The organism is Tautonia marina (assembly GCF_009177065.1).
GTDB classification, from domain to species: Bacteria; Planctomycetota; Planctomycetia; order Isosphaerales; family Isosphaeraceae; genus Tautonia; species Tautonia marina.
This window is the reverse complement of sequence record NZ_WEZF01000008.1, coordinates 115,203-172,873: the sequence shown is the minus strand read 5'-3', so window position 1 is coordinate 172,873 and position 57,671 is coordinate 115,203. Positions and strand designations below refer to the sequence as shown.

General features: G+C 63.8%; 44 protein-coding genes and 1 tRNA gene (2 of these 45 cut by a window edge). 24 read left to right on the top strand and 21 right to left on the bottom strand.

Annotation, left to right across the window (positions count from 1 at the left end):
• A protein-coding gene (glnA, locus tag GA615_RS11840) for a type I glutamate--ammonia ligase (RefSeq protein ID WP_152051579.1) crosses the window boundary here: on the top strand, positions 1-273 show its 3' end. Its footprint begins 1,143 nt before the window's first position; 273 of the gene's 1,416 nt are visible here — the last part of the coding sequence; its start codon lies beyond the left edge, outside the window; the stop codon is at positions 271-273.
• Between the two features lie 227 nt (positions 274-500).
• On the opposite strand, the gene GA615_RS11835 is transcribed toward glnA, so the two are convergent.
• The 4 genes from GA615_RS11835 to GA615_RS11825 form a co-directional block, all read right to left on the bottom strand.
• The gene (locus GA615_RS11835; protein WP_152051502.1) at positions 501-926 is read right to left on the bottom strand and encodes a hypothetical protein; all 426 of its coding nucleotides are present in this window, start codon (positions 924-926) and stop codon (positions 501-503) included.
• Positions 927-1,109: 183 nt separating this feature from the next.
• Entirely contained in the window at positions 1,110-1,307 is a 198-nt protein-coding gene (locus GA615_RS11830; protein ID WP_152051501.1) for a hypothetical protein, read from the bottom strand.
• A 13-nt stretch (positions 1,308-1,320) separates the two neighbouring features.
• Positions 1,321-1,455 carry a hypothetical protein gene (locus tag GA615_RS28435; RefSeq protein WP_261343941.1) on the bottom strand — a complete coding sequence of 45 codons (135 nt, stop codon included), beginning with the start codon at positions 1,453-1,455 and terminating at the stop codon, positions 1,321-1,323.
• 336 nt (positions 1,456-1,791) lie between these two features.
• Complete coding sequence (locus GA615_RS11825; RefSeq protein ID WP_152051500.1) at positions 1,792-3,366, bottom strand: DUF4070 domain-containing protein; 1,575 nt, start codon at positions 3,364-3,366, stop codon at positions 1,792-1,794.
• A 486-nt stretch (positions 3,367-3,852) separates the two neighbouring features.
• On the opposite strand from GA615_RS11825, the gene GA615_RS11820 reads away from it, so the two are divergent.
• From GA615_RS11820 to GA615_RS11800, 5 genes are all read left to right on the top strand, one after another.
• Positions 3,853-4,869 carry a DUF1559 domain-containing protein gene (locus tag GA615_RS11820; protein ID WP_152051499.1) on the top strand — a complete coding sequence of 339 codons (1,017 nt, stop codon included), beginning with the start codon at positions 3,853-3,855 and terminating at the stop codon, positions 4,867-4,869.
• A 126-nt stretch (positions 4,870-4,995) separates the two neighbouring features.
• Positions 4,996-5,265, top strand: a complete 270-nt coding sequence (locus GA615_RS11815; protein ID WP_161602296.1) for a hypothetical protein — start codon at positions 4,996-4,998, stop codon at positions 5,263-5,265.
• A 399-nt stretch (positions 5,266-5,664) separates the two neighbouring features.
• On the top strand, positions 5,665-7,344 hold the full coding sequence (locus GA615_RS11810) for a hypothetical protein (RefSeq protein WP_161602295.1): 1,680 nt from the start codon (positions 5,665-5,667) through the stop codon (positions 7,342-7,344).
• A gap of 669 nt (positions 7,345-8,013) precedes the next feature.
• Positions 8,014-8,850: a class I SAM-dependent methyltransferase gene (locus GA615_RS11805; RefSeq protein WP_161602294.1), complete on the top strand. Its 837-nt coding sequence runs from the start codon at positions 8,014-8,016 to the stop codon at positions 8,848-8,850.
• Between the two features lie 188 nt (positions 8,851-9,038).
• Positions 9,039-9,893: a YkgJ family cysteine cluster protein gene (locus tag GA615_RS11800; protein ID WP_152051495.1), complete on the top strand. Its 855-nt coding sequence runs from the start codon at positions 9,039-9,041 to the stop codon at positions 9,891-9,893.
• Between the two features lie 396 nt (positions 9,894-10,289).
• On the opposite strand, the gene GA615_RS11795 is transcribed toward GA615_RS11800, so the two are convergent.
• Complete coding sequence (locus GA615_RS11795) at positions 10,290-11,306, bottom strand: DUF1559 family PulG-like putative transporter (protein ID WP_152051494.1); 1,017 nt, start codon at positions 11,304-11,306, stop codon at positions 10,290-10,292.
• A 191-nt stretch (positions 11,307-11,497) separates the two neighbouring features.
• Complete coding sequence (locus GA615_RS11790) at positions 11,498-11,953, bottom strand: hypothetical protein (protein ID WP_235905362.1); 456 nt, start codon at positions 11,951-11,953, stop codon at positions 11,498-11,500.
• A 711-nt stretch (positions 11,954-12,664) separates the two neighbouring features.
• Here GA615_RS11790 and GA615_RS27425 point away from each other — a divergent pair.
• The 5 genes from GA615_RS27425 (at position 12,665) to GA615_RS11770 (ending at position 17,499) form a co-directional block, all read left to right on the top strand.
• Positions 12,665-13,903, top strand: a complete 1,239-nt coding sequence (locus GA615_RS27425; protein ID WP_161602293.1) for a tetratricopeptide repeat protein — start codon at positions 12,665-12,667, stop codon at positions 13,901-13,903.
• A 55-nt stretch (positions 13,904-13,958) separates the two neighbouring features.
• On the top strand, positions 13,959-14,432 hold the full coding sequence (locus GA615_RS11785; RefSeq protein ID WP_161602292.1) for a DUF29 domain-containing protein: 474 nt from the start codon (positions 13,959-13,961) through the stop codon (positions 14,430-14,432).
• A gap of 13 nt (positions 14,433-14,445) precedes the next feature.
• Complete coding sequence (locus GA615_RS11780) at positions 14,446-14,841, top strand: hypothetical protein (RefSeq protein ID WP_152051491.1); 396 nt, start codon at positions 14,446-14,448, stop codon at positions 14,839-14,841.
• 96 nt (positions 14,842-14,937) lie between these two features.
• Complete coding sequence (locus tag GA615_RS11775) at positions 14,938-15,939, top strand: RluA family pseudouridine synthase (protein ID WP_152051490.1); 1,002 nt, start codon at positions 14,938-14,940, stop codon at positions 15,937-15,939.
• A 144-nt stretch (positions 15,940-16,083) separates the two neighbouring features.
• Positions 16,084-17,499 (top strand): sialate O-acetylesterase, encoded by a 1,416-nt coding sequence (locus tag GA615_RS11770; RefSeq protein ID WP_201750167.1) that lies wholly within the window; start codon positions 16,084-16,086, stop codon positions 17,497-17,499.
• A gap of 161 nt (positions 17,500-17,660) precedes the next feature.
• Here the strand turns inward: GA615_RS11770 and GA615_RS11765 are convergent, their stop codons facing one another.
• From GA615_RS11765 to GA615_RS11755, 3 genes are all read right to left on the bottom strand, one after another.
• Positions 17,661-18,641 carry a hypothetical protein gene (locus GA615_RS11765; RefSeq protein ID WP_152051577.1) on the bottom strand — a complete coding sequence of 327 codons (981 nt, stop codon included), beginning with the start codon at positions 18,639-18,641 and terminating at the stop codon, positions 17,661-17,663.
• Positions 18,642-18,698: 57 nt separating this feature from the next.
• Positions 18,699-19,622 (bottom strand): ParA family protein, encoded by a 924-nt coding sequence (locus GA615_RS11760; RefSeq protein WP_152051489.1) that lies wholly within the window; start codon positions 19,620-19,622, stop codon positions 18,699-18,701.
• A gap of 214 nt (positions 19,623-19,836) precedes the next feature.
• A complete protein-coding gene (locus GA615_RS11755; RefSeq protein WP_152051488.1) occupies positions 19,837-20,145 on the bottom strand; it encodes a putative quinol monooxygenase in 309 nt (102 codons plus the stop codon).
• A 637-nt stretch (positions 20,146-20,782) separates the two neighbouring features.
• Here GA615_RS11755 and GA615_RS11750 point away from each other — a divergent pair.
• From GA615_RS11750 to GA615_RS11725, 6 genes are all read left to right on the top strand, one after another.
• Positions 20,783-21,826 (top strand): DUF1559 domain-containing protein, encoded by a 1,044-nt coding sequence (locus GA615_RS11750; protein ID WP_152051487.1) that lies wholly within the window; start codon positions 20,783-20,785, stop codon positions 21,824-21,826.
• A gap of 109 nt (positions 21,827-21,935) precedes the next feature.
• On the top strand, positions 21,936-22,406 hold the full coding sequence (locus tag GA615_RS28150) for a carboxypeptidase regulatory-like domain-containing protein (RefSeq protein ID WP_152051486.1): 471 nt from the start codon (positions 21,936-21,938) through the stop codon (positions 22,404-22,406).
• Between the two features lie 110 nt (positions 22,407-22,516).
• Complete coding sequence (locus GA615_RS11740) at positions 22,517-23,116, top strand: carboxypeptidase-like regulatory domain-containing protein (protein ID WP_152051485.1); 600 nt, start codon at positions 22,517-22,519, stop codon at positions 23,114-23,116.
• Positions 23,117-23,391: 275 nt separating this feature from the next.
• A complete protein-coding gene (locus tag GA615_RS11735) occupies positions 23,392-24,363 on the top strand; it encodes an SMP-30/gluconolactonase/LRE family protein (protein WP_152051484.1) in 972 nt (323 codons plus the stop codon).
• A 249-nt stretch (positions 24,364-24,612) separates the two neighbouring features.
• Complete coding sequence (locus GA615_RS11730) at positions 24,613-25,788, top strand: calcium/sodium antiporter (protein ID WP_152051483.1); 1,176 nt, start codon at positions 24,613-24,615, stop codon at positions 25,786-25,788.
• Positions 25,789-25,833: 45 nt separating this feature from the next.
• The gene (locus GA615_RS11725; RefSeq protein ID WP_152051482.1) at positions 25,834-26,121 is read left to right on the top strand and encodes a hypothetical protein; all 288 of its coding nucleotides are present in this window, start codon (positions 25,834-25,836) and stop codon (positions 26,119-26,121) included.
• 30 nt (positions 26,122-26,151) lie between these two features.
• Here GA615_RS11725 and GA615_RS11720 read toward each other — a convergent pair whose 3' ends face one another.
• From GA615_RS11720 to GA615_RS11710, 3 genes are all read right to left on the bottom strand, one after another.
• A complete protein-coding gene (locus tag GA615_RS11720) occupies positions 26,152-26,511 on the bottom strand; it encodes an HNH endonuclease (RefSeq protein WP_152051481.1) in 360 nt (119 codons plus the stop codon).
• Positions 26,508-27,680, bottom strand: a complete 1,173-nt coding sequence (locus GA615_RS11715; RefSeq protein ID WP_152051480.1) for a site-2 protease family protein — start codon at positions 27,678-27,680, stop codon at positions 26,508-26,510. The genes GA615_RS11720 and GA615_RS11715 overlap by 4 nt, the downstream gene beginning before the upstream one ends.
• A 381-nt stretch (positions 27,681-28,061) precedes the next feature.
• Positions 28,062-28,592 carry a hypothetical protein gene (locus tag GA615_RS11710; RefSeq protein WP_152051479.1) on the bottom strand — a complete coding sequence of 177 codons (531 nt, stop codon included), beginning with the start codon at positions 28,590-28,592 and terminating at the stop codon, positions 28,062-28,064.
• A gap of 357 nt (positions 28,593-28,949) precedes the next feature.
• Between GA615_RS11710 and GA615_RS11705 the strand changes: the two genes are divergently transcribed.
• Both GA615_RS11705 and GA615_RS11700 read left to right on the top strand, forming a co-directional pair.
• A complete protein-coding gene (locus GA615_RS11705) occupies positions 28,950-30,164 on the top strand; it encodes a DNA polymerase Y family protein (RefSeq protein WP_235905360.1) in 1,215 nt (404 codons plus the stop codon).
• 77 nt (positions 30,165-30,241) lie between these two features.
• A tRNA-Ser gene (locus tag GA615_RS11700) sits at positions 30,242-30,328 on the top strand.
• A gap of 300 nt (positions 30,329-30,628) precedes the next feature.
• Here GA615_RS11700 and GA615_RS11695 read toward each other — a convergent pair.
• The 5 genes from GA615_RS11695 to GA615_RS11675 form a co-directional block, all read right to left on the bottom strand.
• Positions 30,629-32,083, bottom strand: a complete 1,455-nt coding sequence (locus tag GA615_RS11695) for a DUF1501 domain-containing protein (protein WP_152051478.1) — start codon at positions 32,081-32,083, stop codon at positions 30,629-30,631.
• A gap of 37 nt (positions 32,084-32,120) precedes the next feature.
• Positions 32,121-34,790 (bottom strand): PSD1 and planctomycete cytochrome C domain-containing protein, encoded by a 2,670-nt coding sequence (locus GA615_RS11690; protein ID WP_152051477.1) that lies wholly within the window; start codon positions 34,788-34,790, stop codon positions 32,121-32,123.
• Between the two features lie 147 nt (positions 34,791-34,937).
• Positions 34,938-35,750: a phosphonoacetaldehyde hydrolase gene (gene phnX, locus GA615_RS11685; protein ID WP_152051476.1), complete on the bottom strand. Its 813-nt coding sequence runs from the start codon at positions 35,748-35,750 to the stop codon at positions 34,938-34,940.
• Entirely contained in the window at positions 35,747-36,904 is a 1,158-nt protein-coding gene (locus tag GA615_RS11680; RefSeq protein ID WP_152051475.1) for a TIGR03364 family FAD-dependent oxidoreductase, read from the bottom strand. Before GA615_RS11680 ends, phnX begins: the two co-directional genes overlap by 4 nt.
• Positions 36,901-37,485, bottom strand: coding sequence for a phosphonate degradation HD-domain oxygenase (locus tag GA615_RS11675; protein ID WP_152051474.1), 585 nt, complete (start codon positions 37,483-37,485; stop codon positions 36,901-36,903). Before GA615_RS11675 ends, GA615_RS11680 begins: the two co-directional genes overlap by 4 nt.
• Before the next feature lie 142 nt (positions 37,486-37,627).
• Between GA615_RS11675 and GA615_RS11670 the strand changes: the two genes are divergently transcribed.
• The gene (locus GA615_RS11670) at positions 37,628-38,953 is read left to right on the top strand and encodes a DUF5690 family protein (protein ID WP_235905359.1); all 1,326 of its coding nucleotides are present in this window, start codon (positions 37,628-37,630) and stop codon (positions 38,951-38,953) included.
• Entirely contained in the window at positions 38,950-40,038 is a 1,089-nt protein-coding gene (locus GA615_RS11665; RefSeq protein ID WP_152051473.1) for a zinc-binding dehydrogenase, read from the top strand. Before GA615_RS11670 ends, GA615_RS11665 begins: the two co-directional genes overlap by 4 nt.
• Before the next feature lie 24 nt (positions 40,039-40,062).
• Here the strand turns inward: GA615_RS11665 and GA615_RS11660 are convergent, their stop codons facing one another.
• Both GA615_RS11660 and GA615_RS11655 read right to left on the bottom strand, forming a co-directional pair.
• On the bottom strand, positions 40,063-41,100 hold the full coding sequence (locus GA615_RS11660; protein ID WP_161602291.1) for an NAD-dependent epimerase/dehydratase family protein: 1,038 nt from the start codon (positions 41,098-41,100) through the stop codon (positions 40,063-40,065).
• 2 nt (positions 41,101-41,102) lie between these two features.
• Positions 41,103-42,233 (bottom strand): S49 family peptidase, encoded by a 1,131-nt coding sequence (locus tag GA615_RS11655; protein WP_152051471.1) that lies wholly within the window; start codon positions 42,231-42,233, stop codon positions 41,103-41,105.
• Between the two features lie 231 nt (positions 42,234-42,464).
• On the opposite strand from GA615_RS11655, the gene GA615_RS11650 reads away from it, so the two are divergent.
• Positions 42,465-43,319, top strand: a complete 855-nt coding sequence (locus GA615_RS11650) for a hypothetical protein (protein ID WP_152051470.1) — start codon at positions 42,465-42,467, stop codon at positions 43,317-43,319.
• 27 nt (positions 43,320-43,346) lie between these two features.
• Here the strand turns inward: GA615_RS11650 and GA615_RS11645 are convergent, their stop codons facing one another.
• Together GA615_RS11645 and GA615_RS11640 are read right to left on the bottom strand one after the other, a co-directional pair.
• Positions 43,347-43,547 carry a hypothetical protein gene (locus GA615_RS11645; RefSeq protein WP_152051469.1) on the bottom strand — a complete coding sequence of 67 codons (201 nt, stop codon included), beginning with the start codon at positions 43,545-43,547 and terminating at the stop codon, positions 43,347-43,349.
• A gap of 155 nt (positions 43,548-43,702) precedes the next feature.
• Positions 43,703-44,611 (bottom strand): hypothetical protein, encoded by a 909-nt coding sequence (locus GA615_RS11640; protein WP_152051468.1) that lies wholly within the window; start codon positions 44,609-44,611, stop codon positions 43,703-43,705.
• A gap of 767 nt (positions 44,612-45,378) precedes the next feature.
• Here GA615_RS11640 and GA615_RS11635 point away from each other — a divergent pair.
• Positions 45,379-53,034, top strand: a complete 7,656-nt coding sequence (locus tag GA615_RS11635; protein WP_235905358.1) for a type I polyketide synthase — start codon at positions 45,379-45,381, stop codon at positions 53,032-53,034.
• On the top strand, positions 53,031-57,671 hold the 5' portion of the coding sequence (locus GA615_RS11630) for a type I polyketide synthase (protein WP_152051466.1). The gene runs 339 nt beyond the window's last position; only the first 4,641 of its 4,980 coding nucleotides appear in the window; it begins with the start codon at positions 53,031-53,033; the stop codon falls past the right edge of the window. Before GA615_RS11635 ends, GA615_RS11630 begins: the two co-directional genes overlap by 4 nt.

Here is a 57,671-nt window from a genome sequence, read left to right as displayed (position 1 = left end):
GACGGCATCCAGAACAAGATCGATCCGGGCGAGCCGATGGACCGCGACCTTTACGACCTCGAACCCGAAGAGGCCGTGAAGATCCAGAGCACCCCGCACTCGCTGGCCGAGGCGCTCAACGCCCTGGAGAAGGATCACGACTACCTGCTCAAGGGAGACGTGTTCACCCCGGACGTGATCGACACCTGGATCAGCTACAAGCGCGAGCGGGAACTCGAACAGGTTAACCTCCGACCGGTTCCGTACGAGTTCTACCTCTACTTCGACATCTGATCGGATCGCCAGGCATTTCCGGAATCCCCCCGGCCGATGGCAAGATGAGAGGTGCCGTCGGCCGGGAGTTCGGATCGTCTCGTCGCCCGCACAGACCACAACGGCCCGGCTTCGACCCTGTTGAGGGGAATCGAAGCCGGGCCGTTGTTCGTTGCGAGGATTGAATCGGCCGGAGGGAGAGGAAACCGGCCGAGCCGAGTGAGTGGGGCGATCGAGCCAGCTCTCGATCAGCGGGAGCCGCCCATCGAGGGAAGTTCGGGGCCGCCCTGGGGGACCTTGGCGAGGTAGGTATCGGGGTCGTCCTCCACCGATCCTTCACAGCCGGCGCAGCAAACGAACACGTCTCGGTTCTTGACGGTGACCTTGATGGGCACGCCCATCGAGCCGAGCGGCTCGTCCGAAACCGGGCAGGTCTTCTGGACCAGGGCCAGCTCGGCGTCAGCTTCCGGAAGCTGGCGAATCATCTCGATTTGCTCGGAGGTCAGCGCGCCCTCGGAGGCTTCCGCGCCGGTTTCGGTCGTCTCCGCAGCAGCGTCACCGGGCGTTTCCGTCGTCGGGGCCGGTTCGACCGGCGCTTCCTCCTTCGGAGCACATCCGGTCACCAGGGCGAACATCAGGGCCAAAGCCGCCCAGGGGGCAATCCAGCGCGTCATGTGTGCGAATTCCCTTACGGTTCGATTGTGTTGTCCATCCACGGGCGATTGGCCCCAGGACCAATCCGGGGGCCGGTCTGCCAGTGTAGTTTCCTCGAACAATTGTAGGGTTCTGGTTCGTGTTGAACCAGTCTTCAGCCGGTCGGGTACGGACAAGGTGAGGTGAATGCCCTGGAATGGCCATCAGGACCATCCGCGAAACTTCATCACTCTTAACTTATCACTAAGTGCATCCACGATGTCGCGCGCCAACTTTTCCCAAATTTCTTCTTGCTTGTGTTTGCGCATGCGACTCAATGGTGTCGAAGGTGGATTAACCGCCTGGAATTTTGAAAGCTTTGGAGTGTCTATAAAGAGGCTCGGGCTTATGATGACCGGCATGATGTAGGCTCCGTCACTCTCGGCGGTGCTCGGGGCGATCCTTGTTCGAGGGGCTGACGAGTTCGACCGCGGCCACGAGTCGGCGGCCGGATCGGGTGTCGTAGACGAGGACGGCGTACTCGTTTGGGGAAGGCGGTTCGGTGGCCACGGCAAGGGTCGGTTGTGGGGGGGCCCAGACGGCGGCTGTGGGTCCGCCGCCGTTGGACTTGGTGGGGGGGGGCTGGTCCCGGGCCCTCGTTCTCGCCGGAGGTGGCCACGTCGATCTTGATCGCGGCCCCGAGGTGGACCTGGGGCTCAGCGATGTAGCGGGAGGGTCATTCCCGGTTGAGCCCCTGGACGATCAATTATGGGCCAGCCGCCGTGGAATCCTTCCCACGATCGGCGGTCGGACAGGGGCGGGCGGAAGTGGTCGCGGAGTGGCATGGGGGAGTCCTCCTCCGCGACAGTGTACGAGCCCTCGGTGGGAGTCGTCGCCGGGGATCGCTCAGGTGTTCACGAGACGGGATTCTCCTCGGACCATCTGGCGGGTCATGACGGCGAAGTGGGTGTGCATGACGCAGCGGGTGGCGAAGGTGAAGAGGAAGCGAAGGGGCCGGCGGCGGAGGAGGAGCTTGCGGAGGGTGCGGGCGTAGACGGGGCGGAAGGGCTTGGTGCGGGGGTCGCGCCAGATGCGGCCGAGGATGGTCAGGGCGGCGATAACGATGCCGATGTGCTGGAGGACGTACGAGACGGGGCGGTGGCGGCGCATCCAGCGCATCTTGGCGGCGCCGAGGGGGATGGCGTTGTCGGCGAAGAGGGAATCGAAGCGCTTGAAGTATTCTTCGGGGTCGTAAAGGCGATCCATCAGGTCGAGCCAGCCGTCTCGCATTTCGTGGACGGACATCTGGAGCGGGATGATGTTGGTGGCGATGGCGGGGTCGTCGGCGGCGGCGTTGTCGAGGCGGCCTTCGGCGAGGAGGCGGTCGTAGAGCGGGGTGCTGGGAATGGCCGAGAGCATGCCGGCCATGACGTTCGGGATGCGGGCGGCGGTGAGGAACTCGAACTGGCGGTCGAAGACGGTGAGGTCGTCGGAGTCGAAGCCGACGATCATGCCGGCGTACACCTCGATCCCGGCGTCCTGGATCTTGTGGACGCGGTCGATCATCGTGAAGCCCTTCTTCACGTTCTGGATCTTCTTGGTCTCGAGCAGGGCCTCCTCGTCGGGGCTCTCGATGCCGACGAAGACAGTGTTCATGCTGGCCTCGGACATCAGCTGGAGCATCTCGTCGTCTTCGGAGAGGTTCAGGCTGGCCTCGGTGCCGAGGACGACGGGGTAGCCGTTCTTGCGCTGCCAGGCGATGATGGCGCGGAGGATCTCCTTGGCGGCCTTCTTGTTGCCGATGAAGTTGTCATCGACGAGGAAGATCATGCGGGCCCCCTGGCGGTACTGGTAGTCGATCTCCTCGACGACCATCTCGGGGGTCTTGATGCGGGGGCGGCGGCCGAAGATGACGATGATGTCGCAGAACTCGCACTGGAAGGGGCAGCCGCGGGAGGTCTGGACGCATCCCATGGCGTACTCGTCGAACTTGACGAGGTCGTAGCGCGGCATGGGGACCTTGGTCATGTCGGTCTTGTCGGCCTGCTCGTAGCGATCGGCGTGCTCGCCGCGCTTCCAGTCCTCGAGGAACTTCGGCCAGGTGTCCTCGGCCTCGCCGATGAAGGTGACGTCGACGAGCCCCTCGAAGGGTTCCCAGCCCTCGGCGACGGTGATCCAGGGGCCGCCGACGATGGTGAAGTGGCCGCGGGCCTTGAGCTCCTGGAGGATCTCGACCATCCGGTCGCGCTGGACGGTCATGCCGGTGACGCCGATCAGGTCGAAGCCGTCGAGGGCGTCGAAGTCGAGGTCGTCGATGTTTTCATCAATGACGACGATTTCGTGTTCGTCGGGGGTCAGTCCGGCGATGGTCGGCAGGGCCAGCACGGGCATGTTGCACTTCTTGCCCATCAGCGGCAGGCCGTGGTTGAGCCCCCAGAACGAGGTCGGGAATCGCGGATTGATCAGGCAGATGCGGGCCATGGGCAAGTCCGATCCTTCGGGTTGGGACGGGACGACGGGGCGTTTGGAACGTCTGGGTCACGAACAAAACCGCGCAAAAAGAGGGGGTTGAATGAGGCTAACCGCGATGGGTGTCTCATGCCAACGGGAAGTTCCCGGAAATTGGCGGAGGATCGGGACATGCTCGAAGTCCTTTTGCCTTGCGAGAGCGACGGTTTGGCACTGATTCGTCGCCAGGCTCGGACGGCTCAACACGGCGTTCGAGTCGTTTGCGTTCGACGCAAGGCGAGAAGGCATGCTGGCGGGTGGGCGGTCCTCGAAGGACAATCGATCACCTCGCCCGGCGGAAAAAACGCCGGGAGGCAGAGCGGCAGGATGGGGGGCAGTCGTGTAAGTCGTTGAGGTGACGTGGCTTATCCAATTGGTTGTGGGGTGGTATGGGCCTTGCATGGCAGCGTGCGTCAAGTGTTCGCCGGTTCGTTCCCGATCCTTCTCGGAGTCTCTCTGATGCGTCGTCGCGGGTTTACGTTGATCGAGTTGCTGGTGGTCATCGCCATTATCGGTGTTCTGATCGCGCTGTTGCTTCCGGCGGTGCAATCGGCCCGAGAGGCGGCGCGTCGGATGCAATGCACGAACAACCTGAAACAGCTTGGGCTGGCCCTGCACAACTATCACGATGCGATCGGCGGCCTGCCGCCGACGCTGGTGATCACGGGGACCGGGGGGGCCGTGGCATGGACGAACAGCTTCGGCGCTCACCCTCGGATCCTGCCGTATGCCGAGCAGGGGGCGATCTTCAATGCGTTAAACTTCGATCTCGAGATGTATGATCCGTCGAATTTGACCGCGACTGCAACCCGGCTCTCGTTGCTGGTCTGCCCGAGTGAAGTCCAGCAGGAGTTTACCCACGATCGGGGAGGTCGGATGAGCGTTTGCAATTATGGCTATTGCACGGGAGACTGGTTTGTTTGGGGAGGGACCGGAACGACCGTGAAGGGGCGATCGGCCTTCGGCCCGATGCTCTCGCGGAACTGGGCGTCGTTTCGGGATGGCCTGAGCAACACGATCTTGCTTTCCGAGGGGAAGTCGTACCAGGAGTATTACCGGGACTGCCCGACGCTCGCAAATATCAACAATCCGGCCAACGTCCCTCCGCCGGATGCCGATCCCCACACGGTCGCCCCTGAATACCTTGGCGGATGTGCCTTTCGAGCCGAAGGGCACAACGAGTGGGTCGAGTCGGCCACGCACCACACTGGCTTCACGACCGCCTGGCCCCCGAACCGGAAGATCTCCGGCGGCCCGAACGGCGAGTACGCCGACCTCGATTTGACGAGCAAGCGCGAAAAGACCGGTGGGCCGACCTTCGCCGCCATCACCGCCCGAAGCTATCACCCCGGTGGTGTCAACGCACTCTTTGGCGATGGCAGCGTACGCTTCGTCAAGGAGACGATCAACGGCTTCACCTGGCGAGCACTGGGGACCGTGGCAGGGGGTGAAGTGGTGAGCGCCGATTCGTACTGACGTTCGATCACGCAAGGAGAATGTGGCACGGGGCGGGATGCGTGGAGACTCGCTTTCGCCCTTTATTGTTGTGTTGTGTTCTGTGGATATTTCTTGGCAATCCTGCGGGGTGCCGAGCGTGACGCCTTGCCTACCGGTCTGGTCCCGCAGGTCGAGCAGTGGTTTGACGGCGCCTTGCACGCGGCTCTCAACCCGCCCGGCCCCGTCCGGACGGAATCGGTGCCCGGGACCGAGTATCCGCGATCGTGTGCCAAACGCATTGGCCGACCGATGAGCGACGCGGACCTGGCCGCGAAGCGGTACGTCGTCGCTGGCGGCACGCCCTACGGCTCGGAGGACTGGACCCAGAGCACTGCCTCGACGCGGGGCTTGGAATCGAGCCTGCGGCCATGGTGACGATTGAGGGAGCAATAAATTGAGAATGCTTTTTATTTTGTTTTGAGAATCCATTGTTTTCCCGGATATTCGAACCTTTTGGAAATATCCTTGACTCCCTCCTTCTAACCGAGTGATAGTGGAAGTGGATTGATCCGTTTTCGGAGAGGCGGATTGACCAGGTCACGAGGGCTCTTATTGTGCGTTCGGGTTGCGCGCAAGGGAGCTTTTTTTCTTGTGCCGGCGCGACATGCTCGGCCAAGGGTCGGGCAGACTGCCCTTCCCAGGGTTTTTCCTCGTGCCGACCGTGTTGGGAGAAGGGAGGTTCCAATGTGTCACTATGTGTTCCGACGTTCCCTCCCGTGCTTTGTTGTTGTGGTGTTCCTTTTAGCTGTCGCCTCTGAGCCAGTCCAGGCCCAGATGAGAGGCTACCAGGGGCGGAACCCTGAGGGAGGGTCACAGGACGGCCAGCTTGGCTACGACGTTGGTTACACTCTCGGCTATTTGGGCGGCTTGGCCATCCAAGAGATGGCTCGCCAGTCGATGCAACAGCCCTATCGGCCCACCAACCCCGGCTGGACGTCTCCCCGTCCACCGTATCGACCGCCCAACTTCTATGAGCCGCCCATCTACATCCAGCCACAGCCCACCTACATCCAGCCACAGCCCACCTACATCCAGCCGCCGCAGCCGACGGTCTACTCTCAGCCGCAGCCCACGGTCACGACGGCACCTGCTCCCGCCGCGGCCCCCTCGCCGCCACAAAACGTCGTGCCTGCGGCCGCGCCCGCACCGCCGTCGAACACGATCCCGCAGGCTCCCCAGCGGGCGAAGGTGCCGGCCAACCAGGTCGTCTCCCTCTCGCTGGTCAACAACCTCCGTCGCGATGAGGTCCTGCAACTGACCGAACAGGCGATCGACGAGGAGGTCGAGTCCTTCCGCAATTCGGCCGAGAAGCTCGGCCTGGAGCCGAACCGGGTCGAGAATGACCTCCGACAGGTGGCGGCTACTCACGGCGCCTCGGCAGACCAGCTCGACCGGCTTGCCCAAGCCTCCCGCGACGGCGACGGCGACGCTGTGGCCAACATCCTCAAGAACCAGCTCGGCGTCGATGCCTCCGTGGCTCAGCTGCACAAGGCTCGGGTCGAATCGTCGAAGGCGCTCGACGACTTCCAGCGCCTGGCGGCCGGCGGTGCCTCGAAGACCCAGCTTGATCGCTCGCGGCGGGAGGTCTCCCGATCGCTTCAGTCGCTCTGGGCGGCCGAGCCCAATTCGGCCAGCAAGCTTGGCATCAGCATGATGGCCGACGAGCTCGAACGACGGGCTGGGCTGATCGGTCGGCTAGCCGAGATCCGGGACATCTCCTCGGGGTCGATCGACCCGTTCACCGGCCCCGGATTGACCGGCGGCCCGATCCTCATCGTCTCCAACCCCGCCTTGCCCAGCGATGCCACGGCCTTGCTCTGGCAAGACGTCGTGCTCGTCGGCACCGGAGGCGACGGTAGTCTCAACGTCGAAACGGGCCAACCCTCTGACATCGGCGTGCCGATTGTCGACGGCCGACCGGTTGACGAGGCCGCTCCCGACTCCTCCCAGGCCCGCCGGGACCTCACCGTCATCGTGATGAACCCGCCTGAAACCGGAGGCTCGACCACCTTCCTCATCGAAGGCACTCAGTACTCGCTGCAACCGGGAGAGTCGGTCACCAAGACCGGCCGGACGAGCTGGATTATCTCCTTCGACCGCGGCGGCAGCTTCGGCCCGGCCCGCTACAAGCTGACCCCGGAAACCTATGCCTTCCGCGTCACCGACGACAAGGGCTGGGACCTGCGCCGCAAGACCTTCGAAATCACCCTGGATAACTCCGAAAACTCGAACGACTTCCACTATGTGCTCGACAACACCGTGGGCGTAGTCCGAGGGGGAGCGAAGGCCACCCTCACCAGCAAATGGCCGATCCTGCTGACCTTCGACCGAGGCAACGGCGATGTCGCAATCAAGGAGCTGACCGAAGGCACCTTCTCCGTCGGTGTCGATGCCGACGAGCAACTGCTCGACATCTTCCCCACCGACGTTCATCGCTCTCTCGCCCACCGCTAGGGGGCGACCGCTGAGAGACTCGTTCGGATGGCTGGGGTCATCGTGACCCCAGCCTGGTCGGGCTCGGGGACAAGTAATAAAGGGGATATTCTAGAATTAAGATGTCATGAAAAAAGCAATTTGTTTTTAATCGTTAAATCTTGGATTGCTTGAATCATTTTGTGGAAGTTTATAGCGTTTATTTGATGCTGTGATTCGTTTCGGAGTGATGGGTTGTAGAGGGGGATGGGACGGGCTCCCAAGATTGGGAGGAGGGTGAGGGGGCCGTCGTAAGTGGGACGGTGGGGCGATGGACGACGGGGGCAGTGGATGGGTAGGAATTGTTGCCTCTCGTCAAGACGATGGAGGAACGAATCGTCGAGCGGGCCGGGGCAGGAATTCAAGGGGATGCGTTTTTCCTCGTCAAGGCGTGAAGAGGAGGAACGACTCGTTTTTGTGTTTGTTCTGTAATCTGTATGGGTTAATTCGATTTCTGTTTCTGAGAACATCATGCGTGCTCATTTCATTGTTGCTGCGGAAGCGGTACTCCTTGGGAGGTGCTGGGCGAGGTTCAGGCACCTCAGTCGCCAGGACTCGCCTCTGGACCCGCAAGAGGTGTGGGAGCGAATGGCGCGAGGGGGCGGGCGGTGGGACCGGAGGTATCCGCCTCAGGCCGTGGTGAGGTTGATCATGGTTCTATACCGCCGGTCGCGCGTGTACCGAAATCATCTGGTCGGGATTGAGAAGCATTATGATGTGTCGAACGAATTTTACGAATTGTTTCTGGACAGGGAGTTCATGTTCTACTCTTTCGGGGATTTTCTTCGGGCGGGAGAAACCCTTGAGGAGGCTCAGGAGAACAAGGCGACCTTCATTGCCGGTCTGATCGATCCGCATCCGGGCGAGGTGATTCTCGAAATTGGGTGTGGTTGGGGGGCCATGATGAAGAAAATCGCTCGGATGACGAACGACACGGATAACCTGGTCGGGTACACGCTTTCGAGGGAGCAGGTTGATTTTGTCAGGGAAACTCTTGGCTTTCGCGTCGAATTCAAGGATGCGATCGCGTGCGAGTATCCGAAGGAGCATTTTGACAAGATCTATTCGATTGGGACCATGGAGCATGTGAGGACGCATCAATTAGAGATGTTTTCAAGGAAGCTTCGCGATGCGCTGAAGCCAGGGGGACGCATCGTTCACCATTTCTTTTGCAAGAGCACTCCCGGGACGGTGCCGACGATCCTTCCCGGATTCGAGGTGTTTCCGGGGTCCGAGCTGGCTGCGCTGGAAGAACACCTGAGGGTATTTGACAAGGTTGGCGTTCGGATCGTCCACCACTCGATCCACGACTATCGCCCGACGCTGGAAGCCTGGTTCAACCGGCTCGCCGAGAATCAAGAAAGGGCGATCGAACTGGTCGGCGTCAGGACCGTGAATCACTACCTGGCATATCTGGCGAATGCGTGGAGGGTCTTCGACGACAGGGATCTCATTCCCATGCGGGTTGCTTTGGAAAAGACAAATTGACGGTCGAGGAAACCAAGAGAGATCGAGCTGAACACGTTTGGAAGGTTCTCGCGCGTTCAAATCAGGTCAGCACTTGCGTGTTCGTGTTCAAGTCCCGAGGGGATGGGTCGTTGCCGGGGTGCGGAACTGGCCTTTAGAATCGCGGGGGGAAGGCGCGAGGGAACCATCGGCAGCGGGAGGGTGGGACGATGGACGACGCCGGAGGGGGCGAGGGCGGGCCGGGAGCGTCGGTGTCGGCGAAGCTGCAATTGAAGCTGCCGGGGGGGACGCTTGATCTGGATGTGCGGCTGCCGACCCGGCCGGTGGAGCTGGAGGAACTGCTGCCTTTGGCCAGGGCCTTGGAGGACCGGGTGGTCGAGCTGGCAGTCCATCAGGTCGAATCGACCGGGCGTCGGGTGTCGTGCAAGGCGGGGTGCGGAGCGTGTTGCAGGCAGCTCGTGCCGGTCTCCGAAGTGGAGGCGCGGCGGATCGCGGCGATGGTCGAGGGAATGCCGGAGCCGAGGCGGTCGGCGGTGTTCGATCGGTTTGAGGAGGCCCGGAGACGGCTCGACGAGGCGGGATTGCTGGAGCCGTTGCGGTCGGAGGAGCGCCGGACGATGGACCGCGAGGCGAGGGGCCAGTTGGGGCGCGACTACTTCGCAGTGGGGGTCCCCTGCCCGTTTCTGGAGGATGAGTCGTGCTCGATCCACCCGGAGCGTCCCCTGGTTTGTCGCGAGTACCTGGTGACCTCGCCGGCCGAGCACTGCGCGAAGCCGACGCCGGGGGCGGTGGAAGGAGTGGAGCTGCCGGGCTCGCTCTGGATGGCGTTGGCGAGGTTGTGTGACCCGTCTCCCGAAGCTGAAACGATCGGATGGGTCCCGCTGGTGCTGGCCCCCGAGTGGGCGGCCTTGCATCGGGAAGGGCCGCCGCTCCGGCCGGCCCCGGATGTGTTCCGCGACCTGATTGACCGGTTTGCGCGCCAATCCTCGCCGATGCGTGCGGAGGAGCGCGGCGGGGGTGATCAGGGGTTGGGCGTGCCGGGGGGAGAGGGTTCGGGAGCTTGATCCGATCGGGAGCCGATGGTCACGTCGGGGCAAGGGCAAGGGCAGAAGGCCGACCAGGAGATGCAAGGACGCGGCTCTTTCCCCGGACCTGTGAGTTCATCAAGAGAACGGCGCGAGAGGAAATGGAATCGGGGACAGACTCCTCGATGAGCGGGAGCCTGTCCCCGTTGTTGGGTCGGTTCCACACACGCGAGGGCCGCGTGAGTGGTTCATCCGGGGCATTCTCTGGCGGTCGAAGGCCCTTTCTCGATTCGGCGAGTCAGGAGCCGCAGGTCGGGTGAGGGGCTCGGACGAGGCGCAACGCGTGGTTCCGATCGCCAGGGACCCGTCGCCCCAACCCTCTCCCCGCGAGCGAGCGGGGAGAGAGGGCCAGAAGCGATTGGCCAGAGGATCGGGTTAGTACTGGTCGGCGCTGACGATTTCACCGCCGCGGGTGGTCGAGAGGGCACGGAAGGTTGGGATGGCGATGGTGTCCTTGATGAAGCGGACGCTGCCATCGGCCATGGCGGCGTTGACCCCGCCGGGGTGTTCGCTGCGGGCAAAGTTGACGCGGGGCAATTCTGTGGTGGGGCCCGTGCAGGGCGGATTGTTCTGGAACGGGTAGATGCAGTACGAATTGCTCTCGGTCACGTCGGGGTAGGTGGTGTTCGGGGGCATCAGGCCCGAGAAGACGGCGGCACTGCTCCACCAGGAGAAGCCACGGAGGTCGAAGGGGGCGTTGTACGCGCCACCTCCGGAGCCGGTGCCGACGATGACTTCCGAGACGAGCAGGGTGTTGGTGGTACCATCGTTAATGGTGTTGATGCCGTACACCCGTCTGCCGCCGGTGCCGCTGCCGGGCGCGAACAGGTCGGAGAAGGGAGCGCCCCCGAACTGGATGGGGCTGCCGGGGTAGATGGCGTTGGTGTAGGTTGCTCGCTGGTCGGTCGTCGTGTTGCCGTAGTTGACGACGTAGTTTTGCGAGGTGGTGGCGAACTTGACGCCGTTGAGCGTGGGGCCGATGCCGGTCAGGTTTTCCGCCTGGCCGTCACTGGGGCAGAGGTATGCCTTGACCCGAGTTGCAGAGACCGTGGCGTTCAACGGACCGGCGTAGCGGAACGTGGCGGTCGTGTCGAACGACCGGCCGCCGAAGTTCCAGGCGTTGTACAAGGCCTGTTGCTCGACATAGGGCAGCGTGTAGAGGATCCAGGTGCCCCAGCAGCACGAATTCGCACCGGCCGGGAAGACCTGGTGCGTGTCGTGGTAATTGTGCATCCCCAAGGCGATTTGCTTGAGGTTGTTCGTGCACTGGGCACGCCGGGCCGCCTCGCGAGCCGACTGGACGGCGGGCAGCAACAGCGCAATCAGGACGCCGATGATGGCGATGACCACCAGCAATTCAATCAGCGTGAATCCGCGACGGGAACGATGCATGGTCGATTACCTCCCAAGAACTGGGACTGTGAGATCGGACCGAGTCGACGCGACTGAACGGACTTGAAACAGTGGAGATGTACGATGGCGTTCGTGAGGTCTTCGGCCGGCGCGATCGGCCCAGAGCGAGCGATGCGCCGCGACCCGCACGGACGATGAGGAACGACGGGAGGCCACCCCGGATCAGGCCGTCAGCTTCCCCCACCTCCCTTGTTCAGGGTGAATTCGAACTGGTTCCTGCCACCGGCGGTGACATTGGCCTCCAGAACCGTGTTTCCGCTGTATTGCGCGGGAATCGATTCCTCGGCTGGAACCGGGGGCATGCCAGGCCCGAACTCATCAAGGCTTTCCACGGGCTTTTCCTCGGAGCCCTCTCCAGAGGAGATGACGACCTTGTACTTGCCGGGAACAAGACCTTGAGCGCGGGGGATCGAATACGATCCATCGACGATGGTCGTTCCGCCCTGAGTCGGAATATCTGGATCGACAGGCACGAAGGTGATGATGCCTGTATCCAGCATGGCGCCATTCAGGGTGACCGATCCCGAAATTGCCTCGCGGGGCAGATTGTCTCCGCCACCGCAACCGATCGCGTTGACGCTGAGGAGCGTCAGGATCGCCAGGGCTGACCTGGTTCGCGCGTTCATGCGCATGCGTGATTTCCCTCTTCGTGTTGATCAAAGACGAGAGGTCAGAACCTCAATCCCACGGGCCAGATCGGCCCCAAGGGGAACTGGTTGATCACGAGTGGGTTTTCGAGCGTCCTCAAACAGATTTCGATCTGTGCCGTCACGTTATCATGCGCTCTCCAGTGGAACAAGATATTCCTTAACTCTCCAACCTTTTTTTTTCAAAGTGATTCGGACGGGTTAGGGAAGCTTGAATGCGGATTCCTGGAACTGCCTGCGCGTGAACGGTTGCCGAGATGCAGGCAGGTCATGGATTGAGTGGTTCCTGATCGTCCGAGAGGGGAAAAAGTGCTGCGCGTTTCGTTCGCAGGGGAGGAACGCCAAGTGCTTGTCATGTGGTTTGTTCGCGATGTGCAACCAGGGCGGGATCTCATTGATGGTTGAATGCTCTATTGAGGAGCAAAGGGAAGGGTCTTCTTCCTTTGCGTCTCTGGTTTTTGTCGTGGGTTGCCTCCTGGTTCTGGTGGGGCTGTTCGCCGGGGTTGCGCTCGGCCCTGTGGATTGAAGGGTTGGCGGAGGCGGATGGGATCGCAGGGGCGGGTGTGCTTGACCATGGTGACGACCGGCCGCTAAGATGACGCGATGACAAAGGGGGCATCCCCTTCGTTGCGTGTTGCGTTGCCGATCCCGAGATCGCCCCGGCTTCGGGGCCGAGCGTGCCGAGCGACCATGAAGACCGAGCCCCAACCTCGCCACCATCACGAGGGCGAGCCGCCCCCCGAGTCGTTGATTCACCACGACGAGCCGACGATGCTCGAACAGTGGATCCGTCGGATGATCCAGAAAGGGCCGGCGTTCTGGGCAGGGGTGGTCCTGATCCTCGCCGGGCTGGTGGGCGGCGTCTGGATCGCCTATCGCGTCGGCGGGCCGAACCGGACGGCCGTGGCGGCCTGGAACGAGCTGGCCTCGATCAGCGTGGCCCCCTCGGCGGCGGCATCGTTCGGCGCCGATCCCAACGCGGGCTTGCCCGAACGGCTCAAGGGGATTGCCGAAACCCATCCCGACACCGCCGCCGCCCATTGGGCCCGGCTGCGGGCCGCCTCGCTGTTGCTCAACGAAGGTTCGGCCGAACTGGCGACCTCGCGGCGATCGGCAGGGATGGGCAAGGTGGTCGAGGCCGACGACCTGTTTAACCAGGTTTATCAAGACGTCGAAACAGGAAACGACGCCCTGAAACGCCTGGCCGCGCTTGGTCGAGCCCGATCGGCCGAGGCCCGCATGGGGCTGAACGCCGACGATACCGACCACGCCAAGCTCGACGATGTGCTGGCGCTGTATGAGTCGGTCATCGAGGAGTTCCCCGAGACCCCCGAGGCGGCGCAGGCCGCCAAGACGTTGAAACGCCTGCGTCGGAGCGACAGCATCGCCTTCTACGAGGCGCTTTCGGCCTATGAGCCGAGCGCCTCGGCTGGCGGAGCCTCGGGGCTGGACCTGCCGGGCTTGAACCTCGCTCCTGGGGCATCGAGCCCGCTGGAAGGGTTGTTTGGTCTGCCTCCCGGCGGCGGCAGTCCCGGTGGCTTGCCGGGTGGCTCGATTCCAGGGCTCGAAGGGCTGAATCTGGCTCCCTCGACCGACCTGAGCACGCCCTCCGAGACGCCGGATGCCCCCGACATGCCCGCTCCGGTAGGCCTGCCGGAACTGCCTCCGGCGACCACCGAGGAACCGGCTGACGATGTGCCTGTGGTCCCGGCCCCCGAGCCGAGCGAGACGCCGGCTCCGGCTCCAAGCGAGACGCCGGCCCCAGAAGCCCCTCGCGTGCCCGATGATCCGTTCGGGACGCCGGCCCCTGCCCCGCCGGAGCCCGTCGATCCCGAACCGGCTCCCGCGACTCCGGAACCGGCGCCGGAGACCCCGGCCCCAAGCGGCGAATTACCGGACGAAGTGTTCCCGTCAAGGGGCCCGAACTGATCGGATCGGCGAAGGGCTTAGTGAACCGCCCGCTCCCGAGATCGGTGCGAAACTGATGGCCGCCACTCGAACCCTTGACACGCTGGCTTCGCTGTACGAGGAGGATGAAACGGCCTGGCTCGACCTGATGGCCGAACTGGCACGTGAGGGGCGGGTCGAGGAGTTCGACCTGGCCCATCTCGTGGAGTTCCTCTCGGACATGGCCCGACGCGATCGCCGCGAGGTGGAGAGCCGCCTGGTGGTTCTCCTCCTGCACCTGCTGAAGTGGGAGTTTCAGCCCGATCACCGCTCCCGGAGCTGGCGGGTCACGGTCATCGAACAGCGGCAAGAGCTGAATGCAATCGCCTCAAGAGGCGTGCTCCGTTCTCATGCGGAGGAGACGCTTCCGGCGGTCTACGAGCGGGCCGTCGAGCGGGCCGCCGCGGAGACGGATTTGCCGGTCGACCGTTTCCCGAGCGACTGCCCGTATACGCTGGAGCAACTGCTCACGATGGTCTTGCCCGAGGCCGGTCCTGAAGCCCGGTCGTGAGTGACCCTGGCCGATGAACCGCATGATCGAACTGCACGACTCGACCGTCGAGGGCCTGGAACGGGTCGGTCCTGCAATTGTGGTCCGGTTGAGACCGGCGTACGTGCACCAATCAGAGGGAAGACCCGGCTTCGACTCGGGGACGGGATGGGGCCAGGCGGTTGACCTGATCCTCCGGGAGGCGACCGTGGAATCGCTGCCAACGCGGTTCCCGATGATCCTGGCGGATGGGGCCTTCTCAATCGACGGGTCGCGGTGGGAGAATCAAATCCCGATCCCACTCGAGGTCCATCACGTACCGGTCGTGTTCTCGGTCGTGACCGAAGCGTCGGAGGCACTGATTCTCCGAGGTGAAGGGGCGTCGGTCGTTCTCCGGGGCGATCCCCGCTTTGTCGAGTTGGTTCCGTGATGGACGGCGGTTGATCGTCGTTGGTGGTTTGTTCCTCCACTCATCTGAACACCTCATGATCGCTTCGGCCCGCGCGATCGAACGGACCCACCTTTCATGCCTCGTGAGCGATCGCTGTCAGACGAACCGACCGAGTTCACGATCCGGGCCCGGTCGGAGGCGAAGCGGATCGATCATTATTTGCATAGTCGCTTTCCGGACTATTCCAGGAGTGTCTTTCAGAAGGTGATCGACGCGGGAGCGGTCCTGGTAAACGACCAGGCGGTGAAGGCGTCGTACAAGGTGCAACTGGGGGACCGGGTGCGGGTCTGGCTGCCGGTGCTCGACCATGACGTGCCGCAGGCGGAAGATATTCCGCTGAAGTTTATCTATGAAGATGACACGATGGCGGTGGTGGACAAGGCGCCGAACATGGTGGTGCATCCGGCAAAGGGGAACTGGTCGGGGACCTTGGTCAATGCGTTGCAGCATCATCTCGATCAGTTGTCGAGCGTTTCGGGAGAGTTGCGGCCGGGGATCGTGCATCGGCTCGACCGGGATACGTCGGGTCTGATCCTCATTGCCAAGGCGGATCGGTCGCATACGCACCTGGCGAAGCAGTTTGAAGACCGGACGATCCGGAAGCAATATCTGGCGATCGTGTCGGGATCGCCGGAACGAGACAGTGATTATATCGACAAGCTGATCGGTCATCATCCGACGCATCGAGAGAAGATGGCGATTCGAAGGCCGGAGGACGGCGGCAAGGTCGCCCGGACCTTTTACAAGGTGCTGGAGCGTTTTCGTGGATATGCGTTGATTTTGTGCGAGCCGAAGACGGGCCGGACGCATCAGATTCGGGTGCATCTGACACACATCGGTTGCCCGATCGTGGCCGACAAGCTGTATTCGGGGCGCGACAAGCTGACGATGGGGGATCTGATCGGTCCCGAGGCTCCCGACGCGGATCGGGTCTTGATTGCTCGGCAGGCGTTGCATGCGCATCGGCTCTCGTTGATTCATCCGAAGACGGACGAGCCGATGGAGTTGGTTTCGCCGGTGCCGGAGGATATGCAAACGGTCCTGCAAGCGTTGCGGGAGCATCGAGCAATCGGTTGAGAACGGCAGAGATGAGGGTTCTGGATCGTGGCGAGGGTGGCGAACGGGCGTTATGATCGCCGAATGCTCCTTCCCCTGGAAGGAGGATTGGCCTTGGATTTCGCAAACGGGCGCCAAAGGAGCGATTGATCGATGACTCTCCGCATGAGCAGATGGTTTGCCGCCGTGGTGGCGTTGGGGATGGGCTCGGCGATGCCGGCCCTCGCCGAAGTGACGCCGAATCCGATCTTCTCGGACGGCATGGTGCTGCAACAAGGCGCCACGGTGCCGATCTGGGGGACCGCCGACCCCGGAGCCGAGGTGACGGTGCGCTTCCGGGATCAGGAAGCGACCGCGACCGCCGGCGACGACGGGAAGTGGATGGCCTCCTTGCACGATCTCGCCGTGGGAGGCAACGGCGACACCCTGACGATTGCCAGTGGTGACGACTCGGTGACGATCAACGACGTGCTCGTCGGTGAGGTCTGGGTCTGCTCCGGGCAGTCGAACATGCAGTGGTCGGTGACGCAGAGTGCCAACCCGGATGAGGTAATTGCCGGGTCGGCCGACCCCATGCTCCGCCTGCTGACGGTGCCTCGGGTGGGAACAGCTGAGCCGCAGGACACGGTCGACATTTCCTGGTCGGCCTCGGGACCGGAGACGATTCCCGGCTTCTCGGCGGTGGCGTACCACTTCGGCAAGATGCTTCGCAAGGAGTTGGGAGTGCCGGTCGGCCTGATCAGCACGAACTACGGCGGCACCCCGGCCGAAGCCTGGACCGACTCGGCCGCGATGGCCGCTCACCCGTATCTCAAGGGAATTCTCGACCGACCGCTGAACGAGCGAGAATCGCACCGTCCGGGCTGGCTCTACAACGCGATGATTCACCCGATCGTCCCTTACGGCATTGCCGGGGCGATCTGGTATCAGGGGGAATCGAACGCCGGTCGGGCCTTTGAGTATCGCACCCTGTTCCCGGCGATGATCGAGAACTGGCGAGACGCGTTCGGTCAGGGAGACTTCCCGTTCCTGCTCGTGCAGCTCGCGCCGTTCAAAAAGATCCGGACCGAGCCCGGCCCGAGCGATTGGGCCGAGCTGCGCGAGGCCCAGCTGCTGGCCACCCAGGTTCTGCGCAACGTGGCGATGGCCGTCATCACCGACGTGGGAGAGGAAGACGACATCCATCCGAAGGCCAAGGAGCCGGTTGGTCAGCGGCTGGCGTTGGCGGCGCTGGCGCTCGAGTATGGGAAAGACATCCCCTACTCCGGTCCGACCCTGCGTTCGGCCCGCTTCGCCAACGGCAAGGCGACGCTGACGTTTGACCACACCCAGGGTGGCCTCGTCGCCAAGGACGGGTCGTTGACCGGCTTCACGATTGCCGGCGAGGATCAGAAGTTCGTGAACGCTCAGGCTGAGATTGTGGACGAGGAAACGATCGTCGTGTCCAGCCCCGAGGTCGAGCATCCGGTCGCCGTTCGGTTCGGTTGGGACGATTACCCGGTGGTGAACCTCTGGAACGGCGCGGACTTGCCCGCGACCCCCTTCCGGACCGATTCGTGGCCGGGGATCACCGTTCGATAAGGAACGGATTGAAACGCTCGGCACTGCGGTGCAACGGCGGATCGAGGCCCTCGGGTCCCGATCCGCTGGATGGGGGGCCAGTGAGGCTACCCATCAGGTGATTTTGATGATGTATGTTCCTGTGTGTGAGTGTCTGGCGTGGGAATGCCAGGTGATTCCGCTTACTTCAATCGCCACCAGGTTGCGACGGGCGGATTGGGGTCTGGAAGGTGGGCGAGCAGGTCGCGGCGGAATCGAGCCGCGTCGACGGGGTAGCCGGCCGAGGGCTTGAGGCCGGGGACTCGGGCTGTCCAGTAGGCGTTGAAACTGGCCATCCAGTATTCCCGGATGAGTTTGCTAAGGATTGAGGCGATCGAGACGAGGGCGTCGTCGGCATCGGCGCGAGGAAGAAGATCGAGGGTGAGGGATCGGGGAGGTGTGCCTGTCTCGGCACTTGAGCAAATTTTGTAGCGGCTGAGCGCGGGGCCTTCGGGGCCGGGAAGGATTGAGACGGAGAACGGAGGAAGGCACGATCGGATCAGGTCGGCGTAAAAGTGCCGACCGCCGTGCTTGTCGGATCGGACGAAGGTGGGAGTGCCGTCGGCGGCGAGGTCCCAGGCCCAGCCGAGCAACTCGGCGAAGGCGGAGAAGTGGACGAGGGCTTTCGAGCCGGTGCGGGCCAGCGTCTGGTTGAACCGAGACGGACCAATGACCACGCTGCGGAGGGCGACGATCCGCCAGCGAGCGGAGTCGAAGGGGCGGAGCCGGATCGTCTCGGCCACGCGAGCGGCGGAGGACGGGTGAGGGACGGGGCAATCCGTCCCGATCGGGAGCCAGGGGAAGACCTCGCCGTCACGGTCGGGATCGACGCCGAGGGTGGCGAGGAACGCTCGGAACCCGTCGGGGAGCGGAAGCTGGGCGGCGTCGAGGGCCGCGAAAGCGGCGGCGTCGAGCCGGTCGAGGCCGGCACCCTGGCGATAGAGGCGCTTGGAATCGTCGATCCAGAGGCGAGCGTCGCGGACTCCCGACCGGCAGACGGTGTCGGGGCAGTCGAGCCAGGGATCGGGGCGAGTGTCGTCGGGCCCCTCGGCGATGACGGCGGTCATCACCAGGGGGCCGAGGTTCGGGCCGTATCCGGCTTCGTCGATGCCGATCCAGCGCATGGGCAAGAGCAAGGCTCGATGGACAACACGCAGGGCCAACGGGGCGGAACGGGCCCGTTATGCGGCCGGAGCGGAGGAGGGTTCGTCGACGCGAGCAGGCCGGGCGACGGCGGGAAGCTCGCCGTCGGAGTCGGGCTCGGGGGTGGCGGGGGTGCTGTCGGCCGAGGCCCAGGAGCCGGTGGGAGGGCGCCCTTGAATCTCACCGGCGAGGGAGGAGTAATCGGCCGCTCCTCGGCTCGACGGAGCATACTGGAAGATGGACTGGCCGAAGCTGGGGCACTCGGCCAGTCGAATGTTGCGGCGGATGCGGGATTTGAAAATCTGAGCATCCGACCAGGGAGAGTTGGCCTGGCGGCGCGCCTCGAAGAAGCGTTCGAGGTCGTCGATCACCTCGGCGCCGAGGCGGGTGCCGGAGTCGTACAGGCAGAGGACGACGCCGGAAACGCGCAGGTCGCGGTTCACGCGCTTCGAGACGAGGTGGATCGTTTCCAGAAGTTTCGAGAGCCCGTGCAGGGCCAGGAAGTGCGCCTGCAAGGGGATGAACACTTCTTGGGCGGCACAGAGGGCGTTGAGGGTGAGGATGCCGAGCGAGGGGGGACAGTCCATGAGGACGAAGTCGTAGGGGGCGTCGTCGGCCTCGTCGGCGGCCAGCAGGTCGCGGAGGATGACCTCGCGGCCGACGGTGCCGATCAGTTCGACCTCGGCGGCGGCCAGGTCGATATGGCTGCCGCAGATGAACAGGTTGTCGGCGACCTGGCGGCGAACGTCCTTCAGGGGGAGCCCCTGTGTCAATACGTCGTAAAGAGATGGCCCCGATCGGCCGGGCATCAGGCCGAGATGCAACGTGGCATGGGCCTGAGGGTCGAGGTCGAGCACCAAGGTCCGGTGCCCTTCGTTGGCGAGGGCGGCGGCGAGGTTCACGGTCGTGGTCGTTTTGCCCACGCCCCCCTTCTGGTTCAAGACCGCGATCCGGCGCGTCATCGGGTTCCCTCCCTGGTCGCGGATGGTGGGGTCAGTTCGCGTTCAGCTTCGATCGAGTTCGGGTCCGTCCGTCTCCTTGGAACAATGCGCGATCACGCAACGCCCCAGTGTTGACCGAAGTCTAACCGGAGAGTCCCGACGCGCAAACCCGAGAACCGGGCGGCGACGGGAGTCTCGCAAACCGCTTGGGCAAGACAAGAGTGGCCAGGGTCGATCAGGCCGACTCAAGGATGCTGAGCGAGGTTTCGGTGACGATGTTCTTGACGCGGTCGCGGAAGGTGTGCATGTGGGGGGCGTCGAGGTGGGCCTTGAGGTGATCGAGGCTTTCCCACTTCTCGACAACGGTGACGACATCGGGCCGGAAGGGGATCTGAGCGGCGATGTCGGTTTTGGCATCGACGGCGGTGCCGTATTCGATGCAACCGTCCTCGGCGCGGACGGGTTCGAGAATCTTGGCGAACTCGGTGAGCAGGTCGGCGCGTCGTCCGGGGTGGGTGGTGATGGTGGCAATGACGTGGATCATGGGGGGCTCCCGGCCGCGGCCTCGGATGGGGTGGTCGTGTTGTCGTGTTTTGACGTGTCTCGTCCGGTCAATCGTGGGCTCAGTCTAACAGCCCGAGTCGAGGGAGTCAGCCTTGAAGTGCCACAGGGGCCAGGGAGTCGGAACGGAGCAAGCCGATCACGCTCGTTCTGCGGGGAAATCCCAAGAGACGGGGACGACGCCATCGGCCGCACGGGGCCGTTGACCTTAAGGATCAAGGGGACAATTCGGCCTGATTGGAACGCGAGATCCGCAAGTGTCGTGATGACTTTTTTCAAGAGCTCGCGGCGGTGGCGTGTTGACACTGAGTGAAGATCGTGGGAAGTTAAACACCGTTCGAACCGGACCGTTGAGAGAACACCTTTGTGGGATCTCGAAACGCGATTCTGTTTAAAGAACCGGAATGGTTTCTGGCCATTCTGCCTCGTCCAAAGTTTCTCATCCCGTGCATTTCTCTCCAAATGCACCTTGCCTGCCTGAAAACGTATTAACGAATCCGCTTCGTTGTGCGTTTGCATGAATGTTTGCTCCTCGTCATCGCGTGATTTTAGATCGCGCGGTGAGTTCATGCGTTGGCATGTTTTCGTCAAATCCCTTCCCTTCACGGAGCAAAGTCCAGATGGAACGATCTCGACCGTTCACTTCTGAGAACCTGGGCAGCCGACGTGGTTTCACGTTGATCGAGCTGCTGGTGGTGATCGCTATTATTGGTGTTTTGATCGCGCTGTTGTTGCCGGCGGTCCAGAGCGCGCGAGAAGCGGCTCGTCGGGCCCAGTGCACGAACAACATGAAGCAGATCGGTCTGGCGATTCATAATTACGAGAGCGCCAACGGGTCGATGCCGCCGGTGAAGCTGGCCTCGGGAAGCTGCAACGCGCCGAACCGGATTCCGGGTTATCCGAACGGGTCGGTGCTGAACACGACCGGCTTCACGATGATCCTGAACTTCCTGGAACAGCAACCGCTATACGATGCCTACAACTTCGGCCAGGCGTCGAGCAACGCGGCCTGGCGGAACGGAAACACGAACCTGATCGGCAGCCACTGGGTGAACACGACCGTCGTCGGCTCGCTGGTTTCGGCCTACGCCTGCCCGTCGGACATTCCGCCCGAGCGGGTCAATCGGGACAGCACGGGGACCGGCCCGTATGCGATGGCCGAGGGGATGCGCAGCAATTACGTGATGATGTCGAGCCGGTTCACCGAATACGATTGCCCGGCCTTCGCCGCTCCGGTGAAGCGAGACCAGGGGATGTTCTTCACGGACCTGGCGGTCAAGTTCAGCGAAGTTCGCGACGGTCTGAGCAACACGGTGATGATCGGCGAGTCGCCGCAGATCAAGTGGAGCTGGGACGCCAATCGCTACTTCGGCCCCTACTGGGGAGCTGGCGCCCACACGTCGAGCCACGGCACGGTCTACCCGCCGACGCACACCTGGGTCTGGTCGAGCACCCCGAACGCCCCGTGGCGGGACGATCGTTTCCCACCGAACAACGAACGCACGATTTACGCCTGGCGAATCGGGAGCTTCCATCCGGGTGGAGTGAACATGACCTTTGGTGACGGCAGCGTCCGGTTCATCAAGGATACGATCAACCCGTATGTGTGGTGGTCATTGCAGACGATTCAGGGTGGTGAAGTCATTTCGGCCGATCAATTCTGAGCCTATTCTCACGCTTCGGCCGGTTCGTGCCCCAGGGGCCGACCGGCCGAAGTGGATCTTGCGTTGAGGCTCAACAGGAGAGAACTCTCCCTCTAGGGATACACCTGCGATGACGATCAGGATGCTTTTCTCGGTGGCGGTCGGCGCCGCCTTGCTGGTTTCGGCAGGGTGCGGTTCCGGCCCGAAGCTCGTTCCGGTTTCCGGAATTGTGACCCTCAATGGTGAACCGCTGGAAGGGGCGGAGCTGACCTTCATTCCCGACCCGAATAATGCCGAGGTGACTCCCGGAGGCGACCAGACCGGGCCGGAAGGCAATTACAAGGCGATGTACAATTATCGCTCCGGTCTTGCTGCAGGGAAGTACACGGTACTGATCAGCAAGAAAGCAAGCACCGGTGAAGGAGCGGAAGACGCTCCTCCGGAGATCATGGGAGACCCGACCATGGCCGCCATGGCGGGCTACATGGAAGAAACCTTGCCTGAGAAATACTCGGACCCGTTGAAGAGTGACTTCACCATCGAAGTGCCACCCGAAGGCGGGGTGTTCGAATTCGACGTGAAGGGTGACTCGGAGTCGTGAGCGTGTCTCTGGGCGTTCGAATCCTCGCGCGACTCGACGAGGCCACGTCACCTTCACCCTTGACATCGGCATGCCGATTCTTCGCCATTTCGGGAGATGACTCAACACCCATGCGACTCCGAATCTTGACCGCGCTTGGCGCGGTTGCGTTTCTTGCCGGTTGTTCGGCAGAACCCTCGACGACGCCGACCACGTTCGTTCCGGTCAGTGGAACGGTGACGGTGGATGGCGAGCCCCTTGCCGGGGCGGTGATTACCTTCTTGCAGACCGACGAGAAGGGGACAACCGCGAATGGGGAGACCGACGAGGAAGGGAGCTACACGCTTCAAGCGATGATGCAGCGGGGGATCGCTCCCGGGCGGTATCAGGTCGGCATCAGTTACCTGATGCCGCCGTCGGGTAAGCCGGTCGGGCTGTCGGCCCGATCGAGTCTGGCCCCGGTGGCGGATCTGGCGGTGGCCGAGGAACTGGTGCCGCCGAGGTACAGCGACCTCGGTCAGACCGAACTGACCGTGACCGTGCCCGAGGAGGGCGGAACGTTCGACTTCGATCTGGAAGGCCCCCTGCTCGATCCGCCAGCGGCTGAGGACTCGGCCGATCCCGCGGAGGAAGCGGAGGCCGCAGCGGAAGCTCCGGAACCGGAATCTTCCGAGTCGGAATCCTCGGTCGAAGAACCGGCGACGGACGACGCCTCAGCCGACGGTCGTTGACCGACGATCGGTTCGAACCGATGCAGACCAGGCCCGATTGATGGCGTGTTGGCCGTCGATCGGGTTTTCTTTTTGCGCGGGGGATTCGCACGTCGGTCCTGGGCGTCACGCTCGAGGTGATTGGTGAAGGAGTGATGAATCGGCGAGTGTGGCTCACCGGTCCCTGGTTTCCCACAAAGGGTCGTGCGAGAATGTCGCCTCGATGGATCGAAGGATGAGGACCTGGCCGGAGCGGCCGGAACCAACGTGACGCGTGGTGACGAGGGAGTCCGGACATGGGGCAGGATCGCATCGATTTCGCCGCAATGGATGGGCCGGATGCCTTGCTGGCGCCCGAGGCTTCGGTTTCGGTCGATGCGGCCGTCTGCTTCCTGGAAGGGCCGGCCGAGGATGATCGAGGGAACCTGTTTTTCAGCGATATTGCCGGCAACCGCCTCTTGCGGCGGTCTTCGGATGGTTCGCTGAGCACCTTGCGCGAGCCGAGCGGCCGGGCCAACGGCAACACGTTCGACGCCGAGGGGAGGCTTGTGACCTGCGAGGGGACCGAGCAAGGACTCGACGGTGGACGTCGGGTAGTTCGCACGGACATGACGACCGGCGCGGTCGAGGTCTTGACCGACCGATTTCAGGGGAAGCGCTACAATAGTCCGAACGACGTGGTGGTTGATCCGCTCGGTCGTATCTGGTTCACCGACCCGTACTATGGCCCTCACCGGGAGATCCTGGAGCAAGGAGCCGAGGCCGTGTATCGGATCGATCCGGACGGCTCGGTCACTCGGGTGCTGTCGCAGCCGGAGATCGAGCGGCCGAACGGCCTGGCCATCTCGCCCGATGCTCGAACCCTGTACGTGGTCGATTCGCACAGTCGGCCAGGCGGGAACCGGAAGATCTGGGCGTTCGACGTGGACGACGACGGGTTGCCGAGGAATCGTCGTCTGGTGGTCGATTTCGGCCGGGGACGCGGCGGAGACGGCATTCGGCTCGACTCTCAGGGGCATCTCTGGGTGGCCGCCGGGGTGGCTCGGCCGAGGAACGACGGGGAAACCGACGAGGTGCCGCCGGGGATCTACGTCTTCGGTCCCGATGGCGACCCGATCGGCCGGATCCCGATCGCCGAAGATCTTGTCACCAACCTGACGTTTGGAGGTCCTGAGCGAACGACCCTGTACGTCACGGCCGGCAGAACGGTTTACCGGGTGCCAGTGGCCTTGGAAGGGTATCGCCTTTGGCCGGGGGGCGCATCATGATTCCCGCCATCCCGAATCTCTGTAGCGGAGAACCAGGAGGCTGCGTCTGATGGCCGTGATCCGTCGCCTTTGGGCTTTTCGCCTTCGATGACGAGCCGGACGAAGGGAGGACGGATCGTCGCTGACCAGGTGTGGCATGCTGAATGCATCATTTCTGGGCCCGAGCGATGACGGGAGACGATCGTGAAGTCATCTCCGGGGGGGGACGGCGATCACGAAGAGGAACTTACCAAGCGGGAGGATCGGGGAGTGAATGGTGTCATCGTCGGGCAGTTCTTGCTGGGTGTGGTGGGATTGATCTTTGGGGCACGGTTCTTGGTACAGGGCGCGGCGCGACTGGCCGTGACGGTCGGTGTCTCGCCTTTGGTGATCGGTCTGACGGTGGTGGCCTTTGGCACCGGAGCGCCGGAACTGGCCGTCACGCTGCGCGCAGCCTGGTCGGGCGACCCCAGCATGGCGGACCTGGGGGTCGGGAACGTGGTCGGCAGCAATATTGCGAATGTGTTGGTGGTTCTGGGATTGTCGGCGCTGGTCACGCCGCTGGTGGTCCGATCGAGACTGGTCGGCTGGGACGTTCCGGTGATGATCGTGGCCTCGGTCGCGCTGCTGGTCCTGGGCCACGATGGCCGCCTGAGCCGGGTCGACGGGGCGATCCTCTTTGCGGGGATCCTGTTATACACGATTGCTTCGATCTACCACGGTCGTCGGGTCACGGCCCGAGAGCGGGCGGCCTTGGCAGAACTGGACGAGGTGCCCGAGCGGCCGGCGACCGGACCGGGGCAGATCGCCTTGCAGTTTTTCTTCATCGTCTTCGGCCTGTCGATTCTGGTGGTCGGGGCAGATCTCCTGGTTCAGGCGGCCACGGCGATTGCCAAGAGCCTGGGCGTGAGCGAGCTGGTGATCGGCCTGACGGTGGTGGCCATCGGCACGTCGTTGCCCGAGATGGCCACGTCGATTATCGCCGGGTTGAAGGGTGAGCGCGAGATGGCGCTGGGGAACGCAGTGGGAAGTAATATTTTTAATATTTTCGCCGTGCTCGGCGCGGCGGGACTGGCGGCGCCGGAGGGGGTTCCGGTGTCTCGGGCGGCCCTGAATTTTGACATCCCGGTGATGATTGCCGTGGCCCTGACCTGCTTGCCGGTCGTGTACACGGGGGCCCGGATTGCCCGGCGAGAGGGCTTGCTGTTTCTGGGATATTACGTGGCCTATCTGGCATACTTGTACTTAAAGCAAGGTGAGCATTCGTTGCTGGAAGAATTCAGCACGGTGATGCTGCTGTTCGTGTTGCCGCTGACGGTGCTGGCGCTGGGGGTGTCGGTGGTCTCGGCCGTTCGATCGGGACGGACGACACACGCGATCCGGTCGAGCAATCTGGGGGACCGGAGCGGCTCAAGTCAGGACAACCGCGGGACCGATGGAGGATGAGGCGGGATCGTCCAGGACGGCTCGAAGCAGGGTGAGGAACCCACGATGGCAAACGGATTGCAGCAGAGTGGCGGGGGTCAGGCGTACCTGATCCAGGTCGAGCCGGGAGGATGCTCGGAGACGCTCGCGAGCCCCTGGGATCGTGGCGAGGCCGTCCTGGTAATTGTGGATGGAGTCGGCAGCGTGCTGACCGGTGATGTCTGGCTGGAGGTTGGGCCGGGCAATCGCGTCACGGTTGAGCCGGGAGAACCGATCGCCGTGAAGGCACGTGCGGACGGACCGGTGGTGGCGGTGCTCGTCGGTCGGAACGCGACGGCGAGACGGGCAGCCTGAGGCGGTTCCCGGCTCGTCGAGCGCTCTCGCTCAGCGATTGGGGGGAGGCGGCGTGCCGGGAGGTGGGGCGTCTCGCCAGCGATCGAGCCTGCGCTGGAGCAGGCAATCGATGAAGGCGTCGTAGTCGAGCTGGGAGCGTCGGCGGCGAGGGTCCCAACGTCGGCCTTTCTCGTGGTTGCACGAGGCATGGACGAGGGCGAGGTTGCGGGGGTCGTCAGTGCCTCCTCGGCTCCGGGCGCGGATATGTTCGAGCGTCGCCCCTTCGCCGGTTTGGGCGTCGAAGGCGATCGGGCCGTTGCAGATCAGGCATTTGCCGACCCAGAGGCCGCCGCGCCGCTCGAAGGTGGAGTCGGTGCGGGCGACCTGGTCGAAGGTTCGGGCGAGGCTCATGACGGTCTGGGACCGCCCCAGTGCTCGGGGGCTCGGGAGACGCCCGACGCGGCGAGCTGCGGCTGCACGTGCTCAAGTGCCGTGCGAACCATGATGTATTCGCTAATGTTTTCGAGTGTCAGCAGGCCGATGGGTCGTCCCATTCCATCGACGACCTGAAGGCAGGGGCCTTCCCCTTCGCGGAGTCGGGCGAGGGCGGGGACGAGGGGGGAATCGAGCGTGATGGTGCCGAGGGTCGGCTGGGCGAAGTCGGCCACGCGCCCGTTTCGTCCGGCCTTGGAGAGCCCGTCCATCAGGCTTGATCGGGTGAGAACGCCGATCGGCCGGTGGCGATCGTCGTCCTCGACGACGGGAAAGTCTTGCTGCGAGCCGGCCAGCAAGAGCTCGGCGGCGTGGCCGAGCGAATCGTCGGGCGAGAGGGTCTGGTAGTCGGTGAGCATGGCGTCTCGGACAAAGGCGCCTCTCATGTTCACCCGTTCCTCGACCTGTCGGGCCTCGGCCTCGGCCCCGATCCAGACGAACAGGGCGATCAGCAGGAGAAACGGGTTGGAGATCAGGCCCAGGAAGCCGAAGGCGATGGCCAGCGATTGGCCGATGGTGGCCGCCAGCCGGGTGGCTCGGGCGTAGGGCAGGCTCATGGCGAGCAAGGCCCGCAAGACCCGTCCGCCGTCCATCGGGAAGGCAGGGATCATGTTGAAGACCACGAGAAAGATGTTGAGGAAGGCAAGCGTGCCGAAGGGATTGCTGCCCGCATCGAACAGGTTGCCGGTTGGCATGATCTCGGCGAGGTCCTTGCGCGAGAGCAAGAGGCCGCCGATCAGGACGGTGGCAATCACCACGTTCACCGCAGGCCCGGCCAGGGCGACGAGGAGTTCTTGCGAAGGTTTCTCGGGGATGCGTTGAAGCCGGGCGACGCCACCGATCGGCAGCAAGGTGATGTCGGACGTCGGCACGCCGAAGCGCCTGGCCATCAAGGCGTGGCCCAGTTCGTGCAGCACGACGCAGCCGAAGACGGCAATGACCATCAGGACGGCTGCCAGGGCGGCCCCGATGTCCTGATCGCTGATGGTATAGGCTCGCCAGCCGATGAACCCCAGCAGGATCAAGAACGTCCAGTGCACATAGAGCGGAATCCCGGCGAGCTTGCCGAGCTTGATGGACCAGGTCATGCGGATGCGAACTCCTTCGACGCGGTGACGGGCCGTCGTCGCGGCCGTCGTGCCGCGATCCGAGCGGGTTCATTCAGAGGGGCGAGTCGAAGCCATCACGGCGAGACGGTCGAACGAACGAGGATCATCGGCCTCGCCAGGCCTCCCGCGCCGAGCTTCGTGAATCCCTTTATAGCGTACACGTTCGGGCAAGCAGAGGCAGCACGCCGCGGGCCGAAGGAATTTGCGGTCCAGGGCTCATGAGAGCCGACATGCTTCGGACGATCCTGGTCTTTGTGACGTCTGTCAGGTGGCAGGGCCGCCGGGGGGCAGGGCTGTCCGTGTTCGCCAGCCCTGGCTCGTCGGCCGCGCTCGTGGAACTTCAGAACGTCTTGAGCGTCGTCAGGCGGAGGTCATCGACCGACGGCGGCCGGCGATTCCCCCGACCACCAGCAGGATGAGCGACGCGCTGAAGAAGGAGAATTTGGCCAGGGTCGATGCCGCGGCGATCCAGGCCAGGGGCGATGCGTCGTCCTGATCATTCCAGGCCAGGAGAGCGAGGAGCATGTTCTCGACGAGGTCTGCGAGCATGGCCAGCATGGGGACCACCACCAGCCACCGGACCCGCTTTCCTGTGAAGAGCTGCGCCACGCAGATGGCGAACAGGAGGCCGTAAACCAGCGGAAAGATTCCATCAAGTGTGACCTGGGTGATGGCATAGCGCTGGCGCTTTGCCTGTCCCCAGACCTCGAACACCTCTCGGAGTTCCTCCGGCGTATAGCCAGGGCGCGCATCGGGGATCTGGGGAGTTGGCTCCAGCCACTCCTGACGCCAGTCGAAGCCTTGCAGACACACCAGGAACGCCACCAGCAGCAGTGCGACATTCGGCCAGGTTCCCAGGGCTTCAACGCGTTGGTGAAGGGTTCCCCACATCGCTTCCCCCCTTTCTCTTGCCTCAAGCCGCACGATCAAGCTGCGGGGCCGACTCACGGGGCCTCTTGAGGTGGTTCACCTGCTTCCTCAACATCCGATTGAGTCGAGGAGTCTCAGACGATCAGGTTTCTCATGATCGAGAGGGGGCTCGGCATATGCAAGAGCATGGCCAGCATCGATGAGTCTGTGCGGCGGCGGTTTCAGCTCTGATGTCGTCATCCTGTGCAATGTGCCTGGTCAACCAGAGCGTCCCTGCCAGGGTTCCGCCGGCGATGGTGCCGAGATGCCATGTGGTTCGGGCTTGACTGGCTATTTGTGCAAACTATGCTTTCGTTCATGAGGACGCGAGATCGAGCGGTGGGGCACCTGGACGCGGATTGCTTTTACGTGTCGGCCGAGCGGGTGCGGGATGAGTTCCTGCGCGACAAGCCGGTGGGCGTGTTGGGCAATCAGGGGGCGTGCGTCATCGCCAAGAGTTACGAGATGAAGGCCAGCGGCGTCGGCACGGGGATGCCCATCTGGGATGCCCTCGACCGCTGCCCGACCGGGGTCTACCTGAAGCGAGACTTTCGCTGGTACGAGGTCCTCAGCCGCCTGATGCTGGAGGTGACGCGGGAGCTGTCTGACCGGGTCGAGTATTACTCGATCGACGAGTTCTTCTTCCGCGCCATCCCCTTGCGAGGAAAGGACTTCCAGCAGACGGCCGAGGCGATCCGCGACGCGATCTGGGAGCGCCTGGGCGTGCCGGTGACGGTCGGCATTGCCCGATCGCGGACCCTTGCCAAGCTCATTTCCGACGCGGCCAAGCCCTTCGGCGCCCTGGCGGTGCTGGACGACGCGGCCGAGCGGGCCTTGCTGGCCGATCGGCCCGTGACGGAGATCACCGGCATCGCCGGTCGCCGCGAGCGTCGGCTGGCCCCCTGGGGGATCCGCTCCTGTCTCGATCTGGCCCAGGCCGACCGCCGGCTCGTCCGGGGGTTGCTGACGGCCTCGGGCGAGTCGCTCTGGTGGGAGCTCAACGGCGAGGCGGTCCACCCGATCCAGCCCGAGCGGCCGGTGCAGCGCGTCCTGTCGCGCGGGGGGAGCTTCGGCGAGCCGGCGGCCGACCCGATCGTCCTGTACGCCTGGCTCGTCCGGAACCTCGAACGCCTGATCGAGGAGCTTCGGTTCCACCGCCTCTGTGCCGGCCGGTTGACCGTCTGGGTTTCGTACCGCAACGGCGAGGCGGGGGTCGGCCAGGTCAACCCGACCGTGCCAACCGACCGCTTCGACCTGTTGCTTGACTCGGCGCGGGTGTGCCTTCGACACGCCTACGTCCCCCGGATCGCCGCGACCCGGATGCACCTGATCGCCGAGCGCCTCGTCCGCCGCAGTTCCTCTCCCCGAGGCCTGTTCGATTCGCCCGCCGCCGCCGACCGCGCCGAGGCCGTCGCCCTGCTCAAGGAAACGATCAACCACCGCCACGGCCGCTTCGCCCTGCGCAGTGCCGCCACGCTCCCGCTGGCCGAAATCTACCGCGACGCGGCCAACGGCTTCGACATTTGCGACATCCGCGGCAAATTCTGCTTCTGACTACCCTGCTCCCTCTCGATTCGCTAGGATAAGAACTGCCCCCCACGGCCACCGCCGATTGGGAGGCAAACCCTGTTGGAGGGGTGCCAGAGTGGTCGATTGGGGCGGTCTTGAAAACCGCTGAGGCGGCAACGTCTCCGGGGGTTCGAATCCCTCCCCCTCCGCTAGTGAAAGCTTTGGTAGGACGGGCGTTCCGGCGAATTGACAGACTCGGAACCCTAGTTGGTTTTAGTGGACAGAATAGCCCCTTTTGGGGGGCTCCGAGCCGCCAATTTACCGGATTTAGAAGCCGATTCTGGTATCCGCTGGAATGGATTGGGAGTCCCTTGCTCCCCGTCCCTCGGTCAGGGGTCGGGGCCCGGGGGGAACGAGAGGAGAAGCGAGTTCCGACCGCGATCGCGCTCAGAGCGGGTGGCTCGGGGGGCGATCGGGGGCGGTTGCGTTGCTGGGGAGCGGGGCAGAGATCAGGCGAGCAGTTCGGTGACGATGCGGGCCTCCTGGCCATCGACGAGGGAGGCGGTGCCGCCGGGGCGGGGGAAGGTGAGGTGGGTGTGGTCGAGGCCGAAGAGGTGCAGAAGGGTGGCGTGGTAGTCGGCGTGGGAGACGGGGGATTCGACGGCTCGGATGCCGAACTCGTCGGTCGCACCGTGGACGTAGCCCCCTTTGATCCCGCCGCCGGCCATCCAGGCGCTAAAGCCGTAGGTGTTGTGGTCACGGCCGATGTTGGCCTCGTTCTGGACGACGGGAAGACGGCCCATCTCGCCACCCCACCAGACGACGGTCTCGTCGAGCAGGCCGCGGGTTTTCAGGTCGCGGACGAGGGCGGCGGATGGGCGATCGACGCGGCGGCACATGCGGGGTAAGAGGTTGGTGATGTTGCCGTGGTGGTCCCAGTGTTGATTGCCGGTGCAAACTTGCACGAAGCGGACCCCGCGCTCGATGAGGCGGCGGGCGATGAGGCATCGGGTGCCGAATTCCTGGGAGTCGGGGTCGTCGATGCCGTAAAGGCGTTTCGTGGCGGCTGATTCCTCGGAGATGTCGAGGGCCTCGGCGGCGGCGCCTTGCATGCGGGCGGCCAGCTCGTAGCTGCTGATTCGGGCGGCGAGGTCAAGCTCGCCGGGATACTGGGAGAGGTGGTCGCGGTTGATCGTGCCGAGGTAGTCAAGAAACTGGCGCTGGACCTGGCCTGCGTAGTGGTCGGGAGGTTCGAGGTCGGCGATGCGGGGCTCTTTCGGCCGGATGGCCGTCCCTTGATAAAGCGAGGGGAGCCAGCCGTTCGACCAGTTCTCGACCCCGAGGACGGGCAGGCCGCCGGGATCGGTCAGGACGCAGTAGGCGGGGAGGTTCTGGTTCTCGGTGCCGAGGGCGTAGGAGAGCCACGAGCCGACCGTCGGCCGACCGCGCTGGATGCGGCCGGTGTGGATGGCGGAGATCGACTGGCCGTGGTTGTTGACGCCGGTGTGCATCGACCGGATCAAGCTAATGTCGTCGGCCACCTCGCCGAGGCCGGGGAGCAGCTCGCTCAGCTCCATGCCGCACTCGCCGCGACGATGGAATTTCCAGGGGGAGGCGAATAGCTTCGAGCTGGCCTGGCCGGCGTTGTCGAACTTGATCTCGCCGGTGAACGCCTGGCCGTTGCGGCGGGTCAATTCGGGTTTCGGGTCGAACAGGTCGTGGTGGCTCGGACCCCCTTGCATGAACAGGCAGACCATGTTCTTCGCCCGAGCGGGGGCGGGGGGAGCCTTGGGAGTGAGGTCGTAGGTCGGGGTTTCGAGCGTCGGCTTGCTCGGGCCTTCCTGCCGAGCCGAAGCACGCTCCTGGTGCGCGAGCCAGGCGAGGGCGAGGGAGCCGATGCCCACGCCTTGCGAGGCCAGGAAGTGACGGCGAGACGAGCAGCCGACGGCTCGATGAGCAGCCATGAGCCTTCTCCGGGAAAGCGGATCGGATCGGATTGAATCAATCGACGTAAAGGAATCCGTTGGAGCAGAGCAAGGCGTGGCAGAAGCTCGCCAGGGCGAGGCGGTCGGGGTCAGCGTCGGGGGCGTCGGCCTTGACTTGCTCGGCGAGGGTGGCGCGCTGGCGGTCGAGGTAGTCGAGCGCACCGGCGACTTGCTCGGCATCTGGTTCTCGGGCGAAGGCAAGCTGCCAGGCGAGGCGGACGCGAGCGGTGGCGTCGTTACCGGCTGAGGCCATCACGCGGTCGGCCATCGTCTCGGAGTGCTCCAGGACGAACGGATTGTTCATGAGCATGAGGGATTGCGGGGCGACCGTCGAGCTGTCGCGCTGGGGGCAGCTCGGGGAGAGGTCGGGAGGGTCGAACGACTCGGTCAGGCCCAGGGGCATCGTCCGTCGGATCTGGACGTAAAGGGTGCGGCGGCGGGCAGCATTGCCGAGCGACTGATCGGCGTTTGAGGGGCGGCCGGCGGAGTCGCGGTTGTCCTTGCCGACGATGATCCGCCCGGCCTCGTCGGGAGCGACGGGGACGGGGGGGCCGAACGCTTCGGGGTTGAGCGCGCCGGAGGTGGCGAGGATGGCATCTCGGACCGTTTCAGCCTCCAGGCGCCGGACGTTCTGGCGGCCGACGAGGACGTTCTCGGGATCGATCGCGTCAAGCTCAGGGCGTCGGGTCGAGACCTGGCGATAGGCGGTCGAGGTCATGATCATTCGATGCAAGCGCTTGAGAGTCCAGCCGCCTTGCATGAAGTCGTCGGCCAGCCAGTCGAGCAACTCGGGATGCGAGGGGCGATCGCCGAGGAAGCCGAAGTCGCCGGTCGAGGCCACAAGGCCGCGGCCGAAGTGGTGCATCCAGACTCGGTTGGCCAGCACGCGGGCGACCAGGGGATGCTCGCCGCTGGTCAGGTGCCGGGCATAGGCGAGACGGCGGCCGGTGGTCGGGAGATTCGGGTCGTCGATCGGGATGTCGGGCGATCCGGTGGCGACGGTGAGGATCGTCAGCTCGCCGGGGTCAACTTCCTCGGCCGGCTGGTTCGGATCGCCGCGGAGGAACAGGTGGGTGGTGGGGACCTTGCCGGGCACCTCGGTCAGGGCGTGGACGTAGTTGTCGGCCGGTCGCTTCGGCTCGACGGCGGCGGTGCGCTTGGCGAAGTCGGCGGTGATGGCGTTGTACGCCTTGGCGTCGTAGAGGCTGACGTTGCCGGAGGTGACCAGAACGCGGGGGTAGGTCCGCAAGAGCTCGACCTGCTCCTCGGAGCGGTCGGCGGGCTTGAGGTCGCGGGCCTCGCGGAGTGGCTGGCGAAGCTCCTCGGGGGCGGCCTCCAGCTCCTTCTCCAGGATGCGGTTGACGAGGTCGTTGATGGCCTCGGCGCGTTCCTTGTTCACCTGGGCGAGAGCCTCGGCGGCGGCCTTGGCCTGCTCGCGGTCGGCGTCGGTCCAGAGGGAAATCAATCGGGCGTTCGGCAGCTTCCAGTCGGAAACATCGAGGGCCGGCTCGAACAGAGCGCGGAAGCGGAAGTAGTCTTCGTGCGAGATCGGGTCGTAGCGGTGGGAATGGCACTGGGCGCAACCGACGGTCAGGCCGAGGAAGGCGGTCGAGACGACCTTGATCGTTTCGGCCACGGCGTCGTTGCGGGCGACGACGGGGTCAACCTCGCGGTCGGCGGTGCCGTCGGGGGCCATTCGGAGGAAGCCGGTGGCGATGAGGCGGTCGAGGTCCTCGGGGCCGAGCTGCTCGTAAGGGGGGGCAACCAGTTCATCGCCGGCCAGTTGCTCGACGATGAGCTCATCCCAGGGGCGATCGGCGTTGAAGGCTCGGATCAAGTAATCGCGGTAGCGATAGGCCCAGGGGCGGACTGGGTCGGCCAGGGTGTAGCCGTCGCTGTCGGCGTAACCGGCAACGTCCATCCAGTGTCTCGCCCAGCGCTCGCCGTAGTGAGGGGATTCGAGCAGGCGGTCGATGAGGCGCTCGACGGCATCGGGGGCATCGTCGGCGAGGAAGGCGGCGACCTCCTCGGGGGTCGGCGGCAGGCCGAGCAGGTCCATCGAGGCGCGGCGGATGAAGGTGGCGCGGTCGGCCTCGGGGCCGAAGCTCAGCCCTTCGGCCTGAAGGCGATCGAGCAGAAACGCGTCGATCGGGGTGCGGACGAGGGAGGCGTCGTTCTCGACCTCGGGTACGTCGGGGCGTTGGATCGGCTGGAAGGACCAGAAACCCGCGTCTTCCTGGGTCAGGACCATCTCGCCGGGGGGCGGGATTTCCTCGGGCTCGGGGCGGAGGGTGGGGGCGCCGGCGTCGATCCAGGCGGCGATGGTCGCCTTTTGCTCGGCCGAAAGCTTGGCATCGCCGGGGGGCATCTCGTCGGCGTCGATCCGGTGCCAGAGGAAGCTGCCGTCGCGGTCGCCGGGAACGATCGCCTCGCCGGTCAGGCCGCCGTCGAGCATCGTCTGGACGAAGCGGAGGTCGAGGCCGCTTTTCAGCTTCGGTTCCTCGCCGTGGCAGTGGAAGCAGTGTTCCTTGAGAATCGGTCGAACGTCGCGCTCGAAGCTGAGCGCATTCGGATCGGACGGGGGATCGGCCTCCCCTGCCCTGGCCGAAGGACCGGCTCCGGGGAGCAAGAAGATGCAACAGGCAAGGAGCACGCCGGTGGCTCGGAGTCGTCGGCGGAGGGTCATGGGCAGGTAACCCCCTCAAGGGCGAGGCGAAGCAAGAGCGAAAACGCGGTTGGCCGGATCGGCACGCAATCCGGCCAATTGTTGAACCGCAGTTTAACGGAGGGGCGGGGTTGAGGGCAACCGTGCCTTTCCTGGCCAGGGTGGAGATCAAGGGCGGTTCGAATCGCCCTTGGCGATGGTGTCGAGCACGGGGAGCAGGTCGGCGACGCTTTCGATGACGGCGTGGGCTCCGGCATTGCGGAAGGTGGCCTCGGCAGAGTTGAGGCGGGAGGCCAGGTCGCTCGGGGCGACCTGGGCGAGTTCGTCGAGCGAAAGGCCCAGGGCGTTGCCGGTCCGGGTGACGGCGACGGTCCAGGCGCCGGCGTTGCGGCCGGCCTCGATCCCGGGAACGGTGTCATCGACCACGACAACGCGGGACATGGGGAAGACGTCGAGCGCCTGGGCGGCCCGGAAGATCATCCAGGGGGCGGGGCGGCCTTTCGGGGTGTCGTCGGCGCAGAGGATGACCTCAGGGTCGAAGCCCTGGGCGCGGGCGATCGGGGCGACGACCTCCATCAAGGCGCGGGTGTAGCCGGTGCTGGAGCCGATCCGGATCCCTCGGCGACGGCATTCGGCGACGACCTCGGGAATGCCCGGAATCACGTCGGAGTGCTTTGCCAGCACCTCTTTTTGTAAGGGGAGGAAGTCGGCATAGAGGCGGTCGATGTCGGCCTCGGTGGCGGGTTGGCCGAAGCGGGATTGCCAGGCCTCGGCCACTCGGGGGACGGCAAGGATGGCGGCGATATGCTCGCGCTTGGCCATCCCCATCGGGCCGCGGGCCTCGGCGGTGGTGATCGGCACGTCGGCGCGGCGGAAGACCTCGACGAAGACCTCGACGGGGGCCCGGCTGCCGTGGTCGATGGTGGTTCCGGCCCAGTCAAACAGGATGGCGCCGATGGGAAGGGGCGAAGCGAGGGTCATGATCGGGTCGTCTCCCAGGAGCGTTCGGCCAGGCCGAAGGACATGGTCATGCCCGATCCGCTGGTTCCGGTCCGGACGGAGACGCCGGGCATCGGCTCGGCCTCGAACACGGGAGCGGCGGCGTGCTTGGCGTAGATGCCGTGCCAGCGCTCGGTGATCGACCAGTCGGGCAGTTGAATCACGTGGCGAAGTTCGCGGAGGATCAGATCGTCGATCAGGCTCTTGTCAAACGGGTCGATGGCGTCGTCGTACTCGTGCGAATCGCCGAGGATGATCTCGCCGAGTTCGTTCTGCGAGGCCATGACGTGGATGCCGTACTGGTCGAGTTCCGGCGTCTCGGCGGCGATGCGCTGCTTCAAGGCCGCGAGGCTGTCGGTCACCTCAAAGTTCGCGTAGTGCCGCAGGGTCAGGCCGCTGGCGAGATGAGGGCCGAGGGTCCAGCCGTTTGGTTGTGGAGCAGCCTTGAGCATCTGGAGCTTGCAGCGCCGGAGGCCGGAACCGTGCAAGAGGTCGGGAAAAAGCGTCTCGAAATCGGCACCACCGCAGATGATCAGGCGATCGAACGACCAGGAGCGGCCATCGGCCGATCGGGCGAGGCCGGGCTCGACCTGCGTGATGGCGGTGCCGAGGTGGAAGGAGACGCCAAAGCGATCGGCCAGCCAGCCGGGCAGGGTGCGGATGACGGCGCGGGGGTTGACGCACAGCTCCATCGGGCTGAACAGTCCGCCGAGCAGGCCGTCCGGATTTGCTCCCGGCGATCGGGCAAGGACTTCGGATCGAGAGAGAAGCTCGCAGGAGTAGCCGAGTTCGGGGGCGACCTGGGCAAATTCTTCGAGGACGGCCCATTCATCCTCGCGGTGGGCGAGGTGGATCGAGCCGCAGGGGTTGATCCAGATGTTGCTTTGCTCGCTCAATTCGAGCCAGCAGGCTCGGCTCCGGAGGGCGATGGCCAGCGCTTCGCCGCTCGGCTGGCCGATAGGCCAGACCATGCCGAAATTGCGCACCGAGGCGCCGGAGGCGATTGGTGATCGCTCGAAGACCGTCACCTGATGGCCTCGACGGGCCGCCGACCAGGCATGCGCCAGACCGACGATACCGGCCCCAACGATGCCGACGGTTTCGGGAGGTTCCGAAGGGGGAAAGGGATCGCTCATGGATCGGCTCGGGGCGCATCAGCGGAAATGAGGGCGGCTTCGAGAACGGGGAGATAGGTGTCGAAGTCAGGAACGGCTGTGTTCGGGTCCTTGGCCTCATCGTCCCAGCGGCGGAGGGAGACGGCGGCCTCGTGGTGGGGAGAGGAGCGGAAGCGCTCGACCTCCTCGGCCGACATCGGGCCGCCTTGCAGTTGCAGGCTGAGCTGGGATGGCGGGCTGAGCTGGTCGCGGTAGGATGGTTCGACGGCGCAGAGATAGCGCTTGGCGGCGACATGCAAACGGACCGGATCAACGACCGCAGGCCCGAAATGTTGGGAAAGCCATCGACCGGCGAGCCCTTCATGATGGTCGTCAATGCCCTGTTCCGCGGCGTCCTCAGGCAGGTCGTGGAGCAGGTGGCCGATGTCGTGGAGCAAGGCGGCGGTGATCAACGAGGGGTCGGCCCCCGATTGTCGGGCCAGGTGAGCGGCCTGAAGCGCATGCTGAAGCTGCGAGACGGCCTCGCCGCCGTATTCGGCGTGGCCGCGATCAAGAAAGAGGCGGCGGATGGTGGCAATCGTCTCGGCCGGAGTGTTGGCCATCGGCTCGGATCTCCATCCGATCTTCACAGGGTTGCGTTAGGCTGGAAACGCGTTTGACCATTCAGACCGCCGGCCGAGTGTCGCGTCGAGCCGCCGAGGCCAATCGGGATGCGACGTCGAGGGACGTGGAGGAGATTATTCCATGACGACTGCCCAGGAGCAACCGGCCGAGGCCGAGTCGGAACCGGAGTCCGGGGCCAGCGTCGGTCGCGCGATGCCCATGATCGCCCTCTGGTCGTTGGTGGCGGCATTTGGGACGTATTTTTGCATGTACGCCTTTCGCAAGCCGTTCACGGCGGCGGCGTTTCAGGAGGGATTGATCTGGGGACTGAAAGAGAAGACGGTCCTGGTGACGGCGCAGGTGTTCGGCTACACGATCTCGAAAATCGTCGGCATCCGGGTGATTGCGGAGCTGCCGCCAAATCGCAGGGCGGCGGGGATCCTGGTCCTGAACGGGTCGGCCCTGGTGGCGTTGCTGCTCTTCGCGGTGGTGCCGTCCCCCTTGCATGTCGCCAGCCTGTTCGTCAACGGCCTGGCGCTGGGGATGGTCTTCGGCATGGTGCTCGGGTTCGTCGAGGGGAGACGTAGCACCGAGGCCCTGGCGGCGGGCCTGTGCGGGAGTTTCATCCTGGCCGACGGGGTAGCGAAGTCGGTCGGGACGTGGCTGCTCGATCAGGGGGTGTCCGAGCGTTGGATGCCGGGCGTGGCGGGCTTGATGTTCGTCCCGCCGTTGCTGTTGTTTGTCGGGATGCTGACCCGAATTCCACCCCCCGACCGCCGAGACATCGAACGCCGGGGGCACCGATCGGCGATGGATCGGCACGACCGGGTGGCGATGATCATGAAGTACGGGCCGGGATTGATGCTGATCGTCCTGGCCTACGTGCTCATCACGGTGCTGCGAAGTATCCGGGCCGACTTCATGCCCGAACTCTGGCGGGGGTTGGGGGTGGAGGCCGTGCCGGCGACGTTCGCGACTTCGGAGGTGCTGGTTACGCTGTTCGTGCTGCTGGCGAACGGGATGAGCGTCCTGATCCTCAACAACCGCCGGGCATTTTTCACGTCGATCGCCGTGGCCCTGACCGGAGGGGTGATGATGCTGTTCGCCCTGGTGGCGCTTCGGCAATCGTGGGTCGGCGGGTTCGCGTTCATGGTCTTGATCGGCACCGGACTCTATCTGCCGTACGTGGCGATCCACACCACGATTTTTGAACGATTGATCGCCATGACGAGGGACCGGGGGAACCTGGGCTTCCTGATGTACGTGGCCGACTCGGCCGGTTACCTTGGCTACGCGGCATTGATGATCGCTCGGGGGCTCTTGCCGACCGGGGAATCGTTCATGACCTTCTTCGCCGTGACCTGTGGGATCGTCGCGCTCTTGACGAGCGTGAGCCTGGCGATGAGCTGGGGATTCTTCTCCCGGCGGGTGACAGCGATCGAGACGGTCGGAGGGCAACGAGCGTGACAGGTTCCTCGGTGGCGGCGATCTTTCACGGCTCGGGCGTGCCTTTGGAATTCCGGGAGGTCCCCCTGCCCGACCCCGATCGGCTGGGGGCGTCGGTGCTGGTCGAGGTCGTCGCCTGTACGCTCTGCGGCAGCGACCTGCACAGCTATCACGGCCGACGCAACGTGCCGGTGCCGACGATCCTCGGCCACGAGATCCTCGGCCGGATCGCCGCCTTTGGCCCGGACGCTCCGACGCAGGACGCCAACGGCCGGCCCCTGGAGGTCGGCGATCGTGTGACCTGGGGCGTGGTCGCCTGCTGCGGCGAGTGCTTCTTCTGTCGACACAATCTGCCGCAAAAATGTGAGCGGATGGTGAAGTATGGTCATGAGGCGATTCGACCAGGGCTCGAACTGACCGGCGGCCTGGCCGGGCATTGCGTGCTCGTGCGGGGGACCGCCATCTTCCTCGTCCCGGAGGACTTGCCCGACGCTGTCGCCTGTCCGGCCAACTGCGCGACGGCGACCGTCGCCGCGGCGCTGGAGGCGGCAGGCTCGATCGGGGGGAACCGGGTCCTGATCCTCGGCGCGGGGATGCTCGGCCTGACTGCCGCGGCCTGGGCTCGAACGCTCGGGGCCGAGGAGGTGATTTGCTGCGATGCCGACGCCCGGCGGCTCGACCTGGCCAGGACCTTCGGCGCAACACGAACGGCCACGCCCGAGACGCTGGCCGGGGTCGTCTCGGATTGCACCGAGGGGCGAGGTGTCGATGTCGCGATCGAGTTGACCGGGGCCACGGAGGCGATTGAGCTTGCCTTGCCGATCCTCCGGATCGGCGGCGTGTTCGTCTGGGTCGGCGCGGTTTGCCCAACGAGGCCGGTGTCGATCGTGCCCGAGCAGATTGTTCGCCGCTGTTTGACGATTCGAGGCGTGCATAATTATCGACCGGATCATCTCGGCCAGGCGCTCGACTTCCTCGCGGCGGCCGGGGCGTTTCCCTTCGAAGATCTTGTGTCCGATTGGCAACCGCTGTCGAGCCTGGAAACGGCCTTGAATGCGCCGCCCGATCCGGACCGGCCCCGCATGGGAATCCGACCGGGGTTGTGATCCTTCGGGTGAAGCGGGCCTGGCCTACGCGGACGGTTCGGGACGGAGGCGGAGCCAGGGGGCTCGACCGGAGTGGTGGGCATCGGCCAGGGCGGATCGGATGGTGACGATCGGATCGGGGTGAGCGAGGCCGAAGGTGGCGTCGGCCAGGTCGCCTCGGACATGAAGGCGGAGGAAGGCCCCGGCGACCAGGGCCGGTGAGCCGATGGCTCGCAGGCGGCGAGAGATCAATCCGCCGGCGGCGTAGGAATAACGCATCGGCCGATGGGCGGCGTCGGGGAGACGATGGATCATTCGGGGGCGGCCGGTGATTTGGGAGACAAGACGAGCCATCTCGGTGTATGACAGATACGGACCGACCACGGCATAGCGACGGCCAGGTTCGCCGAGCGAGAGGGCCGCGCGGTGGGCCTGGGCGATGACCGAAGCATCGACGATCGGAATTCCGCCGCCGGGAATGACGACAACCGGGGTCCGGGCCATTATCAGCAAGAGGCCGGTCGAGGTCGGTCGGATGTCTCGGGGGCCGACGACCATGCCGGGACAGATCGCCAGGCATTGCATGCGATCGCCGATCCCCTGAAGAACGATCGCCTCGGCCTCGCGTTTGGTTCGGGCGTAAGGGGAATCGACGGCGTGCAGGTTCCAGGGGGTTCGCTCGTCGGCCGGTTTCTCGGGAGTCCCGGCGGCCACCGTATGCAAGGTGGAGGTAAAGACGAAGCGTTCGACACCGGCGGTGTCGGCCTCGGCGAGCAAGGCGCGGGTCGCCTCGACGTTGACGATCCGGGCACAGTCTTCGTCGTCGGGGCCGAGGCTGACCCAGCCGGCGGCGTGGATGACGGCCCGCATCCCCCGAATGGCGGCGCGGCGAGTGGCGGGGTCGAGCAGGTCGCCGATCTGCCAGTCGATCGGTGGGTCGTCGGGCTCGATCGTCGGCGGTCTTCGTGCAAGGCCGCGCACCGGATGACCGGCCCGGGACAATTCGCGGGCGATGTGGCCGCCGACGAAGCCGCCAGCCCCGGTCACAAGGACGGGCCAATCTCCCGGAGCGATCGCAGGCACGGTCAGGGGCTCCCGATCGAGAGCAAGGTCGGGTCGGGGGCCCAGATATAGAGGAAGGTCGGCAGCTTGGCGCGGTCGAGTCCGGGGTAGCTGATCGGGAACAACTCTCCCTGGATCGGCCGGTTCGGCGTGACCGAGTAGACCGATCGGGCCGGGTCGCCGGGCCGCTTCAAGAGGACCACCTCGGCCCCGGATTCGGGGATGCCGGCCCTTGCCTCGGCCTCGGCGATGGCGTCGTCGAGGTAGCCGAGGCGATCGACGAGCCCGAGCGTCAGGGCCTCGTCGGCCGGCACGACGCGGCCATCGGCCAGAAGGTCGCGGGCGTCGTCGCCGAGATGGGGGCGGTATTCCAGAATTCGTCGGCCGAAGCGCTCGGCGAAGCGGTCGGCCATGTCCTGAAGCAGGCGGGCGGCGTCGTCGGACAGGGGTTCGGCGACATTGCCCATATTGACGAGGGGGCCGGAGGTGATCGGCTCGGCGAGGATGTTGAACTGGGCCATCGCGTCTTGAAGATTGTAACGGTTGATGAGCGCCCCGATGCCGCCCGTGACGGTCGTCGGGTGCGCGACGATTCGGTCAGCCCCGACCGCCAGATAGTAGGCTCCAGAGGTTCCCAGATCCATCAGGCAGCAGACGACCGGCAGGCCCGAGCGTTCCCGGAAGCGGCGAAGGTCCTCGGCCATGATGTCGCAGGCCGTGACAGAGCCTCCGGGGCTGTTGATCCGGATCACGATGGCCCGGACGCTCGGATCGGCCGCGATGGCGTCGAGCCGTTCCCGGAAGGCGGCGACCGGGTTTTCACCCGCCGAGTAGGGGCCGGTTGGCGCCTGGTTCAAGAGGAGGCCATCGACCTCGACCAGGGCGACCCGAGTCCCTCTCCCCCCTGCTCCGCCCGATCGAACCGGCACGGCGGCCATCGGGCCGGGGTCGGTGACGGTTGGGATCTGGACCTCGATCGGCCCCTGGACCTGCGCCGAGACGGTCGCGGCCACGTCGGCATGCCCTCGGAAGGTCGAGTCGGTGTCGAACCGCCCGACGACCGGAATGTGACCGCAACCGACCACCCCCGACAGCAGGACGACCCCCGCGATGAGAATCAGGAGCCGAGACCGGGTCAGGTTATGAAATCCCATGATCGGCACCAGGAGTTCCCCTAGGATTTTAAGACAAGGTCCGAATCCCCATCCGAGCGGGGGCGTGCCGACCGAAGCGGCTGCCGACGTGTCGGCCCCTCAATGACTTCACGTCGAACACGATTGGGGCGAGTCGCCGCGTTTTCCTTCGGTTCGGTACAATCGCAGTTATCGGCAACATGCGGATGGGACTTGTCAGCAGACTCAAGCAGCGAGAGGCGGGGAATTGTTATGACCGGAATGATCGTGAGTGTTGGTCTGGCCGTGATGATTGGGGCAGACGGCCCCGCCGCCTCGCTCGAGGCGAATGCGGTGTATGCCTCAGTCCGCGAGGAAGGATTGACTGTCGGTGGGCAGTCGATTCGGCTCGATGGACCCAGATTCACAGACGATCAAACCGCCCAGGAACAACGCGAGACGCTGCGCAGCCTGGCCGGATCGGATCGAGCGGTCGAAGGTTTGCTCCGGCCGTCGGTCACCGCGCCGTTTCTCCTCTCCCTGGAAGACCGGACGGTGGACGGAGCCACGATCCGCTCGGGCGATCTGTTCTTTGCGATCCAGGTGGATCTGGACACGATCGACCCCGACGCCCTGTTTGGTCAGGAGGAGAGCGGGCCGGTTGAAGCGGGAAACATGAGATTTGAGGTGCAGGTCCTCGACGATCCCGGCGAAGGGATCGACGGATCAGCCTCGGCTCGGTTCGTGCATTCGACCGGAAGGCTGCTCGACCGGATCGGCGTTGAGTCAACGGCTCGGGTCTCGGCGTCTCGATCGACCGATTCGGTGGTGGTCGCCTCCCGGACCGATCGGCAGTTTGACGACCATGAGCAATGGCCGAACCGTTGGTGGACGATCGAGCGGCAGGGAACCTCCGAATCAACCGGCACGCCCGAACGCTATGCCGGAGGCATCGGCTATGCCAAGCTGACGCGGTTGAAGGACGACCCGAAAACCGTGCTCGTGGAACTGCGGTTTGCGTTCGCCGAGCCGAATGCCTGGTTCAACGGCGCTCCGATTCTGCGATCGAAGTTCAGCCTGATCGCTCAGGACCAGATCCGCCGGCTTCGACGGGAGTTGAGTCGCTGAGCGATCGGGCCGGTCGCGTCTCGGCAATCAGTTGCCCAGGGCGTCATCCACGGCTTCGCCGGTTTCCTCGGCCGGGCCCTGAGGATCGAGCGTCTCCTGCACGTCCTGCGCCGCGTTGTCGAGCGATTCGCCGGCTTGCTCCGCCGGTCCTTGCTGATCGCAGCCGACTCCCAGGGTGATGGCGGCCAGCAGGGTCACGATCCAGCCGAATCCAGTTCGATGGGTCATGGTGAACACTCCGTCTTGCTGAGAAATGACGAAACCGTTGGGCAGCAACGATTTCAAGGAGGTCTTCGCCGGGGAGGAAACCAGGACCTTCCCGGTTCCGAGGCGAGGACTGAGTCACCTCTGCTCAGGCAAATCGCGGGCCATCCGGGCAAACTTTACTTGCGGCGGACTGGTCCATGCTCGTGAGCGGGTGCTTGGGAAGCGCTGGAGGGTTTCTCGGCCAGCGATCGCAGCAGGGGTTCCAGCCGATCGACGGCCTTGAGCGTCACCAGAGCCGAGGCTTCGGCGTCGCTCAGGGGGATCCGATCGCCGGGAGGAGGCCCAGTCATCGCAAAGGACCAGGACACCGGAGCCGGGCCGATCCGCCGGGTGATCTGGGCATCGAGCTGGGCATCGAAGCTTAATTCGGGAGCCAGCCGGAGGATTGCATCAGGTGGTGACGGGTTCTCCCCGAACTTCGGCCAGCAAAGGGTCGTCAAGGCTCCAGACGCAGGGTCCACGAGCAAGGCATAATGCAGGTCCACCTCACGGTGCCGGCCCTCGACCACCAGCACTGTCGGGGTCTGAAAGAGCGCGAATGTTGGCGATCGGGCGATCAGCCGCCCTCGGTTCAATTTGGCTTCGGCCGCGATGAGAACGACCCGATCAACGACTCCAAGGGTCTCGAAGGCCTCGCGAGGACCGAGTCGCGTGATGACCAGTTCCCGATCACCGACCGGCACCGCGTTTCCGACCCCCACGCGGATCAAACGAGCCGACCGGCCCCGAGGCCCCGGCGGTTCGACCTCTGCCGTGATGACGGTCCGGAATCGAGTGGCCGTCGCACTGGCCGACTCGGGAAGCGCCTCAAGATCGCCCGAGACCAGCCGAGGGACCGACCGGACGACCCGATGCGTCCAGCCTCCCGGTGGCCCCTGTCCGACCTCCGCCCCAGGTTCCAGGTGGACCAGCTCAGGCAACGCCAACGGCTCGACCGGCAACCGAGGTGCCGCATCGCCGCTACCGCAGGCAATCGGCAGCGAGAGCATTGCCAGACAGGTGATCCGGACCACATGACGCACCATAATTCCTCAGGTCCTCATCCTCTGGGAACATCCGCCGGTCGTTGCGACCAATGCACGCGACGCTTACTCTGGCTTGAATCGCCCCGTCATCACGGCGTATGGAATTGGCAATTCCTCACGATGCAACACGTCAGGCCCATTCGCCAGAATTCTGGCCCGATTGAACCAGAAATCCGAAGCAGCGAGAGACGGCCGGGGGAGTGAATGAAACAGAGTCTCGGATTGCATCTCTTGATGGCATCAGGGATTGCGGAGGAAGATCGGCCCTGTTGTGAGGCAAAAGAGCGCGTTTGGCAACCCATTCGCGTCCCACGTTCGGCAGGTCATCTTACGCATTTTCCACATGAGTTGTCGTTCACGAAAATGGAGAACTTTCGGCCGAAGCCGCACATTCTCTGTTTTTCCCAGCCATTGCATTTTTCCTAGCTTGAGTATCGGGTAAAGTTATTTTACCGCGATGTCTGGGATCACGTTGCCCTAAAGTCAAGGATGGGTGGCCAATCGAGGGACGATGATGCCCCGCCGAGAGTTTCGGGAGATCGAAGGATCAGCGTGTCGTACCGCGCCGTCGGCAATCCACCCATGAGAGAACCCATCGCGTTCGCTCGAACATTTTCAGCAAATGAGTGTTGCCGCAAATGTCGACCATGAGGAATTGGGTTGAATCGAAGGCTCGGGACGACAGGCAACAACCTCGGACAGAACTGTCTTCGAGTGGCCGAGGCGGTCGGAGTGGTGCGCAGGAGATTTCTGGAGGAATCCGAGCTGTGAGGAATACCGCTTCGAGTCAGCGTTGTCTGCATCGCATCCTTGTCTTGATTCCGAACGAGCCGGGATGGGAAGGAGCTCTGATCGCTGCGGGGCGTTCGGGGGCGCTGGGTGCGCTCGACCTCGACCGGCTCGGCTTTCTGGCCTGTCGGTCGGCGCTGGATCGGGTTCAACGGTGGATTGACCGGCCCTTCGCGGCACGCATCGAGGCTCAGAACCTCGCGCCGGAGACGTGGCCCGAGCGGCTTGAAGTGGTGATTTGCGTGGGGGATCGGTCGACTCCCTGGGATGAGGTCGTCCGCACGATCCGGCAGTCGGGTCGGGTGGCGATGGCCGAGGTGGTGGACCGCGAATCTGCGCGGGCAGCGCGAAATGCCGGGGTGGAGGGGCTGATTGTTTCGGGGCTCGAAGCCGGTGGTCGTTGCGGTACCGACTCCTCGTTGATCTTGCTTCAAGGGGTGCTGTCCGACGGCGAGACTCCCTGCTGGGTTCGGGGAGGGATTGGAAGGGATTCGGCCGCGGCTTGCGTGGGATCTGGTGCCTCGGGGGTGGTGCTCGACGGCGCGGTATTGCTGGCCCGAGAGGCACCGCTTGAGGACTCGGATCGTGCTCGGATCGCCCGGCTCGATGGCGGCGAGACCCTGGCCATTGGACCCGACGATGGTCCAATGGTTCGGATCGATTCCCTTCCCGGAAGTCCTGCCGTGGCTCGCTTGAAGGAAGCGGCCGAGGAAGGCGGAGCGCGCTGGCTTCAGGCGATCCGCGATGAGATTGGCTGGTCGCGCGGGCAGGCGAGGCCAATCGGCCAGGATGGTGCCTTCGCCTCGGCCCTGGCACACCGTTGGGTGACAGTGGGCGGGATTGTCCAGGCCGTTTCGCAAGCGATTGAGGACGGCTTGGCGGCGGCCGCGACCGCCCGGCCCCTCTCGCCCGAATCGCCGATGGCGCAGTCGCTGGGCACGCGCTTCCCGATCGTTCAGGGGCCGATGACCCGAGTCAGTGACTCGGCCCGCTTTGCCGAGGCGGTGGCCCGGGACGGCGCTCTTCCCATGCTTGCCCTGGCGATGCTTCGTGGACCGGCATCGGCCGAATTGCTGATCGAAACGGCCCGACGGCTGGAGGGCAAACCCTGGGGGGTTGGCCTGCTAGGCTTTGTCGACCCCGCCTTGCGTGCTGAGCAGATCGAGGCGATTCGGCAGGTTCGGCCCCCTTTTGCCTTGATTGCTGGCGGGAGACCGGACCAGGCGGAGGAGCTGGAACAGATTGGGATTCAGACGTTCTTGCATGCGCCGTCGCCGGGATTGCTCGGTCAGTATCTCCGCGACGGGGCCCGTCGGTTCGTGCTGGAAGGCCGCGAATGTGGTGGACACGTGGGGCCGAGGTCGAGCCTCGTGTTATGGCAACAGGCGGTCACGATCGTTCAAGAGGGAATTGAACAGGGTTGGATCAAGGAGCCGAGTGAACTGCAGCTGTTGTTCGCGGGAGGGATTCACGACGCCCGATCCGCCGCGGGCGTGGCGGCCCTGTCGGGTCCTCTTGCCCATCGAGGGGCGAAGATCGGCGTACTGGTGGGGACCGCCTACCTGTTCACGCAAGAGGCGGTTGAAACCGGAGCGATTGCGCCGAGGTTTCAGGCCGAGGCGGTGCGTTGCCAATCGACCGTCTTGCTGCCGACGGGCCCCGGCCACGAGGTCCGCGCGGTTCCGTCTCCGTTCACGGAACAGTTTGCGAGTGAGCGGAAACGCTTGATCGCCGCGGGGACCTCGGCCGAGGTGATTCAGGCCACGCTGGAAGAATTGAACGTCGGCCGCTTGCGAGTGGCGAGCAAAGGGGTCGATCGGGGCCCAGGTGCGAGAGCCCCGCTCGAACCGCTCAGCGAGGCCGAGCAGTACGCCCGTGGCCTTTACATGATCGGCCAGGTTGCCACCTTGCGCGATCGGGTTACCACGATTGCCGAATTACACGATCAGTTATGTGTGCAAAGCACAGCGCGGCTCGATCGCCCCATCGTCGAACCGGAGGCCAAAGCGCCGGCGGCGACTCCCTCGGACGTGGCAATTGTTGGCATGGCGGCGATCATGCCGGGCGCCAGGAATCTGCAAGCATTCTGGAACAACACCCTGCATGGGGTGGATGCGATTGTCGAAGTTCCTTCCGATCACTGGGATTGGCGACCCTACTACGATCCTGATGGAAAAGCCCCCGACAAGATCATCTCCAGGTGGGGCGGATTTTTGCCCGACATCCCCTTCGACCCCTTGCGATATGGGATGCCGCCGACAAGTCTTCCCTCGATCGAACCGGCTCAGTTGCTTGTGCTGGAAACGGTTCGCGCGGCGCTGGATGATGCGGGCTACTCGGATCGGCCGTTTCCCAAAGATCGCACCGCGGTTGTTCTCGGGATGGGAGGAGGTGCAGCCCAGCTCGCAATGGGATATGCGTTTCGGTCGTATTTGCCGATGCTTGAATCGATCGCTCCCGAGGCCGGTCGAGCTGTCCGCGAACAGGCTGAACACTACTTGCCCGAGTGGACGGAAGACGCCTTTCCGGGCTTTCTCTTGAATGTGACGGCCGGTCGCGTGGCGAATCGCTTCGACCTGGGAGGAGCGAATTACACCGTCGATGCCGCTTGCGGTTCCTCGCTGGCCGCAGCGAGCCTTGCCGTTCGAGAGCTGGAAACACACGCGGCCGACATGGTGATTCTGGGAGGAGCGGATACGGTTCAAAATCCGTTCACCTACCTCGCGTTCAGTAAAACACAAGCATTCTCGCCCCGAGGACGCAGCCGGCCGTTCGACGCTTCGGCCGATGGAATTGTGATCAGTGAGGGGGTCGGTGTGGTCGTGCTCAAACGACTTGCCGACGCCGAGCGCGATGGTGACCGGATTTATGCCGTGATCAAGGGGCTTGGCAGTTCCAGTGACGGCCGAGCCCGCGGTCTGACGGCTCCCAACGGCGACGGTCAGGCCCGAGCCCTGGCGAGAGCGTATGCCAAGGCGGGCGTGGCTCCGAGGAGTGTCGGATACGTCGAGGCTCATGGGACCGGCACGGCCGTGGGAGATGTGGTCGAGGTCAATGCGCTGTCCCAGTTCCTTCGCCGGGACGGCGCGGCCCCTGCATCCATTGCCGTGGGATCGGTCAAGTCGATGATTGGCCATACGAAATGCGCGGCGGGTCTGGCTGGATTGATCAACGCATCGCTGACCTTGTACCACAAGATCCTTCCGCCGACGATCGGGATTGAACGACTGAATCCCGCGGCCGATTTGCGAGACGGCCCCCTTCGCGTGTCCTCGGCCGTTCGTCCCTGGCTGCATTCCGACCCTCAGCATCCGAGGCGGGCCGGTGTCAGTGCGTTTGGCTTTGGCGGCACCAATTTTCACGCGGTGCTTGAAGCCTACGAGGCCGACCCCGCCCCCCGGCCCGATCCGCTGCACGACTGGCCTGCAGAATTGTTCGTCTGGCGATCGGAGAACCGAGAGCACTTGCTCGCGTCAATCGATCAGCTTGCTCTCCAACTCGATCAGGGGGCCTCTCCTTCTCTTCGAGATCTTGCTCATACGCTGATTCGATCGTTTCCTCCCTCCGATCGACCCCGACCGACGCTGGCAATGACGGCGACCTCGATCGAGCAGTTGCGATCGTTTCTGACCGTCGCTCGCGAGGCCATTGACCGGGGAGACGCATCCTTTCACGACCCTCGGGGAATCGCGTTCGAGGAACGACCGCCGTTCCTGGGAGCGAAGGTCGCCTTTCTCTTTCCAGGCCAGGGAGCGCAACGCCTGGACATGCTGCTTGATCTGGCGATTGCCTTTGATGAAGTTCGGAGCGGTTACGAATCCTTTGATGCAGCCCTGGTCGCCTCAGGGCGATCGCCGATTGGTCCGAAGGTGTTCCCTCCGCCGACCCTGGAAGACGCCGATCGCGAACGGGCCCGACTGGCTCTTACGGCGACCGACGTGGCTCAACCGGCCGTGGGTGCGGCGTCGGTCGGAATGCTCCGCTGCCTCGAAGCCCTGGGAATTCGCCCCGATCTGGTTGCGGGGCACAGTTACGGCGAGCTGGTTGCCTTGCATGCGAGCGGGGTGATTGATGCCAACGCCCTGGCCGAGCTTTCCGAGGCCCGAGGGCGCTTGATGATCGAAGCGGCCGGAGCTGATCGGGGCGTGATGGCTGCCCTGGCGTGTGATGCCGATCAGGCCACCGCTCTGATCGACGGACTTGACGACGTGGTGCTTGCCAACCGGAACGGACCGAGGCAATCCGTGATTGCCGGAGGCCGCGATGCCGTGAACCGCGCGATTGATCGGGCTCGGTCGCGGGGTGTCCGGACGTTCGACCTTCCGGTTGGTGCTGCCTTCCACTCGCCCCGGGTTGCGGCGGCTCGTGATCCCATGGCCGAACGCTCACGCAGTCTGTTGACCTCGTCGGCAGCGATTCCCGTCTATTCCAATTTGGATGCTCGGGTCTCTCCGGACGATCCCGCGGCAATTGCCCAGCGTCTCGGGGATCATCTCGCCTCGCCGGTCTTGTTCTCGACCATGATCGAGTCGATGAGCCAGGACGGGGCTCGGGTCTTCATCGAGTGTGGGCCCGGATCGATTCTGACTCCCCTGGTGAAGTCGATTCTCGGAGATCGCCCTCACCTGGCGGTTTCCTGCGATGTTCCGGGGAATCCGGGAATTCCAACTCTGTTGAAGACTCTGGGGAGGTTGCTCGTTGCCGGAGTCGAGATGGACGGATTGGAGCGGTTGACCCGTCGTCGGGGAGCCCGTGCCCTGCAACTCGGTCGTCTGTCCGATCAGGTCGAAGCCGTGTCGGCCTCGACCTGGCTGGTGAATGGAAGCCGCGCGCGACCGATCAAAGGTCCGGAACCGGAACGTCTGGGTATGGCTCCCGAACACTTGAAACAACGCGCAATGAGCCCGGTGTCGGAACCATCCCGTGATCTCGAATCGAAGGGGGGCATGACCGTGTCGCACCACCCGATGCCCAGCCATCCCGTCGCTCCGGTTCGCAACGGACATCCGACCGGGGAAGGACTTGGGGGAGAACGATTCAACTTGCGCACTCATGAAAGTTCGAATGGTTCTTCCCGAGTGAGCCCACCCAAGGCCAGCATCGTTGAGGGGGAATCTTCCAGGGCGATTGCCTCCACCTTGGCAAGCAACGCAGCCCGCGCAAGCGACGGTGCTCAGAACACGTTGAATTGCTCAAGCTCCGCACGGATCATGGAATCATTTCAGGAGACGATGCGTCTTTTCCTTCAGGTCCAACAAGCGACCATGCAGACCTATCTGACGGGACGGTCTGCCAGGGAGAATCGCCTCGCTTCCGGTGAAGAACCATACTCGACTGAGAGTACGCAGAATCGGGAGTCGCGGGGTACGGATCATTCCAACCGTCCCTCGTATGATTCGACGATCACGGGTGATTTTCAGGAATCACTCCTGGACGAACAACCGACGCGGCTGATTCGTCCTTCGACCGAGGATTCCCTCCCAGCGACTCGTCGAGGAGCCGAGGCGAAGCCGGTGTCACCGGTCATGGCGGCTCACTCCCCCGACGAGCTTCCGAAGAACCATGAGACACCAAATGAGTTCCCTGCTTCGCCGACCGAAGGTTCGGTGGCCCAGCGACTGATTGAGATCGTTCAGGACCGTACAGGTTATCCGGTGGAAATGCTCGGGATGAGCCTTGATCTGGAGGCGGATCTTGGGATCGACTCCATCAAACGTGTGGAAATTCTGGGAACGCTGCGCGACTCGATCGAAGGGCTTCGATCGCTCGTCGCCTCTGGTTTGATGGATGGGCTCGCACGAGCAAAAACACTGGGAGAGATCGTCGATCGAGTCGAAGAGGCGCTGGCGGAAGCTCACGAGCAACGCCCAACGGTCGAGGGGAACCATGAGTCGCACGCTGACTCCAGCCGCCGCAATGGGAAACCTCGATCGGGTGCTGAGCTGCGAGAAGAGAGGGACCAATCTCCTGCCTCCAGACCAGTTGGAGATTCGGACCAGGCAATTGTGAGTCGTGAGACACCATCGGGCGGAACACCCTTGCGACGGATGCTGTTGGAGTCCGTCGAAGCTTCTGCTGAGGCTGAAGAATCGTCGCTCGTGGAGGGAGGAACGCTCCTCATCACCGATGACGGGCGAGGAGTGGCACAATCTCTTGCAAATCAGTTCAGATCCCAGAGGTTCAAGGTGGAGCTGGTTGGGACCGACTGGGCCGATCTCTCGTCCGCAACGGCGGTGGAGGAGCGGTACGCTGAAGCTCGCGCAGGAGGTCACATCACAGGGATCATTCATGTGCAACCGATTGGTGATTCAGCTCTGGATCATGGCGATCCTGCCGTAGGGTCGTCTCGGTTGGGGGCGAGTATTCGGGCCTTGTTTTTGCTTGCTCGTGCAGCGGCGGACGATCTGGAGCGTTCGGCGCGACAGGGGGGATCGTGCCTCATCGCGGCAACCGCCATGGGAGGCTCGTTTGGTTCCCTGGAACCTCTTCCAGGTCAGTTCGTTCCGGGCCAGGGTGGCATTGCGGGTCTGGTGAAAACGTTGAGTCGGGAGTGGCCGGCGGTCCGGTCAAGAGTCGTCGATCTGGACCCGACGGAGAATCCGACCATTCTCGCCAATCACCTGATGTTCGAAGCATTGCATGACGATGGATGGCCTGAAGTCGGCTATCGGGATGGTCGTCGTGTTCGGCTTCGTGCCGTGGAACGAGAACTCTCCAATGACGATCCAGCCTTTCAAATTCACAAAGGCGAGCCGATTTTGATCACAGGGGGTGCTCGTGGAATCACCTCCGCGGTCGCCGTCGAACTGGCGAGGGCCTGGAAACCAACCCTCCTGCTCGTTGGGACGAGCCCGATACCCGCGGAGCGAGAATCGCAGGAAACCGTGGGGATCGACTCTGCGGCTGCCTTGAAAGCCATCCTGCTCGAGCAGGCGCGGCGAGGCGGCCGCTCGATTGGTCCGTCGGACCTGGAGCAATCGTATCGGTCAGTCTTGCGTGCCCGTGAGATTCGCTCCACCATCGACCGCATTCGGGCCGAGGGAGCTGCCGTGGAGTATGCCCAGGTGGATGTGCGCAATGCCGAGGCATTGCAGCAAGTGCTTCATGGTTGGAAGCGGAGATTCGGAGATCCGGTCGGATTCATTCATGGAGCCGGTGTGATCCATGACAAGTTGCTTCGTGACAAAACTCCCGATTCGTTTGATCGTGTCCTCGGAACCAAGATCGATGGCGCGTTGAACCTCGCCCGATTGCTCCAGGGAGAATCGCTCCGCTTCTCGGCGCTCTTTTCCTCGGTTGCGGGCCGGTTTGGCAATCAAGGTCAGTCCGACTACGCCGCAGCAAATGAAGTCTTGAACAAGCTCGCGCTCTGGCTCGATCGCCAATGGCCGGGGCGGGTCGTCTCAATCAACTGGGGGCCTTGGGCCGGAGTCGGAATGGTCTCTGAACTCCAGGAGCATCTCGGCCGTCGGGGACTGGGCATGATCGATCCAGAAGTTGGATGCAAGGCGCTCCTGGATGAGCTTCTCTTTGGCCGTAAAGGAGAGGTGGAGGTCATTCTGGCTTCAGACCTCGGCGGACTCGATGCTCCCGTCGATCGCCCCGACTGGCTGCGACTGGGAGCAGGTCGATGAGTCGGAGATCTCGACCGCTCGATGTGGCGATCGTGGGCATGGCCTGTCGATTCGCGGGAGCCACGAATCTGTTCCAGTTCTGGCAGAATGTTCTGGAGGGGCGGACGTCCATCTCCGAGGTTCCCTCTCATCGCTGGGATGCAAACACCTTTTACGATCCTGAATCTTCTGCAAGTGATCGAGTGAAGGGGCGCCGGGGAGGATACCTGGATGAGCCGATCCTGATGGATCCGGGTTCGCTCGGGGTGATGCCGAGAACGTTGGAGGGGGGGGAACCCGAGCAGTTCCTCGTCCTCGATGCCGCTCGATCAGCGTTATCCGATGCCGGCTATCCGGAGGGAGTTCAGGATGGTCGACGAGTCGAGGTGGTGATTGGTCGAGGGAATTATTTCAATCGAGGAAATCTGACCCGATTACAGCACGGGCGAGTGTTGGCTCAAACGCTGGCGATTCTGAATGCTCTGCATCCCGAGTGGTCGGACGCGGATCGGGATGCCGTTCGGTCTGAGCTGAAGCGGACCCTCCCACCCTTCGAGTCGGCGACGATCCCTGGTCAGATCACCAATGCGACTGCGGGGCGCGTGAGTCATCGACTGGGATTGACCGGCGCGAGCTACGTGGTCGATGCAGCCAGTGCCTCTGCGCTGGTCGCACTTGATCTAGGAGCGAATGCCCTGAGGTCGAAACGGGCCGATCTGGTTATCGTGGGGGGAGTGTACATCGAAGCGGATGTGGACTTTCCGATGGTCTTCTCGCAACTCGGTGTGCTTTCCCGATCGGGAGAATCGCGACCGTTTGCCGAGGATGCCGATGGTCTCGTACCGGGTGAAGGTGTCGGGGTTCTGGTGCTCAAGCGTTTGCGCGATGCTGAGCGAAACCGAGATCGGATTTATGCCGTCCTCAAAGGTGTTGGCCTGTCGAGTGACGGGCGTGGCCGAGGCCTGGCCTCGCCGGACGCGAAGGGGCACGTTCGGGCGATCCGTCGCGCGTATCGCCAATCGAGTGTCGAACCCGCATCGGTCGAACTGATCGAGGGGCATGGGCTCGGAGTCCCGGCAGCCGATCGCGCGGAACTGAAGGCTCTGTACGCCGTATTTCCCCCGACGGAATCCGGAACGACTCGGGTCCTCGGCGCTGCCTCTGCCCTGATTGGGCACCCAATGCCGGCCGCAGGCATGGCCGGAGTCATCAAGGCGGCCCTCGCGCTGCACCATCGCGTGCTCCCTGCCAGCCCTGATGTGGGTGAACCTCACGCATTGCTGCGGAAGGCAGAAGATCGGTTCGAACGGAACCCCACAAGTCGCCCGTGGATACAAGGAGGCAAGACGCCTCGACGAGCGGGAGTGAACGCATTCGGGTTTGCGGGGATCAATGGTCATGCCGTTCTGGAAGCACATCCGTCTTCGGATCATCAGGTGCCGGGTGCCCTGCTTCGCTGGCCCGATGAAACGATTTTGATTGCCGAGCCGAACCGGAATGCAATGGTGGATCGGGTTCGTACCCTGGCTCGTCAGTTGCGTCGTCGTTCAGATTGGGACTTGAAAGACCTGGCCGCAACCTTGAATGCCGAGGCGGTGCATTCAGGACACGCCAGCCGACTGGGAATGGTTGTCGAGAATGTTGACGCATTGATTGATCGGCTTGAATCAATCGGTGAGCGTCTCTCCGATCCGAATCGGGAGTCCATTCGAGACACGAAAGGAGCCTACTACTGGGAGCGGCCTCTTGGCCGAGAGGGGGGGCTGGCGTTTCTCTTTCCTGGAGAAGGGTCGCAATATCCCGGCATGCTTGCGGATCTCTGTATGCACTTCCCTGAAGTCCGGATTCCGTTCGATCGAATTGATCGGATGGCACACGATTCGGGCTCGATCGAACCGCCGAGCGGCCGACTCTTCCGCCAGGACCGCCAGGATGATGCAGGGCTCTGGGAAACCTCCACTGCCGTCCATATCGTGCTTGCCGCACAGTGGGCGATCTATCAACTCTTGCTTCGGCTCGGGTTACGACCTGATGCTCTGTGCGGACACAGTAGCGGAGAGTTCCCTGCGCTTGTGGCCGCGGGAGTCATTGCAGACGACGATCAACTCGAAGGACGATTTAACGATCTTGCATCGGTTTTCTCTGAGCTTGAGCGGTCTGGAGTGATTCCAGAGGCTCGAATGATCGGTGTGGCAACGCATCGAGAGCGCATCGAACGGATCGTGAAGGAAAATGCGATCCCAATGGCGATTGCCGTCGATAATTGCCCACATCAAGTGCTGCTTGTCGGTGCGCCACAGGTTGCTCGTACGATGGCAGATCGGTTGAAAGCCGAGGGGATCGGTTGTGAGGAGCTTCCCTTCACCAGGGCATATCATACCGAAGTCTTTTCCGCCGCTCTTGCGCCAATTCGAGCATTTTTTGAATCGATCCCCATGCGATCCCCCGAGGTGCCGGTTTATTCCTGTTGCGTTGCTGGTCGTTTTCCTGACTCGGTCCAGAAGGCTCGTCACCTTGCGATTGCTCAATGGACCAAACCCGTCGAGTTTCGCCAGACGGTCGAAACCATGTATGCCGATGGCCTTCGACTCTTTGTTGATGTCGGAGGGCGCGGAAATCTTGCGGCCTTTGTCGAGGATACGCTTCGCGGTCGTCCATCGTTCGCGGTGGCGGCGAATGTTCCGAGGCGATCCGGAATCACCCAGTTGAATCATCTGGTCGCGTCACTCTTTGCGCAAGGGGTCTCCATCGACCCGAAGGTCCTCACGTCGCGCCGGCGACCACAGCACGTTGATCTCGATCAGGAGGTCCAGACTCCGGCACCGAGGGTGGCGCTTCGCCTCGGCTTCCCTGAAATGCAACTTTCGGACGAGTTGGCTTCGGCGCTCCGTGGGCAACAGGAGCCGAAAGAGATCGAGCTACCCCTCTCAAATCTCTCGGATTTCTCAGATCTCTCGAATCGCCTTATGTTCGAGATGAGTGAGCCCACTCCGTTCTCGCATCAATCGGGTGACGTCGATGGGCATTTGTGTGACGATGACGCGATTCGGTCATACTTTCGCACAATGAACTCCTTTCTGGAAACTCAAAAACGCGTACTTTCCTGTGCTCTGAATTCTGAAATGTTGCCTCCGCTGCGGGGAGAGGTGGATCTGCTTGAGAACGGTGCGGTTCAGGTAGACCGTGCTGCACATCAGGCCGACGGGGATGAATCCCCACGAACCACGGAGCAGAACGAGAGGGGTGGTCTCCCCATAACGACGGCAAACGGTGTCCCCGTTTCCAGAAACGGGATAATCGAACCATCCGGAGAGCGTGCCGAGTGGGTCGAATGGCGCGTGCTCGATGCGATGAAGGATCCTGTGGCCGAGCATCATACGTTTGGAGGTCGGCGCATCTCGGCGGTCGATCCTGGGATGAAGGGACTGCCGGTCTTACCCTTCACCATCATGGCGGAAATGCTCGCTCACGCCGCAGCGAATCATGCTGGTAACGGCGTCCTGATTGGTTTGAGAGACGTTCGGGCTCGGCGCTGGATTCGCTATGAAGAGGTGCCGATCCGGCTTGAAATTCGAATTTCGAAAATCCCCAACACGCTCAATTCGTTTCATGCGGCCCTCTTTGATCGAGGACCTGTTGATGGGCCTGCTCGAGATCTTGATCGACCGGAAGTCGAGGCCCTTCTGGATTTTGGAGCACGACGATCTGATCCTCCTCCCCCTCGTCCGTTCGACCTGGGGGAACATGCCACCCCGACTCGATTCACGGCCGAGTCGATTTATTCGGAGCAATGGCTGTTTCACGGACCGGCGCTCCAGGCCGTCGTCGGGATAGGAGACGCTTCGAATCAAGGGATCGAAGGGGTCTTACGTGTACTCCCGCTCCGAGCCATTCAAGAAGATCCCACGGCACCACCTCCCTTGACGAACCCCATTGTCCTGGACGCGTTTACTCATTTGCTGGGCTGCTGGGGCCTTGATCAGCTGCCGGAAGGAGATGTGATCTTTCCTCTCCGGCTCGGCTCACTTCGCATTTTTGGTCATGATCCAGTCGAGGGAACCGACCTGGTTTGCCGAATCGCGGTCAAAGAGATCGATCGACTCCGGGTGATGGTTGATGCTGAGATCCTTCTGCCCGATGGGCGAGTCTGGATGCAGCTTGATGACTGGGAAGATTGGCGGTTCTACTGGCCGCCGCGCTATCGCGATGTCTTCCGCCAACCCGATCGTGAACTCCTCGGCGAGGCCCTCGAGTTACCTGAGTTGGGGTCCGACAGCGTTGCCGTCTGGCTGCAGCCACCCGAGGACATGGGCAAGCCCATCTGGCGAGACGTCCTGGAATATGTGCAGCTGTCTCCCGAGGAACGAGCGGGATGCCTCCAGCCGTCCGGACCCGAAGAGCGTCGGACCTTGCGACTCTGGGGACGGATCGCGGCGAAGGAGACTGTGCGTCGGCTCTGGCTCCGCGACGGACGCCCCCCAGAATACCCGGCGGATCTGACGATTGAGCCTGACAGTTATGGGCGGCCGTGGATTCGTTCGCGAAGAACGCCCGATCATGGCGACCTCCCGGCGCTTTCCATCGCTCACACTCAGGGAGTTGCCGTGGCCCTGGCAAACCGGTCGCCTCACGCGATCGTCGGCATCGATGTGGAGCGG

Bases quoted from the DNA above. Each gene is read 5' to 3' on its own strand.
- GA615_RS11770 (WP_201750167.1), top strand. From the start codon at position 16,084: ATGAGCAGATGGTTTGCCGCCGTGGTGGCGTTGGGGATGGGCTCGGCG.
- GA615_RS11735 (WP_152051484.1), top strand. From the start codon at position 23,392: ATGGGGCAGGATCGCATCGATTTCGCCGCAATGGATGGGCCGGATGCC.
- GA615_RS11640 (WP_152051468.1), bottom strand. From the start codon at position 44,611: ATGGTGCGTCATGTGGTCCGGATCACCTGTCTGGCAATGCTCTCGCTG.
- GA615_RS11655 (WP_152051471.1), bottom strand. From the start codon at position 42,233: ATGGGATTTCATAACCTGACCCGGTCTCGGCTCCTGATTCTCATCGCG.
- GA615_RS28150 (WP_152051486.1), top strand. From the start codon at position 21,936: ATGACGATCAGGATGCTTTTCTCGGTGGCGGTCGGCGCCGCCTTGCTG.
- phnX (WP_152051476.1), bottom strand. From the start codon at position 35,750: ATGACCCTCGCTTCGCCCCTTCCCATCGGCGCCATCCTGTTTGACTGG.
- GA615_RS11740 (WP_152051485.1), top strand. From the start codon at position 22,517: ATGCGACTCCGAATCTTGACCGCGCTTGGCGCGGTTGCGTTTCTTGCC.
- GA615_RS11750 (WP_152051487.1), top strand. From the start codon at position 20,783: ATGGAACGATCTCGACCGTTCACTTCTGAGAACCTGGGCAGCCGACGT.
- GA615_RS11810 (WP_161602295.1), top strand. From the start codon at position 5,665: ATGAGAGGCTACCAGGGGCGGAACCCTGAGGGAGGGTCACAGGACGGC.
- GA615_RS11725 (WP_152051482.1), top strand. From the start codon at position 25,834: ATGGCAAACGGATTGCAGCAGAGTGGCGGGGGTCAGGCGTACCTGATC.
- GA615_RS11680 (WP_152051475.1), bottom strand. From the start codon at position 36,904: ATGAGCGATCCCTTTCCCCCTTCGGAACCTCCCGAAACCGTCGGCATC.
- GA615_RS11715 (WP_152051480.1), bottom strand. From the start codon at position 27,680: ATGACCTGGTCCATCAAGCTCGGCAAGCTCGCCGGGATTCCGCTCTAT.
- GA615_RS11695 (WP_152051478.1), bottom strand. From the start codon at position 32,083: ATGGCTGCTCATCGAGCCGTCGGCTGCTCGTCTCGCCGTCACTTCCTG.
- GA615_RS11820 (WP_152051499.1), top strand. From the start codon at position 3,853: ATGCGTCGTCGCGGGTTTACGTTGATCGAGTTGCTGGTGGTCATCGCC.
- GA615_RS11785 (WP_161602292.1), top strand. From the start codon at position 13,959: ATGGCCGCCACTCGAACCCTTGACACGCTGGCTTCGCTGTACGAGGAG.
- GA615_RS11675 (WP_152051474.1), bottom strand. From the start codon at position 37,485: ATGGCCAACACTCCGGCCGAGACGATTGCCACCATCCGCCGCCTCTTT.
- GA615_RS11830 (WP_152051501.1), bottom strand. From the start codon at position 1,307: ATGCCGGTCATCATAAGCCCGAGCCTCTTTATAGACACTCCAAAGCTT.
- GA615_RS27425 (WP_161602293.1), top strand. From the start codon at position 12,665: ATGAAGACCGAGCCCCAACCTCGCCACCATCACGAGGGCGAGCCGCCC.
- GA615_RS11710 (WP_152051479.1), bottom strand. From the start codon at position 28,592: ATGTGGGGAACCCTTCACCAACGCGTTGAAGCCCTGGGAACCTGGCCG.
- GA615_RS11800 (WP_152051495.1), top strand. From the start codon at position 9,039: ATGGACGACGCCGGAGGGGGCGAGGGCGGGCCGGGAGCGTCGGTGTCG.
- GA615_RS11755 (WP_152051488.1), bottom strand. From the start codon at position 20,145: ATGATCCACGTCATTGCCACCATCACCACCCACCCCGGACGACGCGCC.
- GA615_RS11775 (WP_152051490.1), top strand. From the start codon at position 14,938: ATGCCTCGTGAGCGATCGCTGTCAGACGAACCGACCGAGTTCACGATC.
- GA615_RS11760 (WP_152051489.1), bottom strand. From the start codon at position 19,622: ATGACGCGCCGGATCGCGGTCTTGAACCAGAAGGGGGGCGTGGGCAAA.
- GA615_RS11765 (WP_152051577.1), bottom strand. From the start codon at position 18,641: ATGCGCTGGATCGGCATCGACGAAGCCGGATACGGCCCGAACCTCGGC.
- GA615_RS11790 (WP_235905362.1), bottom strand. From the start codon at position 11,953: ATGAACGCGCGAACCAGGTCAGCCCTGGCGATCCTGACGCTCCTCAGC.
- GA615_RS11795 (WP_152051494.1), bottom strand. From the start codon at position 11,306: ATGCATCGTTCCCGTCGCGGATTCACGCTGATTGAATTGCTGGTGGTC.
- GA615_RS11780 (WP_152051491.1), top strand. From the start codon at position 14,446: ATGAACCGCATGATCGAACTGCACGACTCGACCGTCGAGGGCCTGGAA.
- GA615_RS11805 (WP_161602294.1), top strand. From the start codon at position 8,014: ATGGTTCTATACCGCCGGTCGCGCGTGTACCGAAATCATCTGGTCGGG.
- GA615_RS11835 (WP_152051502.1), bottom strand. From the start codon at position 926: ATGACGCGCTGGATTGCCCCCTGGGCGGCTTTGGCCCTGATGTTCGCC.
- GA615_RS11650 (WP_152051470.1), top strand. From the start codon at position 42,465: ATGACCGGAATGATCGTGAGTGTTGGTCTGGCCGTGATGATTGGGGCA.
- GA615_RS11720 (WP_152051481.1), bottom strand. From the start codon at position 26,511: ATGAGCCTCGCCCGAACCTTCGACCAGGTCGCCCGCACCGACTCCACC.
- GA615_RS11670 (WP_235905359.1), top strand. From the start codon at position 37,628: ATGACGACTGCCCAGGAGCAACCGGCCGAGGCCGAGTCGGAACCGGAG.
- GA615_RS11690 (WP_152051477.1), bottom strand. From the start codon at position 34,790: ATGACCCTCCGCCGACGACTCCGAGCCACCGGCGTGCTCCTTGCCTGT.
- GA615_RS11645 (WP_152051469.1), bottom strand. From the start codon at position 43,547: ATGACCCATCGAACTGGATTCGGCTGGATCGTGACCCTGCTGGCCGCC.
- GA615_RS11825 (WP_152051500.1), bottom strand. From the start codon at position 3,366: ATGGCCCGCATCTGCCTGATCAATCCGCGATTCCCGACCTCGTTCTGG.